Annotated in this window: 44 protein-coding genes (2 of these 44 cut by a window edge); 37 read left to right on the top strand and 7 right to left on the bottom strand. The window is 45.8% G+C overall.

What is annotated here, in order from left to right:
• The 8 genes from ACSW3C_RS09110 to ACSW3C_RS09075 form a co-directional block, all read left to right on the top strand.
• Positions 1-582, top strand: the final stretch of a protein-coding gene (locus tag ACSW3C_RS09110; RefSeq protein WP_486562236.1) for a dynamin family protein. 1,686 nt of this gene lie to the left of the window's left edge; only the last 582 of its 2,268 coding nucleotides appear in the window; the start codon falls outside the window, past its left edge; it ends in the stop codon at positions 580-582.
• A gap of 26 nt (positions 583-608) precedes the next feature.
• Complete coding sequence (locus ACSW3C_RS09105; RefSeq protein WP_486562235.1) at positions 609-1,091, top strand: hypothetical protein; 483 nt, start codon at positions 609-611, stop codon at positions 1,089-1,091.
• A gap of 81 nt (positions 1,092-1,172) precedes the next feature.
• Positions 1,173-4,397 carry an ATP-binding protein gene (locus ACSW3C_RS09100; RefSeq protein ID WP_486562234.1) on the top strand — a complete coding sequence of 1,075 codons (3,225 nt, stop codon included), beginning with the start codon at positions 1,173-1,175 and terminating at the stop codon, positions 4,395-4,397.
• Positions 4,394-5,038: an HNH/ENDO VII family nuclease gene (locus tag ACSW3C_RS09095; protein WP_486562233.1), complete on the top strand. Its 645-nt coding sequence runs from the start codon at positions 4,394-4,396 to the stop codon at positions 5,036-5,038. The genes ACSW3C_RS09100 and ACSW3C_RS09095 overlap by 4 nt, the downstream gene beginning before the upstream one ends.
• Entirely contained in the window at positions 5,035-5,454 is a 420-nt protein-coding gene (locus tag ACSW3C_RS09090; RefSeq protein WP_486562232.1) for an SMI1/KNR4 family protein, read from the top strand. The genes ACSW3C_RS09095 and ACSW3C_RS09090 overlap by 4 nt, the downstream gene beginning before the upstream one ends.
• 517 nt (positions 5,455-5,971) lie before the next feature.
• On the top strand, positions 5,972-7,042 hold the full coding sequence (locus tag ACSW3C_RS09085; protein ID WP_486562231.1) for an endonuclease NucS domain-containing protein: 1,071 nt from the start codon (positions 5,972-5,974) through the stop codon (positions 7,040-7,042).
• 206 nt (positions 7,043-7,248) lie between these two features.
• Positions 7,249-7,620: a hypothetical protein gene (locus ACSW3C_RS09080; RefSeq protein ID WP_486562230.1), complete on the top strand. Its 372-nt coding sequence runs from the start codon at positions 7,249-7,251 to the stop codon at positions 7,618-7,620.
• A gap of 90 nt (positions 7,621-7,710) precedes the next feature.
• A complete protein-coding gene (locus ACSW3C_RS09075; protein WP_486562229.1) occupies positions 7,711-8,337 on the top strand; it encodes a hypothetical protein in 627 nt (208 codons plus the stop codon).
• A gap of 125 nt (positions 8,338-8,462) precedes the next feature.
• Here the strand turns inward: ACSW3C_RS09075 and ACSW3C_RS09070 are convergent, their stop codons facing one another.
• The gene (locus ACSW3C_RS09070) at positions 8,463-8,801 is read right to left on the bottom strand and encodes a hypothetical protein (RefSeq protein WP_486562228.1); all 339 of its coding nucleotides are present in this window, start codon (positions 8,799-8,801) and stop codon (positions 8,463-8,465) included.
• A 50-nt stretch (positions 8,802-8,851) separates the two neighbouring features.
• Entirely contained in the window at positions 8,852-9,967 is a 1,116-nt protein-coding gene (locus tag ACSW3C_RS09065) for a hypothetical protein (protein ID WP_486562227.1), read from the bottom strand.
• Between the two features lie 620 nt (positions 9,968-10,587).
• Here ACSW3C_RS09065 and ACSW3C_RS09060 point away from each other — a divergent pair.
• The 4 genes from ACSW3C_RS09060 (at position 10,588) to ACSW3C_RS09045 (ending at position 16,013) form a co-directional block, all read left to right on the top strand.
• Entirely contained in the window at positions 10,588-11,079 is a 492-nt protein-coding gene (locus tag ACSW3C_RS09060; protein WP_486562226.1) for a sigma-70 family RNA polymerase sigma factor, read from the top strand.
• 1,252 nt (positions 11,080-12,331) lie between these two features.
• On the top strand, positions 12,332-12,883 hold the full coding sequence (locus ACSW3C_RS09055; protein WP_486562225.1) for a competence protein ComK: 552 nt from the start codon (positions 12,332-12,334) through the stop codon (positions 12,881-12,883).
• A 201-nt stretch (positions 12,884-13,084) separates the two neighbouring features.
• Positions 13,085-14,629, top strand: coding sequence for a class I adenylate-forming enzyme family protein (locus ACSW3C_RS09050; protein ID WP_486562223.1), 1,545 nt, complete (start codon positions 13,085-13,087; stop codon positions 14,627-14,629).
• A gap of 142 nt (positions 14,630-14,771) precedes the next feature.
• On the top strand, positions 14,772-16,013 hold the full coding sequence (locus tag ACSW3C_RS09045; protein ID WP_486562222.1) for an S-layer homology domain-containing protein: 1,242 nt from the start codon (positions 14,772-14,774) through the stop codon (positions 16,011-16,013).
• Between the two features lie 161 nt (positions 16,014-16,174).
• Here the strand turns inward: ACSW3C_RS09045 and ACSW3C_RS09040 are convergent, their stop codons facing one another.
• The 3 genes from ACSW3C_RS09040 to ACSW3C_RS09030 all read right to left on the bottom strand — a co-directional run bounded on the left by ACSW3C_RS09040 (position 16,175) and on the right by ACSW3C_RS09030 (position 20,183).
• Positions 16,175-16,651 (bottom strand): hypothetical protein, encoded by a 477-nt coding sequence (locus ACSW3C_RS09040; protein ID WP_486562221.1) that lies wholly within the window; start codon positions 16,649-16,651, stop codon positions 16,175-16,177.
• Between the two features lie 97 nt (positions 16,652-16,748).
• Positions 16,749-18,503, bottom strand: a complete 1,755-nt coding sequence (ggt, locus tag ACSW3C_RS09035) for a gamma-glutamyltransferase (RefSeq protein ID WP_486562220.1) — start codon at positions 18,501-18,503, stop codon at positions 16,749-16,751.
• Between the two features lie 285 nt (positions 18,504-18,788).
• On the bottom strand, positions 18,789-20,183 hold the full coding sequence (locus ACSW3C_RS09030) for a purine-cytosine permease family protein (protein ID WP_486562540.1): 1,395 nt from the start codon (positions 20,181-20,183) through the stop codon (positions 18,789-18,791).
• Between the two features lie 375 nt (positions 20,184-20,558).
• Between ACSW3C_RS09030 and ACSW3C_RS09025 the strand changes: the two genes are divergently transcribed.
• The 14 genes from ACSW3C_RS09025 (at position 20,559) to ACSW3C_RS08960 (ending at position 44,827) form a co-directional block, all read left to right on the top strand.
• Positions 20,559-25,694: an RCC1 domain-containing protein gene (locus ACSW3C_RS09025; protein WP_486562219.1), complete on the top strand. Its 5,136-nt coding sequence runs from the start codon at positions 20,559-20,561 to the stop codon at positions 25,692-25,694.
• Positions 25,695-25,829: 135 nt separating this feature from the next.
• Positions 25,830-28,865, top strand: a complete 3,036-nt coding sequence (locus ACSW3C_RS09020; RefSeq protein ID WP_486562218.1) for an ATP-binding protein — start codon at positions 25,830-25,832, stop codon at positions 28,863-28,865.
• Positions 28,858-29,943 (top strand): response regulator, encoded by a 1,086-nt coding sequence (locus tag ACSW3C_RS09015; RefSeq protein WP_486562217.1) that lies wholly within the window; start codon positions 28,858-28,860, stop codon positions 29,941-29,943. The genes ACSW3C_RS09020 and ACSW3C_RS09015 overlap by 8 nt, the downstream gene beginning before the upstream one ends.
• A 367-nt stretch (positions 29,944-30,310) precedes the next feature.
• A complete protein-coding gene (locus tag ACSW3C_RS09010) occupies positions 30,311-31,621 on the top strand; it encodes a hypothetical protein (RefSeq protein ID WP_486562215.1) in 1,311 nt (436 codons plus the stop codon).
• A gap of 345 nt (positions 31,622-31,966) precedes the next feature.
• The gene (locus tag ACSW3C_RS09005) at positions 31,967-33,277 is read left to right on the top strand and encodes a CapA family protein (RefSeq protein ID WP_486562214.1); all 1,311 of its coding nucleotides are present in this window, start codon (positions 31,967-31,969) and stop codon (positions 33,275-33,277) included.
• 46 nt (positions 33,278-33,323) lie between these two features.
• Positions 33,324-34,886 (top strand): ABC transporter substrate-binding protein, encoded by a 1,563-nt coding sequence (locus ACSW3C_RS09000; RefSeq protein WP_486562212.1) that lies wholly within the window; start codon positions 33,324-33,326, stop codon positions 34,884-34,886.
• A 93-nt stretch (positions 34,887-34,979) separates the two neighbouring features.
• The gene (locus ACSW3C_RS08995) at positions 34,980-35,930 is read left to right on the top strand and encodes an ABC transporter permease (protein ID WP_486562210.1); all 951 of its coding nucleotides are present in this window, start codon (positions 34,980-34,982) and stop codon (positions 35,928-35,930) included.
• Between the two features lie 15 nt (positions 35,931-35,945).
• Positions 35,946-36,851, top strand: coding sequence for an ABC transporter permease (locus tag ACSW3C_RS08990; protein WP_486562209.1), 906 nt, complete (start codon positions 35,946-35,948; stop codon positions 36,849-36,851).
• 39 nt (positions 36,852-36,890) lie between these two features.
• Positions 36,891-37,910, top strand: coding sequence for an ABC transporter ATP-binding protein (locus tag ACSW3C_RS08985; RefSeq protein WP_486562207.1), 1,020 nt, complete (start codon positions 36,891-36,893; stop codon positions 37,908-37,910).
• Positions 37,897-38,922 carry an ABC transporter ATP-binding protein gene (locus tag ACSW3C_RS08980; RefSeq protein ID WP_486562206.1) on the top strand — a complete coding sequence of 342 codons (1,026 nt, stop codon included), beginning with the start codon at positions 37,897-37,899 and terminating at the stop codon, positions 38,920-38,922. The genes ACSW3C_RS08985 and ACSW3C_RS08980 overlap by 14 nt, the downstream gene beginning before the upstream one ends.
• A gap of 29 nt (positions 38,923-38,951) precedes the next feature.
• Positions 38,952-40,766 (top strand): S9 family peptidase, encoded by a 1,815-nt coding sequence (locus ACSW3C_RS08975; protein WP_486562205.1) that lies wholly within the window; start codon positions 38,952-38,954, stop codon positions 40,764-40,766.
• Positions 40,763-42,034: a M20/M25/M40 family metallo-hydrolase gene (locus tag ACSW3C_RS08970; protein WP_486562204.1), complete on the top strand. Its 1,272-nt coding sequence runs from the start codon at positions 40,763-40,765 to the stop codon at positions 42,032-42,034. Before ACSW3C_RS08975 ends, ACSW3C_RS08970 begins: the two co-directional genes overlap by 4 nt.
• A complete protein-coding gene (locus tag ACSW3C_RS08965; protein WP_486562203.1) occupies positions 42,021-43,403 on the top strand; it encodes a M20/M25/M40 family metallo-hydrolase in 1,383 nt (460 codons plus the stop codon). Before ACSW3C_RS08970 ends, ACSW3C_RS08965 begins: the two co-directional genes overlap by 14 nt.
• Positions 43,403-44,827, top strand: coding sequence for an aspartate ammonia-lyase (locus ACSW3C_RS08960; RefSeq protein ID WP_486562538.1), 1,425 nt, complete (start codon positions 43,403-43,405; stop codon positions 44,825-44,827). Before ACSW3C_RS08965 ends, ACSW3C_RS08960 begins: the two co-directional genes overlap by 1 nt.
• 95 nt (positions 44,828-44,922) lie before the next feature.
• On the opposite strand, the gene ACSW3C_RS08955 is transcribed toward ACSW3C_RS08960, so the two are convergent.
• Positions 44,923-45,576, bottom strand: a complete 654-nt coding sequence (locus ACSW3C_RS08955) for a GntR family transcriptional regulator (protein WP_486562202.1) — start codon at positions 45,574-45,576, stop codon at positions 44,923-44,925.
• 138 nt (positions 45,577-45,714) lie between these two features.
• Here ACSW3C_RS08955 and ACSW3C_RS08950 point away from each other — a divergent pair, with 138 nt between their 5' ends.
• The 7 genes from ACSW3C_RS08950 to ACSW3C_RS08920 all read left to right on the top strand — a co-directional run bounded on the left by ACSW3C_RS08950 (position 45,715) and on the right by ACSW3C_RS08920 (position 53,040).
• Positions 45,715-46,893, top strand: coding sequence for a CaiB/BaiF CoA transferase family protein (locus ACSW3C_RS08950; RefSeq protein WP_486562201.1), 1,179 nt, complete (start codon positions 45,715-45,717; stop codon positions 46,891-46,893).
• Between the two features lie 13 nt (positions 46,894-46,906).
• Positions 46,907-47,758, top strand: a complete 852-nt coding sequence (locus tag ACSW3C_RS08945) for an HpcH/HpaI aldolase/citrate lyase family protein (protein ID WP_486562200.1) — start codon at positions 46,907-46,909, stop codon at positions 47,756-47,758.
• A gap of 12 nt (positions 47,759-47,770) precedes the next feature.
• Positions 47,771-49,081 (top strand): 2-hydroxycarboxylate transporter family protein, encoded by a 1,311-nt coding sequence (locus ACSW3C_RS08940; protein ID WP_486562199.1) that lies wholly within the window; start codon positions 47,771-47,773, stop codon positions 49,079-49,081.
• 283 nt (positions 49,082-49,364) lie between these two features.
• Positions 49,365-50,714, top strand: coding sequence for an MFS transporter (locus ACSW3C_RS08935; RefSeq protein ID WP_486562198.1), 1,350 nt, complete (start codon positions 49,365-49,367; stop codon positions 50,712-50,714).
• A 15-nt stretch (positions 50,715-50,729) separates the two neighbouring features.
• Positions 50,730-51,506, top strand: coding sequence for a sugar phosphate isomerase/epimerase family protein (locus ACSW3C_RS08930; RefSeq protein WP_486562197.1), 777 nt, complete (start codon positions 50,730-50,732; stop codon positions 51,504-51,506).
• Positions 51,507-51,545: 39 nt separating this feature from the next.
• Positions 51,546-52,247 carry an MgtC/SapB family protein gene (locus ACSW3C_RS08925; RefSeq protein ID WP_486562196.1) on the top strand — a complete coding sequence of 234 codons (702 nt, stop codon included), beginning with the start codon at positions 51,546-51,548 and terminating at the stop codon, positions 52,245-52,247.
• Positions 52,248-52,263: 16 nt separating this feature from the next.
• Positions 52,264-53,040, top strand: coding sequence for an HAD-IIA family hydrolase (locus ACSW3C_RS08920; RefSeq protein WP_486562195.1), 777 nt, complete (start codon positions 52,264-52,266; stop codon positions 53,038-53,040).
• Here the strand turns inward: ACSW3C_RS08920 and ACSW3C_RS08915 are convergent.
• Positions 53,035-53,598 (bottom strand): glycerol-3-phosphate responsive antiterminator, encoded by a 564-nt coding sequence (locus tag ACSW3C_RS08915; protein WP_486562194.1) that lies wholly within the window; start codon positions 53,596-53,598, stop codon positions 53,035-53,037. The genes ACSW3C_RS08920 and ACSW3C_RS08915 overlap by 6 nt on opposite strands.
• A gap of 216 nt (positions 53,599-53,814) precedes the next feature.
• Between ACSW3C_RS08915 and ACSW3C_RS08910 the strand changes: the two genes are divergently transcribed.
• The 4 genes from ACSW3C_RS08910 to ACSW3C_RS08895 all read left to right on the top strand — a co-directional run.
• On the top strand, positions 53,815-55,413 hold the full coding sequence (locus ACSW3C_RS08910) for a glycerol-3-phosphate dehydrogenase/oxidase (protein WP_486562537.1): 1,599 nt from the start codon (positions 53,815-53,817) through the stop codon (positions 55,411-55,413).
• A gap of 213 nt (positions 55,414-55,626) precedes the next feature.
• Entirely contained in the window at positions 55,627-55,971 is a 345-nt protein-coding gene (locus ACSW3C_RS08905; protein ID WP_486562192.1) for a thioredoxin family protein, read from the top strand.
• A gap of 72 nt (positions 55,972-56,043) precedes the next feature.
• A complete protein-coding gene (locus tag ACSW3C_RS08900) occupies positions 56,044-57,435 on the top strand; it encodes a TldD/PmbA family protein (RefSeq protein WP_486562191.1) in 1,392 nt (463 codons plus the stop codon).
• Positions 57,435-57,671 carry the start of a TldD/PmbA family protein gene (locus ACSW3C_RS08895; RefSeq protein WP_486562189.1) on the top strand. It continues 1,119 nt past the right edge of the window, so the window shows 237 of its 1,356 coding nt (coding positions 1-237); its start codon is at positions 57,435-57,437; its stop codon lies off the right edge, out of view. The genes ACSW3C_RS08900 and ACSW3C_RS08895 overlap by 1 nt, the downstream gene beginning before the upstream one ends.

Raw genomic sequence — 57,671 nt, 5'->3', positions numbered from 1 at the left:
AAAATGACGAAGGACTATATGACGACGAGTGCTGAAAAGCTCATTGCGGAGTATAAATCGTATGTGACGGAGATTGTGGATCAAACGGGCATTGAATCGATGAAGTTCGATCAAGTGAAGCTATTAACAGCATCAATGCCTGATGCCAATGCAATCGTTGCCCAGCATACATTCTCGGAAGAGGTTGTCATTGGTACAAAGACTGTGCAAAACAGCAGCAAGAAATGGTACAAGCCATGGACATGGGGCCAATCAAAAACGTACGAGGTCGATGAATATGGCACTGTTGAATACGTGGATGGCGTAAAACTGAGGCATGAATTTATCGGTCCTGTCAAGCAGTCCTTGGAAGATAATATTCACAGAGCTATGGAACATCTGGAAGAGCAAAAAATGATTCTACGTAACGGTTTCATCAAGGAATTGGATCTTTTAAATAAGAAATTAAGTGAAAAAGTGGCTGAAATAAAAGAGCTGTCCGAAAACGAGAAATCATTGGCAGAACAAATCCAGCGAAACGAAGATAAGAAAAGATGGCTGGATGATCTGATTCATCGTTTAGATCATGTTTTGGAAATTTAATACTTTACTTTTAGGAGGTTTTTTAAATGCAATTCAGACCAGATACACTACTACAAGAAGCAATCGATAATCAGAATCTTCGCCATATTCGCAGTGCCATTTCCTCTTATATGGTGAGCGATCCGGCTGACGTGAGAAGGGAAATCCAGCCTGCAGTCCAGTACGTGGAACAAAGTGGAATCACGAATCTTTGGCAAGACCATGACGGACGTTTATTCAAAGAAATGACAGAATGGGATGAGGATTATTATGGTCTTCTTCAGGCCCAGCTGATGACGAATTTTTCGAAAGACCGTTTCAAGCATACACTTGAAGTCGGTAAAAAAGTACATGGCAAAGCTCGAGTCGCAATTCAAAGCCCCATGGCTGAAACAGCGGCGACCTTTGAAAGACCGGCAACGAATACGCAAGCGGCAAACGACTTGGGAAAGTATGCGCCGATTCTGATCGGCGGAATCGGCTTGCTAGCAGTGGCGACACTGATTGTCTATTTAATAAACAAAAAGTGAACCATCTTGAAAACCAAGAGATGGCGGAACATCTGATGAACTTAATGCAGATGACTAAAGAATAGGAAGGGGAGTTTTCCAATGCATGAACTGGATACACGAAAGCAGGAAGAGCTCCAACGAGCATTTGTACTGTCGAATGAATTTGTGGAAAAGAACTATTTGAGTGAGTTGGCTGAATGCAATGTTGCGACGTTGCCGAAGGAAATTCAGGCGTTCAATACGCAAAACAATGTACGTCTGTTTAAAGTGAATAAACTCGTCTACGATAAAAACGAAAGCAATCTCGATAAATTGGCTACGGTTTTCAATACAATCGGCAATATTGACAGCTCGCTCATCTTCTTGATCGATAGCGATGGAGATCATACGGATCTCTATGTCGGCATAAGGACGAGCACAGCTCATCAGCTTGCCAATCCGGCCAAGGAGGCGCTCGAAAAGAGCTTTGCCGGGAATTTTTCTGGCAGTGATATAAGAAGTTTGCGGAATTCGGAAATTGAAAACATCATTGAACGTGTCTTTACATCCGATTTGTCATCCACTGAGAAAGTGATCTCGTCGGTTTCAGGGATTCCTTCCTTGAAAGAGGAGGATAAATCAAAGTTCGTACAAGGTATTGAGAAACTGATTGATGCGATGAAAGGTGAAAAGTTTTCCGCTGTATTTGTCGCTGATTCTGTCAGCTTCCAGCAGATTTCTACCATACGCCAAGGTTATGAAAAATTATATTCGCAGCTGGTCCCCTTCCAAACATCCGAATTGAGCTTCGGCGCGAATGATAGTCAGACAGTTACAGAAGGCATCACGAAAGGGTTCACACATACTGTGAATGAAAGCTTGACGGATACGCAAAATTACACGCAAGGTCAATCTGACACCGTAACGACAGGCACGAACTCCTCGACTACGAAGAATCCGATTGCGTCGGGCGCGGGGCTTGTCGGAATGGCATTGATGGCTGTGAACCCGATTGTGGGAATTGGCGTCACGATGGCTGGCGGAGCTGTCGGTGGGCTGATGGGGAATAAAACAAAAGGCGAAAGCAACAGCACTGCGACTTCGAAGAACAGTTCCACTTCAACAGGCACGTCTTCCACAAAAGGAACTTCGGATTCCACGTCGACAACAGAAAACGAGTCCGAAGCGTGGACGACTGGACAGACAAGAAACCTACAGATGAAATTTGAAAACAAATCCGTAACGAATCTGCTGGAGAAAATCGACGAGCAGCTGATTCGGCTAAAAAGCTCCGAAGACTTCGGGATGTGGAATTGCGCAACATACTTCCTATCGGAAAACCCTCAAACATCACTCGTGGCGGCAAGTACGTATAAAGCAATCATGCGTGGGGAAAATTCTTCTGTCGAACATTCATTCATCAATACATGGGATCATCAGAATAAGCGCAATTTGCTCGAAGTCGGCAACTACTTGAAAAAGTTGCATCATCCGTTGATTGAATACAAAACAAATGAGTCTGGACTGCCATTCGTATCCCCGGGTTCATTAGTAAACGGAAAAGAATTGGCGATCCAATTCGGCTTGCCGCAAAAGTCGATCAGTGGAATTCCTGTCGTCGAATCTGCGGAATTCGGCCGGAATGTGATGACGTATGATCCGAACGATTCGAAGGACGAGCAGATTACGATCGGGCAAGTGTTTCATATGGGAAGGCCGGAAAATACACCTGTCCAATTGGATTTGAACAGTTTAGCAATGCATACATTCATCACCGGATCGACGGGGGCAGGTAAATCGAACGCTGTGTATAAAATTCTTGACGAAGCGAATCGCAAAGGTGTCAAGTTCCTCGTCATCGAGCCGGCAAAAGGGGAGTACAAGCAAATCTTCGGTGGGCGTAGGGATGTCCATGTCTTCGGCACGAACCCTAAATTTGCACCTTTATTTACAATTAACCCATTCAGATTTCCGGAAGAAGTCCACGTGCTCGAACATATCGACCGCTTAGTTGAGATTTTCAATGCGTGTTGGCCGATGTACGCCGCTATGCCCGCTGTGTTGAAAGATGCGATCGAGCGTACGTATGAATTTGTCGGTTGGGATTTGGATAGCTCGATGCATTTCGATTTGCAGCCGATTTACCCGACATTGAATGATTTGCTGAAAATCCTCCCTGAAGTTATTAATGAATCCGCTTATTCGGAAGAGCTGAAAAGCAATTATATCGGTGCACTCGTTACACGGGTAAAATCATTGACAAACGGGTTGGTCGGAAAATTATTCGCTGATGAGGAAACGCCGAACGATATTTTATTCGATGAAAACTGTTTGATCGACCTAAGTCGCATCGGCTCAACTGAAACGAAGTCGCTGCTCATGGGGATTTTATTCATGAGATTGCAGGAACATAGAATGTCTGAATCGCTCGGCATGAATCAGAAGCTGAAACATATTACCGTTTTGGAAGAGGCGCATCATCTTTTACGTCGAACATCGAGCCAACAGTCACAGGAAGGGGCAAATCTTCAAGGGAAATCTGTTGAAATGATTACGAATGCGATGGCGGAAATGAGGACGTACGGTGAAGGGTTCATCATAGCAGACCAATCGCCAAACCTATTGGATTTCTCTGCAATACGCAATACAAACACGAAGATTATATTACGGCTTCCGGACGGCTCTGATCGCGAAGAGGTCGGTGCTTCTGCAAGTTTAAGTGAAGACCAAATCAATGAAATTCCGAAATTGAAAACAGGAGTCGCTGTCATTTATCAAAACAATTGGCTACAGCCTGTATTATGCGAAATTGAAAGACATGATAAAGTGCAAGGATATATTCATGAGTACAATGAATCCATGCTGTTGAATGAACGGAAGAAAAATATGGGTTCCTTAATGCGCATCCTTTTACTAGGGCGGATTTCTGTAGAGGATCAAGTCGATGAATTGATTGTAGAAACTGAAGGGTTGAAAAGTTGGCTTTCCACTGTGCCGATGGATCGTCTTCTAAAACAGGAGTTGCTTGCGGAACTTGGCCGGTTCCAGACAACGAAAAAGATGAAGTACTGGGAGCAAGAAGAATTCCATGAGCTTTCAGCTGTAATTTGGAAGCTTATCGATGGAGAAAAGTTCATCGGGTATGCGAAGGAAGCCAAAAACTTCGAAATGTATAATGAAAGAATGGGTCAAGCGGTTAGAAGATTTGTCCAGATTGAACAACCGGAGCTTGAACGCGCACTGACGCAAAGTATTTTATATTACCATTCAGTTGAAAAGCCGGGATTCAAAGAGTTCTATTTTAATTGGGTGGAGGATAGTAGAAAGAAGGCGTTTTGGTTATGATAGAGATGCTGACGAAGGAAGTTTCCGAAGTTCCTCAACAGGATGTCTTAAAAGGAAGTTCAGACGTCCCTGCATTTGCGAAGGACTTGGAACCCGAGACGATCACAAGCTACGAGGATGCCAATCTGCCGATTATGAACGAAGTCGCTGTAAATGATGTTCAAGACGTTGAGGGAATGAACAGTGCGTTGACGGATGAACAGAAAGTCCGGATTAAGGAAGAGAGCGGCTATTCGGATGAAGTGATCGCCCATATTAGCAGTTGGGAAGAGTATGAGGTTTACAGAGATGCAGGCTTGAAAGAGACGACCATTAACGGCCGGCCTTGTCTCATCCGGGACATCGATATGGATTACGTCGATGAAAAGACAGGATTAACAAACCGCGAATTGATGGAAAAAGGACTTTCGCCAGTGGACGCGAAAACAGGTGAAAAAATCGAATTGCATCATATCGGACAAGAAGCAGACTCGCCTTTTGCAGAGCTGACTGCAGATAGTGAACACGGGAAAGAATATAAGACGCTGCACACTAAAGAAACGGAAAGCTGGAGAAATGATGCGTCATTGAAAAACCAGTACAATAATGTCGAGCGGCCAAACCACTGGAAAAGTCGTGCGGCTGAGGAGGTAGGAGCATGAGCAGAATCGATCAGTTTGTACAAAGTCATTCGGCAGATATTTTGACGAGTCCCGTCAAGCCGAGCATCAAAACGATCCAAGAGGCAGAGGAATTGCTCTCTTTCGCATTTGGCGAGCAACTGAAATCCTATTTGACAACATACGGGTTTTTGATCTTTCAATTCATCGAATTGCATGGCATTAATGAAAGACAGAAAATGTCTTCCGATTTGATTGTAAGCACTAAAAAAGCCCGAGAAAATTTCGATGGTCTGGAAGGATTCGTTGTCATAGAAAATCTAGGTGGAAGCAACTATATTTTATGTGATGAACAGGATCAGGTGCATGAATTCCTTCCTATGAATGAAAAGAAAATGACGTCCCTTCAATTATCGTTTGACGAGTATGTCATTAACCGGTTTAAGGACATTGTGTAAGCAACTCGCATGACAATACTATCCGGGGAATTATTGTGATGGTTCTTGCTTTTAAATTCACATATCTGTTTGAGGAAGAGAATCTATCAAACCAGCCATTAGAAAGCGTTCTGTTCTAATGGCTTTTTCATATTGAAACATCTTCAATGTAAGCCACAATCAACTAATGAAAATTTTTATAATGCATTATTATTCATCTCCTAGTATGATCGCAGTATTAATAAAAAGGCGTCTAAAATTGAGGGTAAAAAAACAAGAAGAGCATGTTTCCTCGAACAACATACCTTTGTGGAAAGATAGTTTTAGGAATAGCAAGGATCTTGGTCAGATGTGAGGGCTGGGATTCTTGCTTATATTATTTGGAAAACAAAATCCTGCACATCCCGATGCTTGGTGAAAGAGATTTAGATTGACTTAAGGAAAGAAGGATTCTGACTCGTTACAATTGAAGTAGTAAGAGTGGCGTAGAGATTTTACTGTTTATTTGCCAAATACATAGTAACAGGGGGCGGAGTAAATGCCGATTGAAGTTGGAATCTGGAAGGTGGCAGGTTCTCAGGTAGATAGGATTCTTTTCTCGCCAATTGAATCTGAATTGAAACTGGAAGAGATACTGGAGAAGGACTTTTCAATTATTGATGAGGGAGTCCTAATTATTGGTAGACAAATTGCTACCCGTCAAGGAAAATATATCGATATTCTTGGTATGAACGCAGAAGGTGAGTTAATCATCTATGAGTTAAAGAAACATCAAACTCCCCGGGAAGTGACTGCGCAGGCACTGGATTATGCTAGCTGGGTTCAAGCACTGTCTTATGATGAGATTGTTAATTTATATGGGAAGAATAGTGGTTCCTTGGAGGAGGCATTCGAGACAAAATTTAATACTGGGCTTCCAGAGGAACTCAACAATTCACATCAAATGATCATTGTGTGCGCGGAACTTGATTCGGCAACCGAGCGAATTATCCAGTACTTGTCGACGAACTATAATGTTCCGATTAATGCGGTGTATTTTAGGTACTTCAAGGATGGAGACCAGGAGTATTTAACGAGAACATGGCTCATCGATCCAGAAGTGGCTGAGGAGAAAGCAGCCGTGACGCAAAAGGATAAAAAGAAGGAAAGCTGGAACCAAAATGATTTTGTCGTCAACTTTGAAGATGGACCATCCCGAAGCTGGAACGATGCCAGGAAATATGGTTATATTTCTGCTGGGAACGGCAAATGGTTCAGTCAGACACTTCGAAATCTATTTGTAGGTGCCCGTGTATTTTGTATGGTTCCAGGAAAAGGATACGTCGGTGTGGGGACCGTAACAAGAATATCCGTACCATTGAAAGAGGCAATAATCACGTATCATGAGAAAGAAATGCGTTTACTTGATTGTGATCTGGAGCAAAACAATTTTAAGCATGACCTTGATGACATGGACAAGTGTGAATATATTGTTGCGGTGGATTGGATTAAAGAATTACCAATTGAACAAGCCTATTGGACAAAGGGCTTGCGTGCTAATCAAAACTCAGCCTATAAATTAAGTAATCAGTTTACAATTGAAAAATTGGAAGCTTTTTTTGGATTGTAATTCATACAGATAATAAGAGATACAAGTAAAACCTTACATAAGTATGAGAGGACAATATGGAAATGGTTCATGATTAGGAAGTTCTAGCCTACTTGGGACTATCGGAGTTATGCATGATCTACAGGAATGCTTGGCGATTTGAATTGAAATGTGGTCTAAGGAAATCATCAAGAAGCACCCAAATTATTATAAATGGAGTGATGATGGTGGAAGAAAAAATTATCTTGGTTAATGAATTCGTAGGTCCTTCTTATACAAATGGTTTATTTGGCTTTCGATATAATCAAGAAGTGGTGCCCTTCAATATAGGAAATCACCACGGATCAATCTATCACTTGAATATGAGTACAATTGAATCTTTGGCAATTGAATTCCCGACTTATATTACTCCTTTTGATCCAAAAAAGGATAAAGTAAGTGAATGGGGTCCGCAAACAGAAATTGGGTTATGTAAGTTAATGATGGAGGGGAAGCTTAGGCTTCAAAGAGAAGAAAGAAATGGTGAGAAAGTGACCTTACTTTTCCTTTGGGAGGGTCCGACGTGGATTCCACGTGACAGGCCAACCAAGAGAACATGACCGCAAATTTGTCTTACACTGCTCTTTGTGATAATCCTACTTAATGAATTACTATCGTTTGCTTTCTAAGATCCGATTTGGGGGGAACTTATGGAACACAATATTGTTAATCTACTTCAATTTTTCGATGGGTATGTACGAAACTATCGTCGTTTAAATCTTACGGGTGAGCATAATCGCTCCATGTTTACACGGAAAGAAATCGATTATTTTGGAACGCTTGGCGAACTGCTTGGGTACGATGTTTTTATTGAGGATTCAAAATTTGATCATGTGAAAGGGCGGTCCCGTCCAATGGATTTGTCGTGGTGGAAGTGGGACAAGAGGATAGATGCCGATCACTATATTTATCTCGCTTTGCACTTGGAACGGGAGAATGTCTGGTCAAAAGACGTTGAAACTATTGAAAAGCTTTTTTCTGAAACAGATGATGGCTATATTCCGCGCCAAATCATCGGGATTCAAAATGTGGAGACTTTAGACCGTATTGCATTTTTGAATGATATGGTTTTACATAAAAATGCTAAACAACAGTCTGAGGCTCTCATGATATACCGCTTTGAATGTAAAAAAACAAATATGATACATGTTAAAGCTTTTTACTTCACAACGCTGGGTATGGTGGAAAAGCGGAATGCTATATGTAAGATGGATGAGTATGGCTATTTGTATATGTGTTTCGAAGAAGAATTTTCCTCTGTGGTTATACTATTATAATTCATTCTTCTGGTTTTAGCTCATACTCGCTCAAAACTAGAATCTGTAAACAATAATAAAACAGCAACCATTCATATGATTCCTGAATGATTGCTGTTTTATTATTTCGTATCTTATTTCAAAAATTATTGCAGCATATTACTTTGCGACAACCCAATCCCGTTCTGATAGATCATCAAATCAAAAGCCGACATACTCGGCAATGACAGGAGAAGGGCTTGAGCAGTACGGAAATCATTAAATGAGAAGGATTCCAACTCCTTTACGTAATGATATTCACCGTCTACTAGTAGAAAGAAACAGACTCGGATAATGTGGGAAGCATGTGTCTTTAATTTTTTCTCATCCATGTTATCTCCTACTAGAACAATGGCGATCTCTTGCTGCTCGGGATGGATGAATTCTGCCAAACATATCCTCCCTTCAAGCAAACCATCTGGTATCTTGATTTTAATTTTTTTCAATTCTACTACTCCTGACTGCTGTCCGCTTTCTTCCAAATAACGTTTCCTTCTTATCCATTCCTTGAAACAATTTCCTGTAAAAAGAGAAAGACTTCCTCTAAGTCTTGTTGTTCTTCCGGCAGGCCGGTAAAGTATCGGTTTTTGTCATCGATAAATCGATACATATCGCCTTCCCAACTAGTCGATCGCACATCCTCGACTGTCCAACCGGATTCTAGAATAGAGAAGTCCGTCCCTTTATTGTGATAACGTGCTTTTCTCGCTAACCGCTTAGCAAGCGAATAACCTATGTCCTGCAACTCTCTATTACTTGAACGAATGAATTGCTTGAAGTCAATATTGAACTTCAACCCGAGCTGATACGGTGTGCGTGCTTGGCTGCTGTTCGTCTCTTCTACTTTCACCCAGCCAATATGGATCCGTATCGGCTCGCCGTAGATCGTTGGCAGGTCGAAGCGGAATGCCTTGGGATTGGCCGTATATTTGCCGTTCCATCCCAGCTCCTCCATGAACCTTAAGATGGAAGTATAGGTAGGGATGACGCTATCTGTCAACAGTAGAGGAAGCCGCTCCGGAGTTGGTTTCACCGGTCCTGGACGCTCCGTGACGGATGTCCATGTACCGTGTTTCCAATGGCTTCCAATGACGCCTGGATCCTTCTCAAGAGGCCCCTCCCTCCAAATCTTCGCCTCTCCACCCGAGAACATAATAATTGCCCGGGTCGTAACCGTATCGGAAGGCCGGTTATTCCAAATCTCCTCTTCATCCTGATCGGACAACAAGCAGTGAATGGCTTCCTTGTTCTTTATTTTCAGCATTGTCAATTCGTAGAGCGCCAGGCCATCCACATATTTTTTTCCTAATGTCATGGCCCATTGGCCGAACGCATCCGAAAGCCCGCTTGTGGCGTGCGGTAGGTATGGCGGGTAGGGAAAGCTTTTGTTTACTTTTAGTAAATATCGCCTTGCACTTAAGACCAGTTCAGTCTCCGACCATTTCCGTAGTGTATTGGCATAAGCATTGAGTAGGGACCAACCGTATTTTAAATTGTCCTCATGGGATTCGGTCGTTTTCTTCGAGATGAGCCAAACGTTGCCGGTTTCATCTGTACCAATCAAATCTAATGAATCACCGGTGTACTTTCCATTTTGAACTGGGAGTTCCATTGAATGTCCCCATATAAAAATCCGTCTCTTCTTGTCATGAATGAGAAGCGGATGAGTAAATGTGAAAGTGAGAAAATCATTCAAAAGATGTCGTTCTGATGTAGTGTCCGTGAGAATCAAAAAATCCCCCTCCTAGTTCTATTTTCTCTTTACCTTTCAATAGTACATTATAACTAAAAATATTTCCACAAATAATCCAGTTAAGAAAGCGGATACATTTTAGTGTATGAGAAAACACTTGTTAAATAAAGATTTGTTTCATTTTTAAATATAGAAATATGTATAAAGAATTCATAGTACTAAGTATCCATTCGTAGGATTGTGAAGGAAGGTTTTGAAAGTATGGGTTAACATTATTAAAGTAATCTGTTAGTTGGTAATTGCTACTTATCACTTAGAAGCAAATAGGGAGGAGAGATTGAGTAAGAAAGTAACCAGGATGTAAAAATCCATATACTTTTATCCTTTACCCGTATTGGAAAGATTCGAAACCTCTAATCAAACTCATAATATCGTCCGTCAAATGGTAAAAAATCCGATTGGTGTTACAGGTCCCGTCCCACTATTCTAAAGGCACCTAGGAATACGAGGCATCGTGCACGATCGGAAAGGCCAAGAGATTGAAAGAGTTTGAAGACGTGTTAAGGCAATACGAGCCGATGATATCGGCGAACATTCGAAAGCTGCATATCTATAGAGATTTTGAGCAGTATCGGCAGATTGGACGGGTGGCCCTCTGGCAAGCGTGGCTGCGTTTTGATGAAGAAAAGGGCAATTTCACGCCGTTTGCTTATCGATCAATTCGGGGTGCGATGCTGGATGAGTTGAAAAGGGAGAGCCGGTTTGAGGAGCATGTGATTCCTACTGAAAATGAGATGCTTACGGAGTGGGTGGAAGCAAAGGAAGAATGGTTGGAACCGGTGAATGAGACTTTGCTGCTGGCGATTGAGGCGTTGAGCCTGCAAGAAAGAGAGTTGCTCAAGTGGTTGTTTACGGAAAGACGGACACAGGCGGAGTGTGCGTGTTTGGCAGGTGTCTCGGTTCCGGCTATTAAGAAACGGAGGGAACGGATCCTGTTGAAGATGAGGAGGCTGCTGGTAACCCAAGGGTAGTGAAATGCGGGGTGTTTGTATGCTGTAATACACTAGCTGTGAGTGGTGAATAAATATAGAAATAAGAACGGGATCGAGTGGCTGTATAAGCCGCTCGGTCTCTTTTTTGGGGAGAGAAAGATGTTGTAGCTTGTTTAATGAATAAGTTAAGTGAGGGGAGAATATATAAAGAGGAGAAAATAAACTGCGCAGATACTAAAAATAAAAATCTTTCAGAATGATTTGACTCTTATTATTGACTGCTATATACTTGGAATCGAGTAATCAAGTAAGGAAGGATTCGTACATAGATGGAATAATTAGGTGTATTTTAAACAAAAGAACTGAGTTCGAAATAGTGCCATTCATCCAATTTTAGCTCTTTGAACAGGAATATTGGCATATATCAACATTATAATTATGAACGACATGTATCAGGCAATTGATTAGGAAAATAACTTTTTGGGTGTAATTAAGCCACTTCTTTAATCCACTTCTTTAATTGCGAATAGTATTCATGTAGTCTTATTCCTATTTTGATTATGAAACATAGTGAGCTCATACCTCTTTTTTCTATAATTGGCTCACGCCACAATTCAAGAGTTTCGTTTATTTCTGCAGAAGTCAGTCATTGCATTATTCGCTACATAGAACCATTACATATCCAGTCGGCCATTTTTTCAGGGAAGTCCTGTCCATTCGTGAAAGATGCTGATTTACCAACGAACGTACTCTTCTCCTTTAGATCTATATCAGCAAACTCCTTTCCATTTTCAACTTTTCGGATGGTCCAACGTCCCTCGTCATCCATATCCCATTTTGTCTATTATTGTCTACAAGTTCGAAACTATTGCATTAATCTAGCTGTCTTTCAACTATTTAAATAGCTGAATATCCGGAGTAAAGAAACATCCAGGAAAAATTAAATACAATGGAAATTTTGTGCGGATCGCTCAAATTGGTCGCTTACAAACGCAACTTACCAATCTAGCACATGAGGCGAAAAAAGAGGAATCAAATGAAGTAATTAGTGGTATGTAAGGTGATTTTACAAAGCTTAAACCATGCATAAGAGATCAAAGCACGCCTGGAAGCTTGTATGTGCGTAAAGGGGGTGAGGGATATGTGAAAGCAATATGTGAATAGGAAATCCCCAGGTGCATGAGTCGTGGTAGACAACACCTGAGGATTCGGGTTGGAGTATACCAACTTATAGTCAGTATACTCCTCCTAGCGGAAAAAAGTAAGTTAAAACTATTGAGGAGGAATAAAAATGCAGATTAACATGGCGGAATTGATGAATCCTGAAGTAATGATGTTCTTACCACAGTGGAATGACGACGGAGGTATTTATACAGTAGTTTTGAGAACAGATGGAAGAGAGGATATGGACATGTCCCCGACAGAGACAATGGATGCCGCTTTGCGTTACTATGGATCAAGTCTTAAAGGGGCGAAAGACGGAACGAGAACCATACTTGGTGAAATTAGCATGCAACCTGTTGTGGTAAGCGAAAAGATGGGGATTTATTGGTTTCCAAGTATGTCGCCGGAAAACTTTGAATGTATCTGGTTTGCGCTGCACCATGTTGATAGCTATACAGCAATCGACAAGAAAAGTACTTTGGTGAAAATGATGAACGGTAGCATGATTACCGTTGAAATCAGTTATTATTCATTCGACCGAAAAGTGAAGCGGGCCAGTCATTTGCGGTGCAGGCTGGAAGGACGGCCTGCATATAAGGTGAAGGAAACGCAAGTGAGCTATCACATGATAAAGAAACTGAATGAGAGAAACTTTGAAATCGATGAATTCTACGAGTAAGAAACACAGTAAATATTCGAAGAAATAGTTAAACGCTGGATTTTATTTAGATAGGAAAATGTTGCGAGGATATGTTCCGTTTGAAATGGCTAAGCAAAACACCAACCGATCTCTCGAAATATCATACTATTTCGATAAAAGAAGGAGTTTACACTCAACCCGTCGAAACAATTGTCATTACACGAAAAATGGGGGAGAATGATGCAACACATGTTATTTGGGGATCCGATTAGGCAAAATGCGATTCGGTATGGGGAGAAAGAGGCTTTGTCCTATCAGGGGAAGCGGTTTTCGTATAACCAATTCAACAGACGAATCAATCGGTTGTCGAACGCATTGCTGGAAACAGGCGTGACTAAAGGGGACAAGATTGCGTTCATGCTTGTGAATTGCAATGAGTTGTTTGAGGTGATGTTCGCATGCGCGAAAGTAGGGGCTGTGTTTGTACCAATCAATTCACGTTTTGTTGGGCCAGAGATCGAGTATGTGCTCAATAATTCGGAGGCAGTCGCGCTGATTTACGGAAGTGAGTTTGATGCTGAAGTTGGAACGGTTATCGACCAGGCCAAGGACGTTAAGCTCTTCGTGTCAGTTGGTGGAATGGGAGAGGTGGCGTCGCTCGAGTATGAGACTTGGATTGAGAACTCCGGAGAGGAAGAACCGAGTCTCTCCTATTCAGTTGAGGAGCTAGACACCGTTTGCATTATGTATACAGGCGGGACGACGGGATATCCGAAAGGGGCGGTGCGTTCTCATCGCAGTATGTACTTGGTTGCTCTGCTCTTCAGCATTGAGTTTGGAATCGGGCGAGGGGGTAAAGGATTAGTGGCGGGTCCGCTATATGGCGCGGCTGCTTTATCAACATCTGTTCCAAATCTGCTTGTAGGAAACCCTGTGCATATTCTGCCGAAATTCCATCCAGTCGAAGTATTGAAAGCCATCGATACCGAAAAAACAACGAGCGGGTTTCTCGCTCCACCGATGTTTGACGCGATCTTTTCATTGCCCGAAGAAGTGCTTGGCCAATTTGATGTTAGTTCCATGAAGACCCTGATCTCAGTTGGTGCCCCGCTTCACTCGAGCACGAAGGAGAAAATCATGGCATACTTCAAGGGTGCTGATCTGAATGAATTTTACGGAGCAACTGAGCATGGTGGTTCGACGAATTTATTCCCAGAATATCAGGCGGATAAAGATCGATCCGTCGGGGTGCCGATGCTTGGCATGGAAGTGAAGCTTGTCGACGATGAGGGGAATGAAGTGCCAGCGGGACAGCCGGGTGAGTTCTTAGTAAAAGGCCTCACGCTATGTGATGAATACTATAAAAATCCGGAAGCAACTGCCGAAGCGTTTCATGGCGAGTGGCTTGGCCTTGGGGATATGGGAGTTCAAGACGAGGACGGATTTTATTCCATCGTGGACCGCAAGCAGGACATGATCCTGTCGGGCGCATTGAACGTTTATCCGGCTGAAATCGAAGGTGTGCTGCATCGCCATCCGAAAATATTGGATGTCGCTGTCATCGGCGTGCCCGATTTGAAATGGGGCGAAGCGGTCAAAGCAATTGTCGTCCTAAAACCTGGTGAAACAGCGGATGCGCAGGAGATCATCGATTTCTGTGAAGGAAAACTTGCCGGGTATAAAAAGCCTCGTTCTGTCGATTTCGTAGAAGAGCTGCCGCGGAGTCTGCAAGGGAAGCTGCTGAAATATAAACTGCGTGAAATGATGGCAGCGGAAGTGAAATAGTCAATTAAACAATGGGCATTGCGTAAAGTTTCGCAATGCCTTTTTTACACATATAATAAACCGGATATCATATCATCTTGTGTTGCTGGTCATTTTGGTTTTATGCACATGGATTGTAATCAATCAAGAAAGGAATGGAGATATGAAAAAGGTGTTTATCACATTCTTCTTTTCGATCATGATGGTTTTATCATCAGGCACGGTATCAACAAAGCCGGCTTTAGCGGAATTTAAAGATATTCCTAAAAGCCATCCAAATTACTCAGTGATTCAGGAGATGAAGAAAGCCGGCTATATTAGCGGTTATCCGGATGGCACTTTCCGGCCTAATGACACGATTAGCCGCAAACACGTTGCGCAGCTCTTGGATAAGGCCTTACAGTTACCAGACCCGACCGGATCAAAGATTGTCTACAAGGACGTTCCGAAAAACCACCCGTACTATAAACCGATTATGAAATTGACAGAGGCGGGCATCATGAGCGGAACGGTCGGCAAGTTTAACCCCGATGAGCCCATTACCCGTATTCAACTTGCGAAGGTGCTTGATCTGGCTTTTTCCTTCCAAGCATCTTCCTATCAGGCGTTTGACGATGTACCCCAAAGCCATTGGGGCTACAAACATGCAAATGCCCTATATGAAAACCGAGTGGTGGATGGAGTGAAAGGTAAATTTGAACCGAATGAGCCGGTAACCCGGGAATATTATGTGACTTCCTTGCAGCGAGCGATCGTTGCTAAGAAAACTCTTGAACAGAGGGGAAGTACAGGGGAAGTTGAGGATCTAACCCGCCAACTTTCAAGTTCCATTGAATGGATACTGGTTGAGGGGGTCAGCCAGAAAAAAACATTTGAAGAGCTCCGTCCTGAGCTGCTGAAGCACGCAACCAAGGAGTTTACAGACCGTACATTAAAAGAATACTATCCGTATGCCTGCAATGAATGTGATACGACTTTATTTCCATTTCCGACAAACCTGCCATCTGATCGTTTTGAAGTCACGCAGCCTTCCGCAAATCTGCTGTCTGTCAAAACGATTGAATTAGGAAATGCCTTGAGTGGAGGCGGGTTCATCACCTATCAGCTGAAAAAAGAAGACGGGACTTGGAAAATGGATTCGTACACGTATAAGATGGCTGGTAAGCAGAACTTTCAACTTTCTGCCGAGGAGGCCAAAACGATCCTAGAACAGAATTACCGAGCCGCTTACGAAAATGTTACGGTGACATTCAAATCTACTGCCAAGGAGACAGGTAAGGACATTGTGACAGGTGAGACTTTTACCTACGACCTTTATCTATTTGAAGTGAAAGCGGATGAAGTGGTGGAGCTGGTTTGTTTTCACTCCTATAATGGCACGTATGATTACTACTGGGAAGAGTGACTTGCACAAAAACGATTGCAGCTTTAATAAGCTTGCTGGGAACCAAATAACATAGAGTGATTCAGCTGGTTGGCTGGTATGCAGACGGTAAAATACCGGGGGCATGCCAGTCGACCTTTATTAGTTGCGCTAGTATTTGACCGGATTCATCACACATGTAATCAATCCAATTCCTCAGCAGCCTTCTTCATAGTTTCATATAAGACGGGATTCCTGAAGTCATGTGCATCTATTCCTAATTGCTCCACAGCAAAATATAGGTGTTCTAGCCAGTCGCCATCATGAGCTTCGGCCGCTTTTTCACACTCTTTTTCAATGTGCGGAACACTAATGGTTTTACCTAACTCATCAAATAGTTGAATTGCTTCTAGAGCTCCTGGCCAATTTCTGTTTTGCAATAAACCGGCAATTTTCGGCAAGGCTTCTTTATTCCGAGGATAGCCCATTTCCTTGAGAAGGTGGACCGCATTTTCCCAGCACTCTTTTCCGTAAGTAGGAAGTAACATCCCTGCTTTTTCTGGAGGCAAGTTAACGAGTATTTCCATTGCTTCGTTCTGTATTTCTTGCGGAAGATGCCAATTCAAGTTGTATACATAGTACATAATTTGTTCATCGTCGAGATGTATGTAATTTGTCATTGTATTCTCCTTAACTGGATGAAGTGTTTAGCAGATGGAATTCTGTTTACTAAAATAGAACCCTACCACAAATACATGGTAGGGCTCAAACTGTTAATTAAAAATCGATTCCAATAGCAGTACCATTCCGGCTTGAATCGGCAACTCCTTTGTAGATGCCCTCTTTCTGATCAATCCAGATACTTTGGACATTTCCAATCACAGTCGGATTTTCTCCGAATTTATGGCCTAGCTTGCGCAATGCATCCATTGCCTCTTCAGGAATACCTTCCTCATATCGGTAGGAAGATGTGTTGTTCGTATAAATTCTAGGCTCCTCGACAGCTGCTTTCAGTTCCATGTCGTAGGCAATGGAGTTAATGATCGTTTGAAGAACTGATGTGATGATTGTCGGTCCACCCGGAGAGCCGACTGTGAGAACAGGCTTACCGTTTTCAAAGACAATCGTTGGTGTCATGCTGCTGAGCGGCCGCTTGTTCGGTTCCACTTGGTTCGCTCCTCCAGGCATGGCGTCAAAATCAGTCAATTCATTGTTAAGCATAATACCATATCCAGGTACCATGAGGCCTGTGCCGAATAATTGCTCAATGGTAGTTGTATAGGAAACGACATTCCCCCACTGATCGGCAACAGAGAAGTGTGTCGTTTCGCCTGGCTGTCCGTCCTTCGGCTGTTCTACAATGACGGTTTCCTGTTTCGTATTTTGATACGCCCAAGGATCACCTGCCGTCGGTTTTTCGATCATTTTATCCAGGCTAATTAAATTGAGACGTTCTTGAATATAATCGGGATGCAATAAACCTTCTAATGGTACATCAATGAATTCTGGATCTCCCGCATAAGCAGCGCGATCCGCGTAAGCTAAATGCATCGATTCTGCGAGCAGGTGATATTTTTCCCATGATTTCACGTCGTATTGAGACAAATCGACTCCGTCGAGAATGCCGAGCATCTGAAGCAAGAAGACTCCGCCTGAACTTGGTGGAGGCATGCTGGCAATTTGGTAGCCTTTATATTCTCCCCAAATCGGCTTGTCCATTGTGACATCATACGCTGCCATATCTTCAACTGTTAATGACCCGCCGTATTGCTGAACGACGTCCGCTATCGCTTTGGCTATTTCTCCTTTATAGAAAGCATCCGTGCCTTCCGTTTTGATGAGTGTAAATGCTTTGGCCAAGTCCTTTTGAACGAGCAGATCGCCTTCGCGCAACGGATTTCCGTTTGGAACGAATACATTGCCGGCTGCCGTCCGATAAAGCATCGCTTTGTTATCCTCAATCGCTTGTGCTAGGACAGAGTCGATGGGAAAGCCATCTTCGGCCAATTGGATGGATGGGTCAATCAATTTTTCCATCGACATCGTTCCCCAGCGTGCCAGCGCTTCTTCAAGCCCTTTCAGTGTACCCGGAACGCCAACGGCCTTGCCGCCAGTCGCTCTTTCTGCGAATGGAATAGGGTTTCCTTTATCGTCCAAGAACATATCCGGTGTTGCTCCGGCTGGCGCCCGTTCCCGGCTATTCAGTATTTGTGTTTCTCCTGACTCGGCGTCATAGTACATGAGAAAACCGCCACCACCGATACCTGACATCATCGGCTCTGTGACATTCAATGCAAATTGGATCGCAACCGCCGCATCAACTGCATTTCCTCCATTTTTCAGCACGTCAGCGCCAATTTGGGTTGCAAGTGGATGTGCTGTTGTCACCATGCCGTCTGTTCCAATCGCCACTTGACGTAGATTGTCATAACTCATGTCCCATTCTTTAGCGAAAGCGCCCCCAGGCACCATGCTACATGTCAGTAAAATAATTAAAGCTACAGCAAACCAATTTTTTACACTCTTCCTCATTGTCCCACCCCTTCAATAGTAGTTTTCAACGCTAATTCCCTTTCCTGTTAGCTCCTTTCGATTTGATATGAATATTACAGAAAAAATATCTGCAATAATATGATTATATTTAATTGATAGATAAATCGCTAACTATCTACTTCGAGAATAGAAACTTTAGGGTTTCTTAAGAAAAGGAATGACGATAACTAGGGGAGAATCGAAGACAAATTAAAAAGAGTACAGGAATAGTGTTACAATCCTGTACTCTCTTCTTTATCGTTTCATATTATCTTTTTCATTACCTCATCCGATTTTATCCTCATCTACAATATCCTCCGGTTCTTTTACCAAATAATATTTTCCTTTCGTCAGGAAGGCGATGACCACCGTAAGGATGGAGGCAAGCAATGCAGCAAAGAAGGCGGCCGTTGTTTCTAAGAACAGCCCCATGTAGCCAAGAGCGGCAATGGTGCCCAGAACGCTGGCGACAATGAGTGAAATCGTGCCGACGGGATTCCACTTATATAAGTACTCTTGTCGGGCTACGTAATACGTCGGTCCAATCTTCAGCCATTTCTTGACGACCAAAGCATCGGTCACTAGGATAGCAGCCCATGCAAGCAGGAATACTCCTTGGAATGTCATGAGTGTGTCGACATGTTCCACAATATTAGACAGCATAAGAAGGATCGCCGTCACGCCGGCGAACACGACCCAAAATCGGCGGCCGGGTGTAAAGTGAAAGATGTTCTCGAAGAAGTTGGAAAGCGAGAGCGAGCTGCTGTAAATATTCGTTACATTAATTCGCAGCTGGGTGAGCATCGTGAAAAGGGCACCGCCGATGCCAAGCAGCAGAACGATATAGACGCCGGGATCCGATTCGAGAAAACGGACGCCGAACCAGATGCCGAGCCCGCCCATGACGCCAAAACAGAAAATCTGCGGAATAAAACCGATTGCCACAGAACCGATTTTTATGTCAGAAGGCTTCAAAAAACGTGCATAGTCGGAGGCGAGAAGAGCAGTTAACCCCATAATGCCATGATGCATCCCGATGCAAAGCAGTAACGCTTCGCCGCCGATTTGTACACCTTCCGGCATATAAGTGAAAACAGAGCCTTGATAAATGGAAGGTTGATAGAGGGAAACGATAATCGCTGTCAGCAGAAAGAGAATGAATAGGGGGAGAGACCATTTCTGCAATTTATCCAATTGGTCGATTCCAAACCAATTGAGGGGGATGACGATGGTACCGAATAGTACAATGAGTGTCCATTTCGGCAGGGAAGGGAAAAAGTAGTGAACTGCGGAAACTAAAATGAGCCCTTCAAATGCGCAATACATGATGAAGTTCGAAGCGTAGATTAATGATGTCAGAGATGAACCGATGTAGCCGAAGCCACCGCTCCGCGAGAGAAGATTAACATTCATGCCAGACTTGGCAGATAGGTAGGCAACAACGGTTCCAAGCAAACCGGCGACAAGTATCGCATAAGCAGAGGAAATCATCGCATTGATTGCTCCGAATTTAAGCGCCATCACACTTCCCATTTGAAAATAAAAAATAGCTGTCGCAATTCCGAATGTAATATTCGTGATGCTTAACCAGCCTTTGGTTCGGTCCTTCCGAGGAACCCGGTCCAAAGAATAATCATCGGCAGGGGCAATCGTAGTCTCGTCAATATTTTTTTGTGTCAGTTGGATACGCCATCAACTCCTTTTATTGTATTTTTGAAACGACTTTATAAGCATAACAATAAAATCATGCATTTTCAAACTTATATTAAGGAAGTATGTGGAATGGATTTATATTTTTATTGAATAACTTATATGATGTGTTGTTAAAAAATAAAATTTCGATGTGCTTTTTGAGATGTAGTTGAATAAGAAATGACTCTCTTTTGTTCAGAAAATGTTCAGAGGCGACTAGTAAAATGGTGATAGGTCTATAGGCGGCTTTATATCAGCCTAACCCCATATATAAACAGTAGGCGGTGGAAGTGTAAGAACTATACATAAGAACATTTGACGAATGGTGTATGAACTAAGAAAAGAGAGAGGGTTATCACAAGTATGCGAATGAACAAATGGGTAAAGATTTTTCTAGTTTTCGTTTTAATTGTCCAGCCGGTCTACTTGGGTGGTTTTGGGAAACAGGCAAACGCCAGTGTACCGACTTTTGCAGCAGGCGATGGATCAGCAGCACATCCATACCAGATTGCTACACCGGAACAGTTGAACGAAGTCAGGAATTATTTGGACAAACATTTTGTCCTGGTAAACGATATAGATGTAAGTTCATATGAAAATTGGGAGCCGATCGGTGGTACGACCAATCCGTCTTCTTCCCCCGTTGCTTATTTTACGGGAAGTTTTGATGGGGATGGACATACCATTCGTAATTTACGTATTAAGCGAATTGACTCCGCACATGTCGGTTTATTTGCGAGTCTGAAAAACGCCACCATCCAAAATGTGAATTTGGAGAACGTGGATATAGAAGGCCACCGGTATGTCGGTGGACTGGCCGGAGACCAATTTCAAGGGGAAGTTTCCAATGTTTCGGTTTCAGGAAAAGTAGTCGGACCGAATAATGATCCAGCCATGGAAGAGAAATTTGGCGGTTTGATCGGTTTAAATACGTCAGGGGTTATTTCTAATAGTTCAGCGCATGTGGATGTAGTTGGCTATACGAATGTAGGTGGGCTGGTTGGGCAAAGTTTAGGGACAGTTGAACGGAGCTTTGCTACCGGTACTGTAACCGGGACAAGCTCCATTGGCGGCCTTGTCGGTTCCTCTCGTACAGGAGCAAACTCGCATATCATTAATAGTTATGCGACTGGAACTGTCACTGGCCAAGCTTTTCTTGGCGGTCTAATCGGATACGCGTACGGTGCAGAGATTAAAAACAGTTATGCAGTCGGTAAATTATTCTCGACAAGTAATAATGGAATTGGAAGTCTGGCTGGAATTGGTGAACCAACAATTATAAATAGTTTTTATGACAGTACCGTTAATCCAGAATCCAACGGAAAAGGAACTGCTAAAACAACTGAAGAAATGCAAAATAAAGAAACGTTTACAGGTTGGGACTTTGTTTCGATTTGGGATTGGGATTCCATGGTTAATAACGGGTATCCATTCCTTCGTCCAGTCGTCTTGCCAGAAAAACCACCGGTTGTAAAGCCTGGTGCTCCTACTGTTACTGCGGAGGATGAAACAAATCGCATCACCGGATTGGATAGTACAATGGAATACTCTGTGGACAATGGAGAAACTTGGATTGATGTTGTATTAGAACATGAGCCAGTTTTTACAGGGAATGTAACGGTTCTCATCCGTATTCGTGAAACTGGGACGGCTCCAGCGGGTGAGGTCGCAACAATTTATTTCACCGAAGATCCAATAGTGGATGAGGGAGTGCAGCTAACACGCACAAAATCTGTATTTGCCGGAGATAATATTTCCTTCTTGCTGGATGAGGAGAATCGTTTATGGTCTCTTGGCAGCAATGGCTCAGGAAGACTTGGTATCGGAAAGAACGATATGGAATTGGGGAAAGTCAATATTCCTGTCCAAGTAAATGCTGTAACCGACATTGTTAGTGTCAGCGCCTATAAGTTTCATGTGGCTGCAATTGATTCGACGGGTGACCTGTATATCTGGGGATCTAACGATAAGAGACAGCTTGGACTAGGCAGCGCAGCTTTACAGGTGAACACACCTGAAAAAGTGGAGACAGATGCAACGGGTGCTGTTTTCGGCAACGTCGTGTCGGTTGCTACGGGTCTTTGGCATACCCTTGCTGTAAAAGCAGACGGTACGGTTTGGGCATGGGGCAATAATGACAATGGCCAGCTCGGGACAGGAGATAATTCTTCTTCTGAAAAACCAGTTCAAATCGTCGGGTTGCAAAAAATCGTGGCAGTCGCTGCTTCAGATAGCAGCTCCATGGCATTAGACAAAGACGGCCGTGTTTGGACATGGGGAAATAATTGGAGCGGCCAATTGGGGCATGGAGATAAGCTCTCTCTCAATAAACCCAAGCGCATAGAAAGCATAAGCGATGTGAAAGAAATTGAAATGGAAGATTATCATGCGGTTGTATTGAAAAATGACGGTACAATCTGGTCATGGGGAAACAATGCTTACGGCAAACTCGGCAATGGCACAAAAGTGGACTCTTGGACACCTGTTCAAGCGAAAAACATAAGCGGTATTGTATCCATGGTCGCTGGTACTAGTCACACAATGGCGCTTGACGGCGAAGGGAATGTTTGGTCGTGGGGCATGAACGGCTTCGGATTGCTGGGCCATCCGGAAGTGGAGGGAGATGTGTTGGAGCCAGCCAAGATTAACGGCCTGGAACCTATCATTTCGATTTCCACAGGCCCTTATCATACTCTCTTAGAAAAAGAGGATCATACCTTTTGGGGAATGGGAATGAATATGAGCGGGGCGATTGGGCTTGAAAAAGATAAACAGGTAATGCCAGTTGAGATTTATTTCGCTTCGACCATCCCAGATCAAAAGGCGATTGAACTAGTGAAAGAACAGCTGGCGATCGGCTATATACAAGGCGATTCTGCAAAATCGGTGACAGGCAATTTGTCCTTCCCGGCATCAGGCGATTACGGGACAGTCATCACATGGGAGACAAGCCGGCCAGCTGTCGTTGAGGCGAATGGGACGGTTCATCGACCTGCTGAAACGGAACATAATGAGCAGGTCACAATCACCGCAACCATTACAAAAAATGAAGCGATTGTTACAAAGGAATTCAATGTAACTGTGAAAAAGTCGAACTTCTGGGTGAGAGATTTTGACACGTTCACCAACGTCAGAGATTTGGAATTTGACGCGGCAGGCAATGTGTATATCATTCACAATGGTGAGCTGTTGAAAAAACAAGCTGGTTCAGATGAATGGGTGTCGATGTCGGATGAGTTGAGCAATGGTTTATTGGATGTGGCCATTACTACAGATGGAACTGTCTATGCTGTGCAGAGCCATTATGAAGGTTATCAAAATGTAAACCGCTTGTTAAAGTGGTCAAGCGAAGGATGGGAATTGATAGAGGATGGATTAGGCCATACAGCTGGGATTACGGCATCCGGCAACGAATTGTTTGCTTTCGGCCATACAAATGTAGAAGGGCAATTCGTTCGCGGAGTGAAAATGGTGAATGAAAATGGCGTCTTTGATCGTACTGGAGACCGCACGTTTGCCGATCTTTCTTCTATTGCAACGGATGAAAACGGAGCGGTTTATTTATACGAACGTGCAAGCGGGTCAGAGCGGCCGCAAACTCTCTATAAGTTAGTTGAGGATGCCTGGAGCCCGTTTGACATGCAAAATGTCGAAACAAAAATTATCTCATTTATTGATGTGGACTCAGAAGGCAACTTATACGCGGTAGGCTATGATCAAAGCTTACAATCTATCGTTGTATGGAACGGCGTACTGCGAGATCAAACAGTTGACGTTTTGGATACGGAAGATAGCATGAGCTTCTATAATCCATCTTCCATTAAAAAATATGGTGACTGGATATATGTCGTTACGCCTAAGGGGATTTACAAGAAAAAGGTCGGTTCTAACGGGGGTACAACACCGCCTGATCAAGGTGGATCAAATCTACCAACAAATGGTGGCGGGGATAATCCTTCTACACCTCCGGGCAATGGAGGAACGGATCCGAATCCGCCAAGTAATGGTGGTTCAAACCCAAATCCGCCGGGCACTGAAGGTGGGGGGACGAAACCAACTCCTCCAAGTGGAGAAGATATCGAAAAGCCTTCTAAACCTGAATTTCCATCTAAACCGACAACAGAAGAAATTGTCGTTGATGTAGACGGGGAAGACGGTTCCAACCTGACGAAAACGCCGATAACCCGGACGACTGAAACGGACGGAACTGTGAAAGATAAGGTATCCATGTCTGAGGCTATTGCGAAAGACACAGTTAGCAAAGCGAAAGAAAAAGGCATGGATACGGCGCGGATCATCATTCCGGACAAGGATGATAAGGTCTCCGAAATCACTGTGAAAATTCCGAAGTCCGCATTGAAACAATTGAAAGAAGGCAAGTTGAATGTGGAAATTGTGACGGCTAGTGGCATGATCTCTATTCCGGCCGCTTCTATCACAAGTTTCGACGAAGACTTATACTTCCGTATCATCCCAATCAAGTCGGCATCCGAACAGAAGAAGGTCGAAGAACGGGCGAAAGCGGAGAAGCTGATTCAGGATGCGATTCAAAACAATACCGTCCAAGTGCTCGGCCGTCCGATGGAAATTGAAACAAATATGCAGAATCATACGGTATCGATAGTTCTTCCAATTGAAGAAAACTTGCCTAAGGATGAGGCAAAGCGGAAAGAGATCGTAGATCATCTCGGCATTTTCGTTGAGCATAGTGACGGGACAAAGGAATTGATTCCAGGGGAACTCGTGAAAACGACAGATGGCTCTGCCGGCATTGAGTTCTCTGTTACGAAGTTTAGTACGTTTACGATGGTTTATTTAAAAGGCTGGAATGATGATCAGCAGGAAACTGCAGAGCCGATAGTCCATCAACCATATATTTATGGGGATGCCGGCAAGTTTCGTCCGAATGCATTTGTCACACGTGCACAAATGGCGGCCATGCTTGCAAGGAATTTGGACAAGCAAAGTACAGCTGACGTGACACCTTACCGTGATGTGAAGCAAAGCCATTGGGCGTACAACAACATCATGCAGATGAAGAAAGAAGGCATTATGAAAGGCGTTTCTTCTTCCGAATTTAATCCGCAGGGCGACGTGACACGCAGCCAAATGGCGCTCATCGCCTATCGCTGGATTCAGCAGGAATGCAAAAATGATGCATCTGTATCAGGCTATTGTGAATCCCTTAAAGTGAGTACGAAAGCAGGCTACAAGGATGTCTCTACGCAACATCAGGCATATGAAGCCATTGCTGTTTTAAAAGCAAATAACATCATGACAGGGTTCGAGGATGGCACATTCCGTCCAAATGAAAAATTGAAGCGTGCTCAAGCTGTGAAGGTCTTAAATCGGCTATTCAACCGCGGCCCTCTGACGGGAGTGAATCAAACGCTTTTCCAAGACGTGCCTTCCACCCATTGGGCATATGAAGAAATAGCGGAAGCTGCGATGAAGCATACTGCCATTCGAAATGATGAAGGGAAAGAAAGATTGCAATAATGGCATAGGGAAGGGGTGGCTCTACTTAAGAGTCACCTCCTTCTTTTCTATATTGATGAATAGGAAAGTGTAGAGTAAAATGTTTGCTATTACTAGAAAAATAGATCGTTCATTCTGTCATAAGGGAATAATAAAATGAAAAAATCAGTCACCATATGGAGTCTGCTGCTATTTATCGGAAGTTTTGTTCTGTTTAATCTTTATACGGGGGAATACGATGCCTATTCGCCGCTTGCCAAGAAGGGAATTCTTGATTTGCGGGACTACCGCCTTGAAGAAGGTGCGATTGAGCTGAACGGGGAATGGGAGTTTGTTCCGTACCAGTTGCTTGATCCAACCTCATTTGATGACAAGCTGGCTCAGGGCGCTCCAGTACCTTCCCTTTGGACAAAATATAACGTAGCTGGCGAACGTATGCCGAAGTATTCAAAAGGCACCTACCGCTTGCGTATTTTACTTAAGGATACTGATCAGATACTTGGAATTAAAACAACAAACATTCGCATGTCCAATGCCATATTTGCCAACGGGAAACAAATAGGGCATAGCGGAAAACCGGGTGACGAAAACACCTATTCACCCTACAATACGCCGTATACTGCTTATTTTCATGCGGGTCAAAGCGAAATTGAATTGGTGGTGCAAGTGGCAAACTACGATTATGCCACGGGTGGAGGAATCATCGGATCCATTTATTTTGGCGACCAGGAAAGCATAGAGAAGTTGAATGAGAGCTTTTTAGTATACGATTGGGTGACAATTACAGCGTTTTTTGTCATGTTTGTCTTCTTTTTAGGCAGCTGGTTGCAATTTAAAACCCCAATCGAGTTACTCCATTTTTCATTGTTCTGTCTGTCGGTCGCGCTGTACTCGGCTTCTCATAACAACAAAGTTATTATGTCGGTGTTCAAAGATTTGCCTTATGAGGTATTCCAATTTATACAAGCCTCATCCAGCCTTTTATTTGGTACCTTTCTTCTTCTATATTTCTACTTCTCTTTTAAACAACATGCGCATGTCACGGTCGTGAAATGTCTTTGCATCTTAGGTGGCGTGCTGCTGGGGTCTGCTCTATTGCCTGTCAGGATCTACTCAGAACTGCAAATAACCTATTCGTTATATCTCTTTCTTGTCATTTGCTATACGTTTTATTTGCAATATAAAACGATACGCAATAACTCCGTTGGTGCTGTTTATCTGACGATCAGCTCCGTCGCAATCTTTGTCTATTTTATTGTGGCAACATTAAATGTCATAAGTAATTACCAATTGATTATTTTGCCGCCTGTCCTGCCATTCATCATTCTGACGATGCTCTCCTTGTTCATTGCCAATCGATTTTCGCATTCCTTTTCAAAGAAAGAGGAGCTGTCCAATGCGCTCATGAAAGTGGATAAGCTCAAGGATGAATTTTTGGCCAGCACTTCCCATGAATTTTTGACGCCGTTGCACGGAATCATTGCCATTTCCCGATCCATGCTCGATAACAAAGACGGGGACATGACGAGTCGTAATAAGGAAGACTTAGAGTTGATCAATACCATCGCGGAGCGGCTATCGAACTTGGTGAAAGACATTCTGGACTACTCGAAATTGCAGCAAGGAGAGTTGCGTTTGTCGCGGGGTTCTGTCGATTTGCATTCCATTACCCATGTTGCAGTCAAAGTGTTTGAGCATCTTGCGGATAAAGATATCCAGTTGGTCAATGCCGTACCGAAAGGGCAGTATGTCTTGGCGGATGAAGGAAGACTGCGGCAGATTCTATACAATCTGCTAGATAACGCAGTGAAATATACCGACCAGGGAAGAATCGAAGTAAGTTGTCTTGTACACGACGAAATTGTGGTCATTCAAGTGAGTGATACAGGCATTGGCATACAGAAAGAACATTTTGCTACATTGTTCGAGCCCTTCCAGCAGTTTGAAAACTCGATCGGAGGAACGGGGCTCGGTTTAAGTGTGACGAAACAGCTGGTGGAAATCCAGGGAGGTCAAATTGAAGTGGCCTCAGTTGTCGGAGAAGGAACAACTTTCTCCTTTACATTGCCTGCGGCAGTTCGAAGCAGCTCACCTGCAGCCTTCGAGCCTGCGAAACATAGCACTGGCAAGCAATCTATCCATTTTTCTCTGCCTTATCGAAATAAGAAAGGTGAAAAGAGAATATTGATAGCGGACGACAACCATGTGAATTTGAAAGTCCTGATTGATGTGCTCGAATCCGAATATTATTCGGTCATTGCAGTGGATAACGGCGAAGCGGTGCTTACGGAAATTCAAAGTGACCCAGAGATCGACTTGATCATCTTAGATATTATGATGCCAGGCCTATCGGGATATGAAGTAAGCCAGCAAATCAGGAAAATCTATCAGCTGACAGAATTGCCGATCTTGATGCTGACAGCTGCCATTAACCCGGACGACATGATTGCCGCTTTCCAATCCGGAGCAAATGACTTCTTGCATAAGCCCTTCGCTTCTTCTGAATTAAAGACGAGACTTCGAAACCTTCTTCTTATGAAGGAATCGTCCGAAGCGATTACGAAAATGGAAGTTGCTTTTTTGCAGGCGCAAATTAAACCGCATTTTATCTACAACGTTTTAAATGCGATATTATCTTTAAGCTATACAGATATCGGAAAAGCCCGTTCCTTGATCAACGACTTTGCCACGTTTTTACGAGGAAGCTTTGCTTTTGAAAACACGAGTCAGCTCGTCCCTTTGGAGAGAGAGTTGTCGTTAATCAAATCCTATGCCAACATTCAGCAAATCCGCTTTCCTGAAAAAATGGTACTGGATGTGGATGTAGAAGAAGGTCTGCAATGTTTGATCCCACCGCTGCTATTGCAGCCGCTTGTTGAAAATGCCATACTGCATGGCTTACGGAATACGAATGTGCAAGGTGTTGTTACAGTCACGGCGAAACGAACGGCGGACCATGTGCTATTCCGAGTGACAGATAACGGAGCAGGTTTTCAGAAAGAAGAATTAGAGCGAGTGTGGGAGATGGACGAAAAGCATCGCCGCGGAGTGGGGCTATGGAATATTGCCAAGCGGCTAAAGCATTTTGAACAGGCTTCCATTTCGATTCAAAGTGAAGGACAAGGCACAACCGTTGATATTGAATTTCCGTTTATAAAAGAGAATCAGAAAGGAAGAGCAGACTTTGCTTAAAGCCATGCTAATAGATGATGAGGTGCTGGCGTTATCCTTGCTGGAAGCGATGCTTAAAGAAGTGGGGGGAGTGGAAGTACTCGGAACATTCACAGAGCCCATGGAAGGATTGCAGCAAGTGAAGCTTCTCGAACCAGATGTATTGTTTCTTGATATTGAAATGGCTCAACTAACCGGATTAAAGCTGGCGGAGAGCGTCAACATCCACGCGACCGACATCGTCTTTGTGACGGCATATGATCACTATGCCTTGGAAGCCTTTTCCGTACAGGCGTTGGATTACATTTTAAAACCGATTGATAAAATGCGTTTACAGCGGGCGGTGGAGCGGTTATGGAACAGGAAAGCTGGCGAGTTGCTACAGCGAAGAAAGCAATCCAGGGTACAAGTGCACTTATTAGGCAGCTTTCAATTGAATGGAATCGAACAACAACCAATAAAGTGGCGAACAAAAAAAGTAAAGGAACTATGTGCTTTTTTGATACACCATGGGCAACCTGTCCATCGCGATGCGGTCATCGAAGCTCTATGGCCCGATATTCCCATAGAAAAGGCTTCGACGCTGCTTCATACGACGATCTACCAATTGCGCAAAGCCTTCAAGGATGCTGACATCGAGCATTCCATCCGATTTACCGACGAACGATATAAATTGGCTGTCGAGATGGACCTTGACGTAGATTTGTTAAATCAACATCTTCAAGCAGGGGAGATCGGACCACTTCTTGAACTTGCTCAACAGGATTATTTAGTAAAGGAAGATTATCCATGGGCCACGGCAAGGCGGGAGACTCTCCAAAAGCAGATCATCCAAGTTCTTGAGAAATTTATTCAATCTGCTTCAGAGCCGGTTAAGAGGGAACCTATCTTTAAGAAGACGCTGGAAAGGTTGATCACGTTTGATCCTTGGGATGAACGGTACTTGCTTGAGCTTTTTAAGTGTCTCGTTGAAGAAGGGAAACAGAACGAGGCGGTTGAAGTAATTGAGACGTTTCGGCGAGAGTTGGCTACGGAACTTGGGATGGTGCCAAGTGAAGAGTTTGAGGGAGTAGTGGGGCGCTTGTTGACAGAGGGATGACTTGTTAACCTCTTAACTGCCATTAATGAAAAAGAAGCCTGCTGTATTTCTTGTAGTAGCGGTATTGAAGTGCGGGTGTCTACGTTTATGCTCATGGGCGGCCTTTTTCTGTTCCGTGCGGACTACGGATTTATCGGCTGATTTTTTATCCAAAGCTAGCAAGTCTTGATGGCATGTCTGATGCTCGTCTTCACACTATGTATACCTCCCATTCTTACAATATGCTGTAAAAGTACAACAGTACCGAAACTACTTCAATTGGAAGAAACAGATTTGAAAGAATAGTCCGTTAGTGTTAAACTGAATTACTTGCCGCCTCTCATAGGAAGATAGTTTAGAGGCGGTGCATGAGCAGGGGGTAAATGAAGTGAAAATAAGACTAGGTGTAGTGGGGGCACGTGATTCGATTGGAATAGTCAGGAAGGTGGTGAAAGAGTTCCATGAGATCATCATGCTTCCTTTCCCATATGATTCGATGGAAGAAGTGTTAGACATCATTCCGAAAAATCGATTGCAAGTGGATCAGTGGTTTTTTGCGGGACAAGCGCCTTACCATCTCGCGGTGGACCATCAGGTGATCCGGGCAGAAGAAGGGAGTTTTGCTCCGCTCAATAGCAGCAGTATCTATAAGACACTGTTGCAAGCACAATTGCAGGAGAATCGAATTTTTCACAGGATTAGCTTGGATACATTCCAAGGAACGGAGAGTGAATTGAGAGCTGAACTTCCTTCGATGGAGCTCCATACCTTTCCTTATTCCGGTTATATTCCGGTTGAAGAAATTGTTAAGTTTCATTTAGATTTGATTGAGCAGGGCAAAGTGGAAGTGGTTATTACGTGCATCAAGCGGGTGGATAATATTTTGAAGGAGATGGGGATTCCTTGTTATCGTGTTGCGCCTGATGAGAATTCAATTCGGCTCATTATCCAGTATTTGAAGCAGCGCGGGGTGTCCCAATGGTATCGGAAAGCGCAGATTGCGATTACGGGAATTGAAGTTTTGCCATCCACTGTCGATGAACAGTTTTCGTATAAAGTAAAATACCGGGAGCTGGAGTTGAAGCGCTTGTTGCTCGAATATGCCGAAAGTGTGAATGGTTCTTTTGTAGAGATCGGGGACAGCCGGTATTTCATTTATGCAACGCGCGGCGAGGTAGAGCTGCAGTTGAAGGAGAACTCATTGTTCGCATTGATTAATCAAGTGAGTCTTCGCAGTAAATTTGCCATTAAAATTGGTGTCGGCTACGGAATCACTTCCTTGGAGTCGGAACAGAATACCCGCCTGGCCATTCAATATGCGAGGAGCAAGCAAGCCGGAAGCATTATTACGGTGGATGAAAACAAGAAAGTTTCAGAAATCGAACAGCAAGACTATGAAATTTCGTATGATGGCCGTTCTCTCTTTGACGAATGGGGTAATCAGCTGAAGGAAGCGAATATTAGCTCCGCCACGCTCAATCGCATTCATTCACTCGCTTTGCACTACAGGAAAACCGATATTACATCAAATGAATTAGCGAGTTGGATGAACAGTACCGACCGCAATGCGAGAAGAATCCTGATGGAGTTGGAGAGTGCGGGCCTAGTGGAAGTGATGGGCGAAGAACAATCTGGACAGCGGGGACGGCCCCGTAAAGTGTACCGACTTAGCTTTTTGGAATCACAAGAAAACGAATGAAATACCAACAGGTAGATTAAAAATCTATCTAGTTGGTATTTTTTTAATATAATTAATAGATTTTATTGACAAACAATTGCAAACAAATTAATATTAACGGAACGATAAAGGAAAATTCCTTTAATCGTTCTGAGCAGGAACAAAATAACTTCGGTATGCCTTCAAAAAGCCAGGCAGTATGCTGGCGAGACCTATACATATTGGATGAAGTAAAGGGCATCCAGCACTGCGTTGCTATGTGAATAGTGGAGGCGTGGCATACATCACATTGGCTTCCTTTGCCACAAATGTGGAGTCGACCTACGACAGTTGGGAGAGAACATGACAAGGAATGGGGGAGAGGATTTGCGTGAAATTGTATTTACAGCGACAGGGGACTCTTTTATTACAAGGAGGCTGCCCGGAGAGGACGACCGTTTCGACAAGCTGTCATCGCTCTTGAAAGAGGCGGATGTCCGTTTTACGAACTTGGAAGTGACCATTCACGATGGGGAAGGCATTCCGGGTGCAGTGAGCGGCGGGACATGGGCAAAAGCCAAGCCTTCCGTTTTGCAGGATATCAAAAGCTACGGATTTAATCTCGTCGCTTGGACAAACAACCATACGTTGGATTATTCCGTGCCGGGGTTATTGGCAACGGAGCGTTACTTGGAGGAATACGGCTTTGTTCATGGCGGTGCCGGAGCCAATTTAGCAAGCGCTGCAGAGCCGAGGTATTTGGAGACGACAGCAGGGCGTGTCGCCATGATCGCAGCCACTTCAACATTCCATGAGTCATGGGCAGCTGGAGATCAACGGCCCGATATGACGGGGAGACCCGGAGTCAATCCGCTCGGATTTGACACAGTGCATCTCGTTTCAAAGGAACAGCTGGAGCAATTGAAACAAATTGCCGCTTCTACTGCCATCAATGCCACACAGAATCTCAGCATCAAAGAAGGGTTCAAAAAAGAACAGACGGATGGCGTTTTTTCGTTTGGCGGCCATCTGTTCCAGGAAGCCGACCATCCTGGAAAAATGACGACTCCTGCTGCAAAAGATATGGACCGGGTCATCCGCAGCATCCATGAGGCGAAAAGGCAGGCGGATTACGTGTTTGTCAGTCTCCATGCCCACGAGATGGAAGGGGAGGACAAAGAAAAGCCCGCACGTTTCATCGAGACATTTGCAAGAAGATGCATAGATGAGGGAGCCCATATGGTTGTCGGCCATGGTCCCCATATACTTCGCGGGATCGAAATCTACAAAAACAGGCCAATTTTTTATAGCCTTGGTAATTTTATATTTCAAAATGAGACGGTCGCTCACTTGCCGGCAGATTTCTATCAAGCGTACGGGTTGACGGACCAACATAATGTGGCGGATGCACTGGATACAAGAAGCCGGAGCAATACGATCGGATTCGGTATCAACCCGTCTATCTGGGAAACTGTTTTGCCCATTTGGAAAATGAAAGATGGGGAACTGACGGAGCTGGTGCTTCACCCGGTTGAACTGGGATTCGGAAAAAAACGGTACGAACGGGGATGGCCGGAACTGAGTGCCAATCAAGCAATTCTGGAACGATTATGCGAGCTGTCCAAGGCATACGGGACGGAAATTGAAATCGACGGTGGGGCAGCGAAAGTCTTGCTTCATTCGCAATTGCCGGTATAGGTTGTAAACGCTTTATTTGAATAAAACAAAACGGGAGGAATGGATCATGAGAAAGTTTGGCTGGTTTCTAATGACGTTGTTGCTGTTAGTACTGCTTGTGGGGTGTAGTAGTGAAGATAAGAAAAGCGCGGAGGAAGACGGCACAAAGAGCGGCGGCATGCTGAAAGTTGCGATCAGTGCGCAGCCTCCGACATTGGATGTGCATTTGACGACGTCTTCGGATGCGATTAACGTGACCTCCAATATTTATGAAACGCTTGTCACGCAAAATGGAAAGCAACAGGCAGTGCCGATGTTGGCTGAATCCGTGGAGACTAGCGACGATGGCTTACTGTACACATTCAAATTGCGCCAAGGCGTCAAGTTCCACAACGGCAATGAAATGAAGGCAAAAGACGTTGTTGCCTCCATGAACAGATGGCTTGAAAAATCTTCGCGCGCCAAACTTCTTTTGGAAGGGGCAACGTTTGAAGAGAAAGACGAATACACAGTGGAAATGAAACTGCAGGAAACTGCATCGGATGTGCTAGATATTATGGCGGGGAGAGGCCAGTTCCCGGCGATTATGCCAGCTGAAATTATCGAATCGGCCAGTGATGATGGCGTTTCCGAATACATTGGAACGGGACCTTTTAAATACGTCGAATGGAAGCAGGATCAATATATCAAGCTTGAGAAATTTGAAGATTATGCAGAGGCGGATGGTGAGCCAGACGGACTAGCTGGCCGGAAGACGGTGTACGTGGATGGTGTAGAATTCCATATCGTGACCGATTCTTCTACACGGATGGCTGGTGTGCAGACAGGCGAGTATGATATCGCCCTTAACATGCCATTCGATAACTACGATCAATTAATGAGCATGAGCCAATTGAAGACATATGCTTCATTCGATAACGGAACGATCAATGTAGCTTATAACAAAAAGTCCGGTATTATGACGAATCCGGAAATCCGCAGAGCGATTAACACGGGAATTGATGCGCATGCAGTCATGCTAGCGGCAGTTGGCAATGAGCAGCTGTTCAAGTTGGATCCTGGCTATATCAGTCCTGACAATATCGACTGGGCAACGGATGCCGGAAAAGAGCAGTACAACCTGGCTGACGTGGAAAAAGCGAAACAAATGCTGAAGGACGCAGGTTACAACAATGAAGAAGTTATCCTCTACTCGACAGGTGATTATGATCACCAATACAATGCTTCCGTCGTATTGAAGGAACAGTTATCGAAGATGGGAATCAACGCGAAGTTAGAGATTTACGACTGGCCCACGTTGCAGGAAAAGCGTTCGAATCCTGAAAATTGGGATGTCATGATTCTTGGGACGGGTTATGTAACGACGCCTTCTCAATTGCTAGTCATTAACCCGACATTCCCTGGATGGACGGAAGATGACAAGGTGACTGCTATGCTTACGGAAATCCGCAAGGCGGAAACGAAAGAGGCGGCAAAGGAAAAATGGGCGGAGCTCCAGCAATACATGTGGGATGATTACATGCCGCATACGTTGTTCGGACACTACGCATCCATTATCACAACAACAGACCAATTGGAGGACTTGATCATTTTCAATAATGCGCTCCTCTGGGAAGTAAAGAAGAAGTAATGACAGAAAACGGCTCTTCTTACTCAATGAAGGTAAGGGCCGTTTTTCTAAGTATCAATCTGATTGTAAGCCGAATGAAGGGAGGAACTTCTGATGAAGACGTATTTTTTGAAACGGATCTTGTCGCTGATTCCTGTATTGTTTGTCGTCTCCATTGTCATCTTCTTGATCATCCATATCACACCGGGTGACCCGGCTGCCATGTTGCTTGGAGAAGAAGCGACGGATGCAGATATCCAACAGCTCCGCGTGCAAATGGGCTTGGATGAGCCACTTGTCGTCCAGTATTTCCATTGGATCACAGAGGCGGTTCAAGGCAATTTGGGAACTTCGTATTTCATGAAAGAACCAGTGATGGTTTCCATTCTCAGCCACTTGGCGCCGACTATTTCAGTGGCCATCATGGCCGGCATCATTTCGTTGCTTATTTCCATTCCGATCGGTATTTTGGCAGCAACGAAAAGGGGCACAAATACAGACCGTACGGTAATGGGGTTCTCGTTAATCGGCATGAGCGTTCCTAGCTTTTTGCTCGGGCTGTTTCTGATTCTTTTATTCGGGGTTAAGCTGCAATGGCTGCCTGTCGCGGGATTTCGGCCGATTACGGCTGGATTCTTTGAACACATTAAATATCTCATTTTGCCGTCCATCGCCCTCGGTTCGATGCATGCGGCTTTGATTGCACGGATGACTCGCTCCAGCTTGCTGGAAGTATTGAACATGAACTACATAAAGACAGCCCGCTCAAAAGGGGTCGGTGAATTCTTGCTGATTATGCGGCACACGCTGCGCAATGCATTCCTTCCGATTCTGACGGTAATTGGGCAGACATTCGGCTCATTGATTGCCGGGGCTGTCGTCACCGAAACGATTTTCAACATTCCGGGGATCGGACAGCTGATCATCAATTCGGTGGAACGGCGCGATTACGCGGTCATTCAAGGGGTCGTCCTGTTTGTCACATGCACGTATGTATTGATCAACCTGGCTGTTGACTTATTGTATGGGGTTGTCGATCCGCGCGTCAGATTGAGCAAAAAATAAAGGGGAGGGATCGGTATGCAGGTGATTCAGGAGGAAAACAGTACATTCCAAGATGATTTTAAACAGGCGAAAAAGCGCTTGAAGAAACAGCAGAAGCTGCTCGTGTTCCGGCGCATCATGCGCAATCGGGGAATTGTGATCGGTGGCAGCACGATGATTTTCTTATCCCTCTTTGCCCTGTTCGGACCGCTTATCGTTTCGTTCGATCCATATGAAATGATCGTGACCGACCGGCTGAAGGCTCCGGGAGGCGATTATCTTCTAGGGACAGATAATTTTGGGAGGGATTTGCTGACCCGCATGGCCTATGGAGCCCGGGTTTCCTTGAGTGTCGGGCTTTCCGTCGCCTTATTGTCCTGTTTGCTTGGCATGATTATTGGTTTGCTCGCAAGCTATTTCAGGTCGCTCGACAATATATTGATGCGGATTTGTGATGGGTTGATGGCCATACCTGGGGTGTTGCTTGCCATCGCTTTGGTTGCTGCACTTGGACCGAAAAAAGAAAACGTCATCATCGCGTTGACAATCGTGTTTATTCCGAACGTTGCCCGGGTTGTCCGCTCCGCCGCAATCGTAGTTCGAGAAGAGACTTATATAGAAGCAATCCGTGCGCAAGGGGCAAAAACTTGGCGGATTATCGTCCTTCACATCGCACCGAATACAGTAGCGCCGCTTGTCGTACAGGCTTCCTTCATCTTTGCGGATGCCATCATTACGGAGGCGGCATTGAGTTTCCTTGGTGCTGGAATTCCCGCGCCGGATCCGAGCTGGGGAAATATTCTTCACGACGGAAAGGTCGTTATTTTCACTGCCTGGTGGATGACCGTTTTCCCTGGGATTCTGATCGTTCTTTCCGTACTGGGCCTAAACCTGCTGGGGGATGGCATACGGGATTATATCGATCCGCATACGACGAAATAAGGATAGAAGCCGGTGGAATGAGAAGGAGGAGGGCCTGAAATGAATCCTGAAAAATTATTGGAAGTCAAACGTCTCCGGACGCATTTCAAGACGGAGACCGGAAGCGTGACCGCCGTCGATGATGTTTCCTTTCATGTGAATAAAGGCGAGATTCTCGGGATAGTCGGAGAGTCGGGATGCGGTAAGAGTGTGACATCCCAAAGTATTCTCCGGTTGTTCGATGAAAAGTACTTGGTGAAGTACGAAGGGGAAATCATTTTTAAAAACGAAATAGATTTATTGAAGCTGTCAAAAGCTCAAATGCGCCAGGCAAGGGGTAATGAAATCTCAATGATCTTCCAAGATCCGCTCAGTTCATTAAACCCTGTCCTGACGATCGGTTTTCAAATTGCGGAAGCGATCATGCTGCATGAGAATACATCGAAGGAAGAGGCGATGGCACAAGCGGTCGAAATGCTGCGGCTGACTGGCATTCCTTCTCCAGAAAAGCGGGTGCATGATTATCCGCACCAACTGTCCGGTGGAATGAGGCAGCGCGTGATGATTGCGATGTCCCTCGCCTGCAAACCGAGACTAATAATTGCGGATGAGCCGACGACCGCACTGGACGTGACGATTCAGTCGCAAATTCTCGATCTCATTGAAGATATTAACAAACGGTTTGAGATGGGCGTCATTTTCATCACACATGACCTTGGTGTCGTGGCGGAGTTATGCGATCGGGTCGTTGTCATGTATCTCGGCCAAATCGTGGAAGAGGCGGATATTTATAATCTGTTTGAGAATCCGATGCACCCGTATACGAAAGGGCTGATCCAGTCGATTCCGCATATGGATGGAGACCGCGATGAGGAATTGCATGTCATTGCCGGGACCGTTCCATCTCTTGAAAATGTGCCGGCAGGATGCCGTTTTGCGCCAAGATGCCAATTTGCCGATGAGCAATGCCATAGCCAGGCACCGGAGCTGCGTGGAATCGGCGATGGCCAAAAAGTGCGTTGCTGGCATGCGGAACAAATCGCTGAACGGAAGGAGGAGGAACTGTATGCGACAACCTGAAGTGGCTTCGGATAGGTTATTGCAGGAAGACAAAAGGCAAGACAACGTTCTGCTCGATGTCCAAGGGCTTACCAAGCATTTTCCTGTGAAAGGCTCATTGGATGCGTTCAATCGCAACCGGCCGTCCGTGAAAGCCGTGTCGAATGTGAGCTTCCAATTGTATGAAGGGGAAACTTTTGGGCTTGTCGGCGAATCTGGTTGCGGCAAAAGCACGACTGGCCGAACGTTGATGAGACTCATAGAACCGACCGAAGGAAAAGCGATTTACCGCGGAAAGAACATTTTTGAGCAATCAAGCAAAGAACTCCGCAAAACGAGGGAAGAAATTCAGATGGTCTTTCAAGACCCGTACTCTTCCTTAAATCCGAGAAAGCGGATTGGGAGCATACTGCAGGAACCGCTAATCATACACTCAATTGGAAAAAGGAATGAACATACAGACCGGGTAATGGATATTATGCAAAAAGTCGGTCTGCTGCCGGAGCAGTACTACCGGTTTCCCCATGAGTTTTCAGGCGGACAGCGGCAGCGGATCGGACTTGCGCGGGCGTTGATCGCAAATCCAAAGCTTGTCATTTGCGATGAACCGGTATCTGCTCTGGATGTTTCCATCCAATCGCAAATTATTAATTTGCTTCGGCGCATGCAGGGTGAATTCAATTTGACGTACTTGTTTGTGGCCCATGATATCAGTGTCGTGCGTCATATCTCTGACAGGATCGGCGTCATGTATTTGGGCAATATGGTGGAAGTTGCACCGACGGACAGTTTGATTCAAAATCCTCTTCACCCATATACGAAAGCGCTTCTTTCCGCGGTTCCGATACCGAACCCGAGGATGAAAAGAGAACGCATTGCACTGAAGGGCGAAATCCCGTCTCCATTGAATCCGCCGACAGGCTGCGTGTTCCATACCCGCTGTCCGTTTGCGACGGATCGATGCAACCAAGAGGTGCCGGAGAGCAAGGAAATGGCTCCGGGCCATTCGGTCGCTTGCCATTTATACGATTGAAAAGAGGGACAAAGATAGGGGGTAATGAGTTGAAAGAGGAAGAAAAGATATTGCTCGATTTTTTAAAAGTTGATTCCGCGTATGATGCCAGTGTGATCCCAGGGACTGAAGATTTCACGTTCATAACAAAGAAAAGCGGCCTTCCGCAAGTGTGGAAGCTGGATGAGAACGGTGAACCGTTTCAATTTATTGAAGTCCATGACCGGGTAATGAGTGTGTTTCATTCGCCTGATGGGGAAAAGACGGTGCTCGGAATTGATTCGAAAGGGAATGAAAAGCAGCAGCTCTATCTGACTGGCCGGAAGGGTGACAATCTTGAAGTGCTTGTCGAGTCGCTTGAGCATTTCCATTACTGCGGCGGCTGGTCCAAAGATGGCCGCTATGTATCTTATTCTAGCAACAGGCGGCATCCCGGCTATTTCGATGTTTTTGTGTTGGACGTCGAGGCGATGGAAACACGGCAAGTATTCACGACGGATGCAAACTGTGTTCCACTCGGCTGGTTGAACGAGGAAGAATTGTTCATTTCGGTGAAGGAAACGAACATCGACAGTTCCCTCTACATTGTGAATATCCATAATGGCAAGTCAGTTCGTGTCGGGAACGGCGATACAGCCGCGCGCTATGAGTCGCCGATTGTCGGAAAAGGAGATCGGTATGGGTATCTTCTTTCAGATTATCAGGAGGACACCGTGCATATTTGCAAGTTTCCTTTAGACAATCCGGAACAATTGGAGAAGCTGATTCATTGGGAGAAATGGGATATTGATGAGATCGCCTTATCGCCGGACGGCAAATCGTTGTCGTTTTGCCTGAATGAAGGCGGTATATCCAAATTGGGCATTTATCAAACGGAAACAGGTAACTGTGTGCTGGCGGAAGATTTGCCCGAAGGTGTCATCAGTTCCATGTCGTGGCGATCTGATGAATCCATCCTTTTCACCTTGAAGACCCCTATAAGCCCAGGGGATATTTGGGTGTATCATTTGGCTGATAAAAAAGCGAAAAGGCTAACATTTATCGGGAAGTCGGATACGGTCGGGCATCTTTGGAAGAATCCGAAACTGCATACGTACGCCTCCTTTGATGGACTGGAAGTTCCTTATTTCATTTATTCATCTGGCGAGGAAACAGATAAGCCGGCCGTCATTTATGTCCATGGGGGTCCGGAAGGGCAGACAAAAGCGGAGTATAACCCGGTCCTCCAATACTTGCTTCACAAAGGTTTCGTCGTAGTCGCTCCAAATATTAGAGGCAGCAATGGCTATGGAAGGAAGTATCTCAAGCTGGATGATGCGGACAAACGGCTGGATGCAGTTGCCGATTTGGCGAGTCTCGCAAAGGTATTGGTTTCCGCGCATGGCGTGCATCCGGATAAAATCGGCATTATGGGACGCAGCTACGGAGGATTCATGGTACTCGCAGCATTGACTCATTATCCTGATGTGTGGGCTGCAGGTGTGGACATCGTCGGCATGTCGAATTTGAAAACGTTCTTAATGAACACAGGCGAGTGGCGCAGATATTTGCGGGAGAGCGAATATGGGTCGCTTGAAAAGTACAGCGAGTACTTCGATGAAATTGCGCCGATGAATTTAACGCATCGCATCGAAGCGCCGTTGCTCGTGTTCCACGGACGGAATGACACGCGCGTTCCAGTCAGCGAGGCGGAGCAGCTCGTCCGGGATTTGCAAGCGCGGGACAGGGAAGTGCAACTGATCATCTTTGAAGATGAAGGACACCAGACGGAACGGATTGAAAACCATATTACGATGCATACCGAGACAGTGGCATTTTTCAGCCGCTATCTTGAAAAAGCGAACCCAAAGGAGTGTTTACAATGAAGAAAGCACATTTGGATATCAAAGGGTCAATCACACGGTTACTGGAAGTAGAGGCGGTACAAAAAGGGCTGTCGTTCATTAAGGCTGACAACGACAGAACGACGGAAGAGCAAATCGAACTGACAGAAATTGAGGCACCGACGTTTCAAGAGCAGGTGCGAGGAAACGTTTATAAAGCAAAATTAGAGGAAGCGGGCATCGAGGACATCACAATCGATGAGGTGGGCAATGTGTTCGGCACCCGCAAAGGAAAAGGGGACGGCCCAGCGCTTGTTCTCTGTGCCCATTTGGACACCGTGTTTCCAAGCGGCACCGATGTGAAAGCGAAATGGCGGGACGGAAAAGTGTACGCGCCTGGTATTGCGGATGACGGCAGAGGACTGGCTGTCGTGCTCGCCATTGCCAAGGCATTGCAGCATACCGAGATCGAGACGGAAGGCGACTTGATTATCGGCGCGACCGTCGGTGAAGAAGGGCTGGGCGATTTGCGCGGAGTGAAGCATTTATTCAGTTCTCGTGATGATATTGATGGTTTCATTTCCATCGAACCTGGAGAGCCGGAGCGAACGACATATCTCGGAACTGGCAGTAAGCGTTATGAGGTAACTTACGAAGGGCCTGGTGGACATAGTTTCGGCGCTTTTGGCACTTCGAATCCAATTCATGCGTTAGGAAAAGCGATAGCCAAAATATCCACCTTATCGGTCCCTGCAGAGCCGAAAACGACATACAATGTCGGCATCATCCATGGAGGAACGTCCATTAATACGATTTCAGAAACGGCGACGATGTTTGTCGATATGCGTTCTAACTCACAAGAGGAATTGCAGAAGTTGGAGACTAACGTCCTCTCTCTTATCCAGCAGGCAGCGGACGAGGAAAATGCGTTCCGCGGCAAGACGAATGAAATCACAGTGACGAGTAAATTAGTCGGCGACCGGCCGGCTGGAAGTCAATCTGCGGATGCGACCATTGTGCAAGTCGCACAGGAAACGACCGCTGCGCTCGGGTTTACGCCAGTCTTGGATGCAGCATCGAGTACAGATTCCAACGTTCCGATTTACTTGGGAATCCCGGCTGTCACCCTTGGAGGTGGAGGGAAAGCAGGCGGCTTCCACACGTTGCAGGAATATTATGATCCGACCGATGCCTATATCGGCGTGCAAAAAGTCTTCCTTACCGTACTCGCGTTGCTTGGCTGCGCGGGCATCACGGAACCTTTACTTGAAAAAAGGGAGAAGGCGGTGATGTCGCATGGAACTCACTGAAAAAGGGACGTTGGAGCAGGTGTACCGATATATCGATGAGCATAAGGAAACCTACATGAAGTGGCTTTTTGAGCTATGCGAAATTCCGAGTGTCGCTGCCCAGTCGAGAGGCATCGATGAGGCGGTCGAAGCTGTGAAAAATAAGCTTCTCGAACTGGATGCTGATGTCCAGGTGATCAAAACACCGGGAAATCCAGTAGTCTTCGGTAGTCTTCCGACATCCCGGACGACGGAGACGTTATCGTTTTATAACCATTATGACGTGCAGCCGGAAGACCCGCTCGATAAATGGGATAGTCCTCCTTTTGTTCCGACCATCCGTGATGGAAAAATCTTTTGCAGAGGCGTTGCCGACAATAAAGGAACATTAATGGCAAGGCTCTGTGCTGTCCATGCATACAAGAAAGTGCTGGGTGAATTGCCTGTGAACCTGAAATTTATCGTGGAAGGGGAAGAGGAGATCGGCAGTCCAAATTTGGAGGCATTTGCGGATGAGCATATCGATTTGATTCGAGCCGATGCGAATATTTGGGAAAATGGATTCAAAGATATTGATGGAGATCTACAAGTGAGCCTGGGGTGCAAAGGGATGCTCTATGTGGAATTGCATGCGCATGGAGCGAATACGGACTTGCACTCTGGAAGGGCGGCTATCGTGGAAAATCCTGCATGGCGGCTCGTGTGGGCATTGGCTACCTTGAAAAACGAGAAAGACGAAATCTTGATTGACGGGTTTTATGATAAAATCCGGCCGATGACTGAAGCGGAACGGAAGCTGACAGAACAGATGGAGTATAACGAAGAGGAGGACCTAAAGCAATTGGGGATTTTTCGTTATATTAACGGATTAACTGGATTCGATCTGCAGGAGAAGTTGATTTTCCAGCCGACCTGTACGATTTGCGGGATGGAATCGGGCTATACGGGGGAAGGATCGAAAACGGTTCTTCCTTGTGTGGCAAAGGTAAAATTGGATTTTCGTCTCGTATCGGATCAAGATCCGGATGAAATTCTGGAACTTCTACGCATTCATTTAGATAAACATGGATTCGAAGACATCGAGATTGTTCCTTTGAAAGGGACCCGGGCGGCGACGACTGCTTTGGAAGATCCGCTCGTCAGGAAAATCGAGCAGAATGCAATGCAGTTTTACGGCAAACCGCCTAAAATATTGCGTTCCCAGGCGGGGACAGGCCCGATGTATTCATTCTGTCAAAAGTTCGGGATTCCGTCCGCCGGTTTTGGTGTAGGGCATGCAGATTCAAGAAACCACGCTCCAAATGAGAGCATTTTTGTAGAGGATTATTTGGAAGGCATTAAGTTCATGGCGATGTTCTTGTACAATTATGCCGAGGAGGAAACGAGTTGATTGAAGAGAAGGAAAGGCAGACGGCCATAATCGAGGAACGCGTGGAGCGCGATTTCCTCGGTGAGCGGTTCTTGCCTGCAGCTGCATATTACGGAATACAATCCTTGCGTGCGCTTGAGAACTTCCCTATCACCAATGAACGTATCCACCCGCAGTTAATTTGCGCGCTTGGCGTGGTGAAAAAGGCGGCTGCCGAAGCGAATCATGAAGTGAACGGGCTGCCTGCTGATAAATACAGGGTCATCGTGGAAGCGGCACAGGAAGTGATGGACGGCAAACTCAACGATCAATTCATTGTCGACCCGATTCAAGGGGGAGCTGGCACCTCCATTAATATGAATGCTAATGAAGTGATCGCCAATCGTGCGTTGGAACTGCTCGGTCATCAAAAAGGCGACTATGGCACCATCAGCCCAAACAATCATGTCAATATGTCGCAGTCCACAAATGACGCATTCCCGACTGCCGTGAAAATAGCGGTTCATAATTTGTTGGATGACTTGATCGCTTCAGTGGAAGACCTTGTTGAAGAGCTGCAGACGAAAGAGGAACAATTCGATACCATTATAAAAATGGGAAGAACGCATCTGCAGGATGCAGTGCCGATCCGGCTGGGACAGGAGTTCGGGGCATACAAACGAGTGGTGGAGAGAGACGTGAGGAGAATCAAAGCGACTCGCACACAACTCGAAGAGATTAACATGGGAGCGACCGCTGTCGGAACAGGTCTAAATGCATCCGTACGCTACATACAACGAGTGACAGAACTGCTTAGCCAAAGCAGCGGACTCCCGCTCCGCACAGCGGAACATCTCGTTGATGCAACACAGAACACGGACTGCTACACCGAAATATCGGCTGCCTTGAAAATCTGCATGCTCAACCTGTCCAAAATGGCGAATGACTTGCGATTGATGGCATCGGGCCCGCGCACTGGGCTCAATGAACTCAACCTGCCCGCCAGGCAACCTGGTTCTTCCATTATGCCCGGAAAAGTAAATCCGGTCATGGCAGAAGTTCTCAATCAAATCGCTTTTCAAGTAATCGGAAACGACCATACGATCAGTCTAGCTTCCGAAGCCGGCCAATTTGAACTGAACGTCATGGAACCAGTGCTGGTCTATAACCTGCTCCAATCCATCACCATCATGCGAAACGGCATCGACGTCTTCCGGCGCTACTGCCTTGCCGGCATCACTGCCAACGAGGATCAATTAAAAGCAAACGTGGAAAACAGCATCGGCATTCTGACCGCACTCATTCCAGCCATTGGCTATGAAACATCTTCCCAAATCGCGCGAGAAGCTTTTGCTACGGGCGTGCCGGTGCGGGAACTTTGTTTGAAATATGATGTAGGAAGCGTGGAGGATGTGGATCGTTTACTCCGTCCGTATCCGATGACGGTTTTGCAGGGGGAGCTTTGAAGTAGTGAGAGTGCATGTAGTACCCTGGAGTTTTAGGTGAAATATGTATTAGGAAAGCCTTGCAACTGTAGAAGCTGCAAGGCTTTTTCCCATGCTCAATAATTCTCTAGAAAATCGGTCATACTGCGCCGGATATGAGATTCTGTCGCTGCTCTTGCTTTGTCCGCATTGCCTTCGAGAATGGCGCTTACGATGACCTGATGTTCCTTGATCGATTTGATCATTTGTTCTTCCACCATTTCCGCCAAGTGAGGAGGAAGACCATTCCACATTTGGTCGAGGAAGGACTGGATTCGTTCGCTTTCGGAAGCTTTCCAAATGATGCGGTGGAAATGTTCGTTGGCGACGATATAATCATTGACCTGGCGGTTGGCGACCGCGTTTTCAATGTCTTGCTGAATCTCCAACAATTCCTGTTTATCGAAGTCCTTTAAGCTTGCCCGTGCAGCGGCTTCTCCTTCTAACATCGCACGAATATCATAGTGATCTTGAATATCGTCTCTCGTAAAGCCTTTTACGGTGACGCGGCGATTTTGATTGGTCAGGAGCAAGCCTTCACGCTCCAGTGCATAAAAGGCTTCCCGCACAGGCATACGAGAGACATTAAGTTTTTTGGCGATTTCCTCTTGGATCAATTCCTCGCCTTCCTTCAAATCTCCGTTGAAAATCGCTTTCCGTAAAGTTGCGATGACTTGGTCCCGAGTGGATTGTTTTGCAATTGGCTCCATACCGTTTCGACACTCCTTCATTCTATTACTCCTATTATATCGATAAAAAGAAGCAATTGTACAACGTTGTAAAAATTGATTGACAACTTAAAAGAGTCGCTATAAACTAAATGTATTCTGTATCCAAAATCCAAAATAGAAAAGAAAGGGGTAGTTGGAATGTTGCCTCTTGAAGGAATTACGGTAGTTTCTCTTGAGCAAGCGGTCGCCGCTCCATTCTCAACAAGACAGTTGGCAGATCTCGGAGCGAGGGTTATTAAGATTGAACGACCAGGTGATGGAGACTTCGCCCGGCACTATGATACGACTGTGAATGGGATGGCGAGTCATTTTGTTTGGATTAATCGGTCGAAAGAATCGTTGACATTGAATTTGAAAAGTGAAGAAGGAAAAGAGATTTTGCATACGCTGCTTGCGGAAGCAGACGTGTTTATTCAAAATCTGGCGCCTGGTGCTGTCGATCGACTGGGATTCAGTCCGCAGCAATTGAAGGAAAAGTATGATCAGCTCATTATCTGTGGTATTTCAGGCTATGGCTCGTATGGGCCTTATGTAGATAAAAAAGCATACGATCTGCTCATTCAATGTGAAGCTGGACTCGTTTCCATTACAGGAACTGATGAAACTCCATCCAAGGCGGGGATTTCTGTAGCCGATATTGCGGCTGGAATGTACGCTTATACCGGCATTTTGACGGCGTTGATCCAGCGCAGTAAAACTGGCAAAGGGTCCGTGTTTGAAGTGTCCATGCTGGAGGCGCTTGGCGAGTGGATGGGGTATCCGCTCTATTATTCACATTATGGCGGGAAAGAGCCAGCCAGGACGGGCGCACGGCACGCAACCATCTTTCCATACGGTCCATTCCCTGCTAATGACGGCAAGTATGTGTTCTTCTCAATTCAAAATGAACGGGAATGGGCCCGTCTTTGTGAGACGGTCATGAAGCGTACGGAATTGATTGAGGATGAAAAATATAGTACGAATTCGGCTCGTGTTGAGAATCGGGAAGCTTTGAAGGACATCATTGAAAGCGCTTTTACTGCATACACGGCTGCGGAGTTGGTTGAGTTGCTGGAAGAAGCGAAGATTGCGAATGCACGGTTGAACTCCGTGGAAGAGTTCGTTCAGCATCCACAATTGCAGGCTCGGAATCGCTGGCGAAATGTGGACACGCCGAATGGTCCGATCAAGTCTCTGTTGCCTCCCGCGACATTCCAAGAGTTTGAGCCTGTCATGGAGGCGATTCCAGATGTCGGTCAAAATACTGATGCGATTTTGCAGGAATTCGGTTTTGATAAGGAGTTCATTCAGAAATGCAAAGCAACTCATGCGATATAAGGAGGAATCCGCTATGATCATGCGCTCGTTGTTGTTTGTACCAGGAAATAATGAAAAAGTCATTTCGAAAGCGGAGCAATTACCTGCCGATGTTATCATCTATGACTTGGAAGATGCCGTCGCACCTGAACAAAAAGCGGAGGCGCGGGAGAGAGTTTGCAAAGCGTTGGCTGCTTCTCGCAAATCGGTTGTTGTTCGAATCAATTCGATGGAGACGCCGTATTTTTTTGAAGATGTCCGTGCAATTGCTGATTTGAGGACGAATGCCTTAAAGGGTATCATGCTGCCAAAGTCTAATAGGGGAACTGATGTAGCGGTGCTGGATCGGATGCTGGATTTATTCGATGTGTTCAAGACGGTGGAGATTATTCCACTGCTTGAGACGGCTTCAGGCATCTATCATTCATTAGAAATTGCAGGATCTTCTAAAAGGGTGAAACGGTTGGCATTCGGTTCTGTTGATTTTGCCTTGGATATTGGAGCGACGCTAACAAAGGAAGGGACGGAACTATTATTAGCTCGCTCCCAACTCGTTGTAGCCTCCCGTGTTGGTGGGCTGGAGCAGCCGATTGATACCGTTTATGTTGATTTTAAAGATGCGGAAGGTTTGGTGCGGGAAGCCGCTATGGTGAAGGGTCTCGGATTTGGGGGCAAGCTCGCTATCCATCCTTCACAGTTAGAAGGCATAAACAGGACATTCCAACCGTCAGAAGCGGAGATCCAAGAAGCAGAAGAAATTATGGCGCATGTAAGGGAATACGGCGCATCCGTTTTTCAACTGAATGGAAAAATGGTTGACGAACCAATCATCCAACGTGCGAAACGCGTGCTAGAACTTGCTGAAAATCAAAACTTGGGAGAATAAGGGGGAGTAAGGATGGCATCGATTAATCAAAAAGAGGCTTTTGGTGTGGGGACGGGTTCATTGGCTTCACCCAAAGTGACAATCTTTAATTTGCCTGTCGGGTGGTTTTTAGCATTTGCCGCAATCGCTATAACGTGTATGTATATGGAGTTATTGCCGCCAGGATTGATTGGCGCGTTGTTGATCATGATTGTGCTTGGAGAGTTGTTGGGCTGGTTAGGTGATCATACGCCGATTGTCAAAAGCTTCTTAGGGGGCGGTGCCATTATCGCCATCTTTGGTTCGTCGTACTTGGCTTATGCTGGTCTCATGCCCGAAAGCACCATCACTACGATTACGGATTTCATGAAGGCTGGAGATTTCCTGAATTTCTACATCGCCGCCTTAATTACAGGCAGTATTTTAGGAATGAATTCAAAAGTGTTAGTTCAAGCCGGCTTAAAGTATGCATTTCCTTTACTGGCTGGTGTGGTAGGGGCAATTGTCTTGGCTGGCTTGGTTGGCTGGCTCGTCGGCTTCACGCTGCAAGATTCCGTTCTTGTAATGACTCTACCTATCATGGGTGGCGGACTTGGAGCAGGGGCAGTTCCAATGGCGCAGGTCTACTCTGAACTGCTAGGCAAAGACACAAGTTATTATATGTCATTATTGATACCTGCCCTCGCACTTGGGAATGTGTTCGCAATCATTTTCGCTGCTGGTTTGAATGTGCTAGGTAAGAAGTTTCCAAAGTTGACAGGGAACGGGCAACTAATCCAAGGCTTCACTTATGAGCAGAAGGAGCTGCAATTGGACTTTGGCAAGATGGGAATTGGTTTGCTTGCAGCAGCTTCTTTCTATATGGTGGGAACGTTGCTCGGAGAGTTTATTCCAATTCACCCGTATGCGATCATGATCATTTTAGTCGCAATTGTCAAAGCATTGAACGTCTTGCCTGCTTCCGTGGAGGAAGGCGCAAGTCAATGGTATCAATTCGTTGCAAAGAATTTCACATTAGCCTTGTTAATTGGGGTTGGTGTAGTCTATACAGATTTAGGAGCTATTATCGCGGCATTGAGCATTCAGTATGTCGTCATCGTAGTCGCAGTTGTGCTTGGGGCGATTCTCGGATCTGCCATTGTAGGTAAACTAGTCGGCTTCTACCCGATTGAAGCTGCTATCACAGCCGGTCTATGCATGGCCAATATGGGTGGAACCGGAGACGTCGCAGTCTTGTCTGCAGCCAAGCGGATGGAACTCATGCCATTTGCCCAGATTTCATCGAGGCTTGGTGGTGCATTGATTATATTACTGGCAGGGTTATTAGTTAATTTGTTTGTTTAGGAATAGAATCTCACAAAAATTAAATAGATTATTGACACGAATTATCAAAATTGTTATCCTAGTTTCAATCCCGTTTCTAGCGGGAATTGAATAAAACATTTCCGGGTAGAGACGATGAGAACCCGGCGAAGCCAGTCATGCAGCCTGTTTACGGGCCCTGCATCTTTTAGGCTTTGCCGGGTTTTTTGTGTTCATCAAAGGGGGGAGCTTGGAGGCGCAGGCAGGCAGCAGGGGAAGTACCATAGATGAGTTTGAAGAAGATTAATGGAAAAGGGGAGTATGTATGGCATTCGATTATTTGGATTCGCCTGCAGACGCGAAGAAACTGGAGAAGTTTCAGCGCAAGGTGAAGATTGTATCGGCGGGGGGCACATTTCTGGATGGCTTTGATTTAACGATCATTGCAGTTGCGATGCCGCTTATTTTGAAACAGTGGAGTATTTCACCAGGGGAGCAGAGCTTCCTGACGGCTTCGGCTATTATTGGTTCGTTCATCGGAGCGGCGTGGCTCGGCCGATTGACGGATTCATTTGGCCGGAAGGCGATGATTACGATCGATTTGATTGCATTTGTATTATTTGCAGTTTTGACAGCGGTTGCACCGAATGTGCTTTGGCTCATTGTTTTCCGATTTTTACTCGGGATTGGGATTGGGGCGGACTATCCGATTTCCGCGACACTTGTTTCTGAGTTCAGTTCGACCAAAAACAGGGGTAAGCAGGGAACGTTCCTTGCTGCGATGTGGTTTGTCGGCGCGGTTGTCGCTTATTTGAGCGGTATTCTATTTGCCCCTCTTGGTGACCATGCATGGCGTTACATGTTCTTATTGGGCGCGATTCTTGCTTTGATTATATTCCTGTTCCGGATCGGTTTGCCGGAATCTCCACGTTGGCTTGTTTCCAAAGGTCGTGAGAAGGAAGCGCAAGATGTTATTTTCAATATCACGGGCAGCAAAGTAGAGCTAAAACCGGAACCCAAAACGAAGAAGGTTCCACTTAGTTTATTGTTCTCTAAAAAGTTAATTAAACGAACAATTTTCGTTTCAGGCTTCTGGTTCTGCTATTCCACTTCGTACTATGGTATTTCGATGTATACACCGACTATTTTGTCAGCCTTTACACAAGGAGATCTACATAAGACCTATGTTGCTTCTTCGATCGTCAGTATCCTCGGACTTTGTGGAGCCATCATTGGGATGAACCTTGTTGAACGATGGGGACGCCGTCCGTTGCTGATCACGTCATTCGCAGGTTTGACGGCGGGTCTTGCGGTTCTGACATTCAATCCGCACCCGACTCTAGTATTCTTGGTTGTTCTGTTTAGTATCGCTGTTCTCTTCGCTAACATGGGCGGCGGTATTTTGAACTTCGTTTATCCGACGGAACTGTTCCCGACGAGCCTTCGGGCAGGGGCATCCGGATTTGCAACTTCTGTTAGCCGGATCGGATCGATCATGGGCGTTTTGGTCTTCCCGAATGTCGTGGCTATATGGGGCAATTCCGCTGCGCTTGGCGTTTTTGCCGGCGTTGCACTGATTGGCCTTCTGATCACTTACACGCTTGCACCGGAAACGAAGGGCATTAAGCTGGAAGAAATTAATGCAGAGTTTGAAACAGCGAAAGACTTGAACTAAGAGGAGGAATTTCAGATGGAAAAATGGCTAAGTCTTTGGTCGGCCGGCCAGGAAAAGACAGCGGAAGATATGGCGGCATTAAAGAACGCCGGATTTGACGGCATCGAAATTTGGGCAGAGCATCTGACGGCTGAGAAGGATATGGAGTTGGCGAAGGAAGCAGGACTGAAAATCGGTTTGCACCTTCCTTTTCATGACTTGAATCTGGCCTCACCTTTTCAAGAAGTAGAAGATTTGATTTTCCGCGTGAATCAGGAATGGCTCGAAAAGCTTCAGGCGTATGGCGGAGGACATGCTGTCATTCACGGCGGCATGGCTTGGGCTTCGGAAGGCCGGGAAGAGGCAAAGCTTCGGGTCATCGATCGGCTCAGCCGCACTCGTCAAATGGCGGAAGAGCTTGGCTGTACGATTTTATTTGAGAATCAAATACCGGACGGGTTGAACTATACACATATTTTCCCTTCGTCCGTCGACGAATGGCTCGAGATCTTGGATGCTACCGGGACAGCAGCATGCCTGGACACTGGCCATCTGGCCGTGCTCGGCGCTCCGCTTGAAGAAACGGTAGCTCGCTTAGCAAAGCGTCTCGTTTCTGTCCACTTCTCCGACAATGATGCAAAGGGAGATTTGCATCAATTGCCTGGTGAAGGTGTCACAGGACTGGATACGGCAAAACTCGTGCGCATTCTGAACGAAAACGAGTTTGACGGACCGATTGTGTTTGAAATCAATCCTTACACATATAATTTGGAAGATATCATTCGGCATCCATCTGCGCAATTTTCGAATTGATGACAGAGTGCCAGGATGAGCGGATCAGGGGGTGAGCGGATGGAATGGTTGCAGTTGGCTGATGTTGAAATGCTTACAAAGCTCAGTATTTCGGCGGTTCTTGGTCTGGTGATTGGGTTGGAGCGGGAGTTGAAGCGAAAGCCGCTTGGGTTAAAAACGAGTCTCGTCATTTCGATTATCAGCTGTTTGCTGACCATCGTTTCTGTGGAAGCGGCCTATACGTTCCCGGGCAGTGAAGATGTCCGGATTCAGATGGATCCGCTCAGACTGGCAGCACAAATCGTGTCAGGCATCGGTTTTCTTGGCGCTGGGGTTATCCTGCGACGGGATAACGAACGGATATCCGGACTGACGACGGCGGCAATGATCTGGGGAGCGGCAGGAATCGGCATAGCGGTTGGAGCAGGGTTTTACATCGAAGCGGTTTTCGGCGTGCTCCTCCTGCTTATTGGTGTGGAACTGATTCCGCTTCTCGTCATCCGTTTTGGGCCGAAACACTTGAAAAAAAGAGATTTGACGATCCGGGTTACCGTCAATCAGCCGGAGGGCATTGAGACGGTTATGGATGAATTAAATAAGCAGAAGTTCTCCATTTCGCAGTCCCGTATTAAGGATTTGCAAGGGGAAGAGCAGCAATTGATCGAGGTGAAAACGAGGGTGAATGTGAGACATTCGGTCCCACAAATTTACACGATGATCAAGAAAATCAATTATGTTCAAAACGTAGAAATTATTAGCTGACAGCGAGGGGAGCAGGTTGACAAAAGGTTTTATATTCGATCTGGATGGAACGATCTACTTGGAAGATCATACAATTCCGGGTGTTCCGGAAGCCATCCAGGCGTTGAAAAATAGAGGGGACAAAGTCGTCTTTTTGACGAATAAATCCATTGCCCGGCGAACGGATTATGTTTCAAAACTAAATGGCATGGGAATTGAAGTCGAGTTGGATGAGGTGATTAATTCCAACTACATCACAGCCCATTATTTGAAAAACAATATGGCAGTTGGCGACGCTGCCTATGTCATCGGGGAGCAGCCTCTGTTCGATGAATTGCAGGAAGCCGGCATCCAGCTCGCATCCGAAGCGGCAGACGCATCCCATGTCGTACTCGGATGGGACCGCCAGTTCAATTATGAGAAATTGAACGATGCGTTCCAGGCGTGGCGGAACGGGGCAGAAATCATTGCGACGAATCCGGACCGGACGTGTCCAGTGGAAGGCGGGGAAATCCCTGACTGCGGCGCGATGATCGGTGCGTTAGAAGGAGCGACAGGGGAACCTGTAAAACAGATTACCGGCAAACCTTCCGCCTTAATGTCCTCTTATGTATTACAGCAAGTGTTGAAAATGGAAGCGGACCAATGCTATATGGTCGGTGACCGTTTGGAAACGGATATCAGGATGGCGAACGAAGCCGGCATCCACTCCGTTTTGGTGATGACGGGCATTACGACTTCCGCTATGCTGGAAGCCGCAACGGACCGTCCTTCGTATGTGCTGGAAAGCGTGCGGGACATCGCTTCTTTATAAGTCGAAATTCCACATGGCTGGATTGCCGGAAGAAACGGCAAGTGCGCCTGCTTCCAGTGCGGCGTGAACCTCAGAAATATCAGTGATAAGGCCGCCGGCGATAATCGGGAAATCCAGTTTGCTGCAGAGCTCGTCGATGATTTTGGGCATGATGCCGGGCATGATTTCAACGGCATCCGGTTTGCATGACTTCACCATTTCAATGCCTTTATTAATGGCACCCCAATCCAGCAGGAAAATTCGCTGGATCGTCTGCAATCCGACTTCGTGCGCCATTTTGACAATATGGCTTTTCGTTGTGATGATGCCGGTAGGGTTCCAATACTCTTTCACATAGCTGAGCGCATTTTTGGAATTGGAAAGCCCGTCAATAAAGTCGAGATGGAGAAAGACATGCTTATCAGCTGCACGCAATTGTTTTATGTATTCAGCGATCGTCATCAGGTTTCCTGTCAAGAGGAACACGATATTGGAGTTGGACGTTAACGCCGCTTGCAGATCTTCTTCACTTTTGACAGATGCGATCATTTGGGACTCGACCATATCGACTAGACGCAAGTTGTTTCATCCTTTCTTGTAGATAGCCTATTCCTATTATACTATCACAAGGAAAGTACGAAAATATAGAATAGAATATTAGGTCAAAGAGTAAAGAGAAGGCCATTGCAATCCCCGCATTTTTTGCAGGGCTCTTGTGATGGCCATTTTCTATGAAGGAGCGTGTTAGGTTTGAAAACTTTTTCATATCAGGATCGGAAAGCTAGCTTAGCTGCAATGGATAATCGACACTATGACGTGGTCATTGTCGGCGGCGGCATCACAGGTGTCGGCATTGCCCTTGACTGTGTGTCCAGAGGGCTGAAGACGGCTTTGATTGAGATGCAGGATTTTGCGGCGGGAACGTCAAGCCGGTCGACGAAACTGGTTCACGGGGGCTTGCGTTATTTGAAGCAGTTTGAAGTCGGCATGGTGGCTGAAGTCGGCAAGGAGCGGGAAGTGGTCTATCGCAACGCGCCGCATGTAACGCATCCGGAATGGATGTTGCTGCCGATTTATAAGAAAGGGACATTCGGCAAATATTCCACTTCGGTCGGGCTAAAAGTCTATGATTTCCTCGCGGGCGTTAAAAAGAAGGAACGCCGGAAAATGCTTGATCGGAAGCAGACATTGAGCCGGGAGCCATTGTTGAATGAGAAAGGACTGCTCGGCAGCGGATACTACGTGGAATATCGGACAGATGATGCCCGGCTGACAATTGAAGTGGCGAAGAAAGCGGCTGAGCTTGGGGCAGACCTTATTAATTATGCCAAAGCCGAAGCGTTTATTTACAATGGCCAGGGTCAGGTGAGCGGCTTGTATTTTGTAGATACGTTAACCGGGTCCCGCTACCGGATCCAAGGCACCCGAATCGTCAACGCAACGGGTCCGTGGGTGGAAAGCGTGATTGGAATGGATCGAAAAATAGAAGGGAAGAGCCTGTTTCATTCCAAAGGGGTCCATATCGTCATCGATAGCCGGAAGTTCCCGCTGCGGCAAGCAGTCTATTTCGATACGCCGGACGGACGGATGGTCTTCGCCATTCCACGGAACGGCAAAGCCTATATCGGTACAACGGACACAGAATACACGAGCGATCTGCAGCATCCGCATGCTACAGAAGAGGATATTGACTACTTGCTCGAGTCCATCCACTTCATGTTCCCGGATGTCCAGGTCGGAAGAGGAGACGTGGAATCGACATGGGCTGGCGTCAGGCCGCTGATCCGCCAGGAAGGAAAAGGGCCGTCCGAGATTTCACGGAAAGATGAGATCTGGACGTCTGAAACCGGGCTCATTACGATTGCGGGCGGCAAGCTGACAGGCTATCGGAAAATGGCCGAAACCGTGACGGATCTGTTATGTGAACAATTGGAGTCGGAAGGGATTTCGTGCAAGAAATCTGTGACGAAGGAACTTCGGTTGTCCGGCGGCGATTTCCATGATCCGTTGGAGTATGATCCTTTCATTGCAGCCGAATCGAGAAAGCTTGCAACGCTCGGAATGTCGATTGAAGATGCGACGAGCATAGCTGCGATGTATGGGACGAACACGAAGGTGATCGCGAGTTTAGCGGATCAAGTGAATCCGGAGTCTCCATTGCCTTTATCCATTCAGCTCGTCTTGCAATATGCGATGGAATACGAGATGGCATTGACTCCTGTCGACTTCTTCATGCGCCGGACGGGTGCCGTATTCTTTGATATCGAGTGGGTGCGCAAATGGAAGCAGGACGTCATCGATTATATGGCGGAACGCATGGAATGGACATCGGGTGAAACGATGCAGTATGCGCGGGCGTTGGATGAACGATTGAATGAAGCGGTGAATGAATAAATACAAAATAAAAAGCAACCGGATTTCCAGAACATTGGGGATCTGGTTGTTTTTTATTTGTGATACCTAGTGGAAACTGACCCAATCAACACAAAAAAAGCCCGTATTGTCAAAGGATATTGAAAACAAATTGGCGAGTCGGTAAAGTCAAACCATTGTTAGTGATTCCGAACAGGGAATTGAAATTCCCCGAGTCGGCAAGGAGGATAGGAAATGACCGCGGTTGTAGCGATTACGGAAGAAACGTTTGCTCGGGAAGTGATCGATAGCGAAGTGCCGGTATTGGTCGACTTTTATGCAGACGGCTGTGGTCCATGCGAAGTCATCGCTCCGATGCTGGAGGAGTTTTGCAGCGAGTACAAAGGACAAATGAAATTTACCAAGTTTCTTGTAGACATTGACGAAGTGCTGACGAAATCCAACGAGATGGTGAACCGATATGATGTGATTGGATTTCCGACACTATTGCTTTTCCAGCATGGCGAAGTTGTCTCGTCCCATTTGGGAAGTTTGAGCAGAAGTGAATTACAAGAGTTTCTTGGAACTGTTTTGAAATAAAGAAGTGCTCGACCGGCTGAATCATGTGTTCAGGCCGGGCGTTGGCAAATAGAGAAAAGTAGGGGTGGGGACATGATACAGAAGTCTGTAGCGGAAAATGTGATTCAAGCGGCGCTTGAAACAGGCGGAGATTTTGCCGAGTTATTCATTGAAGATAAAAGGAATTCGACAATTAGTATGATTGGCGGAGTTGTTGAACGTGCGATAGCAGGACGGGATTATGGGGTTGGGATCCGGATTCTTAAAGGGGAGTACTCCGTGTACGCCTTTACGAGTGATGACAGCGAAGAGAATTTATTGCAAGTTGCGAGATCCGCAGCACAAGCGATCCGCAGCAATCCAATTGATGTGACGTTGAATTTCCAGAAGAAGATTATTGAGAATAAACACCATATCCGCATTCTGCCGAATTCTGTTTCGAAAAAGCAGAAGGTGGAATGGCTCAGACGTGCGCATATGTCTGCGATGTCCTTTGATCCGGTCATCGCTCAGACGACAGCCACTTTCATTGATACGCTCAAAGATATTTGCATCGTCAACTCTGAGGGGTTGTTCGTCGAGGACCGTCGCGCTTATAACCGAATGGGAATCAGTGTTATTGCGGAATCGGGGAACGACAGGGAATCATCGGATTTTGGCCCGGGCTCTTTTGGCGGATTGGAATTCATGGAGCAGCTCGATATTGAAGGAATTGCGAGAGAAGCGGCACGCAGCGCCAAAACGATCCTTTTTGCGGATCATGCACCATCCGGCAATTTCCCGGTCGTCATTGACAATGAATTCGGGGGAGTCATCTTCCACGAAGCTTGTGGCCATGGGTTGGAATCTCATGCGGTTGCCCGGAAAGCTTCTATTTTTGCCGATAAGCTTGGTGAGTATGTGGCATCGCCTCTCGTTACTGCTTACGATGACGGCACGATTCCGAACGCTTGGGGATCGCTCAATATCGATGATGAAGGCATGGCGACGCAGCGGAATTTATTAATAGAAAATGGGATTCTAAAAGGGTACCTCATTGATAAATTAGGAGCCCGGAAGATGAACATGGATCCGACAGGTTCTGGGCGCCGGGAATCTTACAAATATGCGCCGACTTCCCGGATGAACAATACGTTTATCGCTCCAGGCCAGTCGACACCGGAAGAAATTATCGCCAATACCGAGCTTGGCATTTTCGCCAAGTATATGGACGGCGGTTCGGTCAATCCGACGACGAGCGATTACAATTTCTCGGTGAGTGAGGGCTATATGATTCGCGATGGGAAAATTGCCGAGCCGATCAAGGGTGCTGCGATCATCGGAAAAGGCATTGATACGCTTAAGAAAATCGATATGGTCGGGAACAATCTTGGACTCGGCGTCGGCATGTGCGGCGCATCCAGCGGAACGGTTCCGGTCACGGTCGGCCAGCCGATGATCCGTGTATCTGAGCTGACAATTGGCGGCAGAGGGGGGAATGGCTAATGAACATTCAAGACTTTCAAACAGAATTGTTTGCGGCTGGCGAAAAAGTTGGATTTGAGGAAATGGAACTCTTCTATTCTTCCAGCAAAGCAGTATCCATCGCTGTTTACCATCAGGAAATTGATGACTACACAATCATGGAAGAGGGCGGCGTGTCCTTCCGCGGTTTGTTCAAGGGCAAAATGGGTTATGCCTATGCGGAACGAATCGCTGCGGATTCTATTCCTTTATTGCTG

The organism is Sporosarcina sp. AD_1, from assembly GCF_057373025.1.
This window is presented reverse-complemented; position numbering and strand designations above follow the sequence as displayed.

Coding starts and splice junctions, on each gene's coding strand:
- ACSW3C_RS09105 (WP_486562235.1), top strand. CDS start 609: ATGCAATTCAGACCAGATACACTACTACAAGAAGCAATCGATAATCAG.
- ACSW3C_RS08935 (WP_486562198.1), top strand. CDS start 49,365: ATGGCATTCGATTATTTGGATTCGCCTGCAGACGCGAAGAAACTGGAG.
- ACSW3C_RS08900 (WP_486562191.1), top strand. CDS start 56,044: ATGATACAGAAGTCTGTAGCGGAAAATGTGATTCAAGCGGCGCTTGAA.
- ACSW3C_RS08940 (WP_486562199.1), top strand. CDS start 47,771: ATGGCATCGATTAATCAAAAAGAGGCTTTTGGTGTGGGGACGGGTTCA.
- ACSW3C_RS09025 (WP_486562219.1), top strand. CDS start 20,559: ATGCGAATGAACAAATGGGTAAAGATTTTTCTAGTTTTCGTTTTAATT.
- ACSW3C_RS09075 (WP_486562229.1), top strand. CDS start 7,711: ATGGAACACAATATTGTTAATCTACTTCAATTTTTCGATGGGTATGTA.
- ACSW3C_RS08965 (WP_486562203.1), top strand. CDS start 42,021: ATGGAACTCACTGAAAAAGGGACGTTGGAGCAGGTGTACCGATATATC.
- ACSW3C_RS09065 (WP_486562227.1), bottom strand. CDS start 9,967: ATGGAACTCCCAGTTCAAAATGGAAAGTACACCGGTGATTCATTAGAT.
- ACSW3C_RS08980 (WP_486562206.1), top strand. CDS start 37,897: ATGCGACAACCTGAAGTGGCTTCGGATAGGTTATTGCAGGAAGACAAA.
- ACSW3C_RS08970 (WP_486562204.1), top strand. CDS start 40,763: ATGAAGAAAGCACATTTGGATATCAAAGGGTCAATCACACGGTTACTG.
- ACSW3C_RS08910 (WP_486562537.1), top strand. CDS start 53,815: ATGGATAATCGACACTATGACGTGGTCATTGTCGGCGGCGGCATCACA.
- ACSW3C_RS09040 (WP_486562221.1), bottom strand. CDS start 16,651: ATGACAAATTACATACATCTCGACGATGAACAAATTATGTACTATGTA.
- ACSW3C_RS09055 (WP_486562225.1), top strand. CDS start 12,332: ATGCAGATTAACATGGCGGAATTGATGAATCCTGAAGTAATGATGTTC.
- ACSW3C_RS08905 (WP_486562192.1), top strand. CDS start 55,627: ATGACCGCGGTTGTAGCGATTACGGAAGAAACGTTTGCTCGGGAAGTG.
- ACSW3C_RS09095 (WP_486562233.1), top strand. CDS start 4,394: ATGATAGAGATGCTGACGAAGGAAGTTTCCGAAGTTCCTCAACAGGAT.
- ACSW3C_RS08990 (WP_486562209.1), top strand. CDS start 35,946: ATGCAGGTGATTCAGGAGGAAAACAGTACATTCCAAGATGATTTTAAA.
- ACSW3C_RS09090 (WP_486562232.1), top strand. CDS start 5,035: ATGAGCAGAATCGATCAGTTTGTACAAAGTCATTCGGCAGATATTTTG.
- ggt (WP_486562220.1), bottom strand. CDS start 18,503: ATGAGGAAGAGTGTAAAAAATTGGTTTGCTGTAGCTTTAATTATTTTA.
- ACSW3C_RS08930 (WP_486562197.1), top strand. CDS start 50,730: ATGGAAAAATGGCTAAGTCTTTGGTCGGCCGGCCAGGAAAAGACAGCG.
- ACSW3C_RS09085 (WP_486562231.1), top strand. CDS start 5,972: ATGCCGATTGAAGTTGGAATCTGGAAGGTGGCAGGTTCTCAGGTAGAT.
- ACSW3C_RS08925 (WP_486562196.1), top strand. CDS start 51,546: ATGGAATGGTTGCAGTTGGCTGATGTTGAAATGCTTACAAAGCTCAGT.
- ACSW3C_RS08945 (WP_486562200.1), top strand. CDS start 46,907: ATGATCATGCGCTCGTTGTTGTTTGTACCAGGAAATAATGAAAAAGTC.
- ACSW3C_RS09045 (WP_486562222.1), top strand. CDS start 14,772: ATGAAAAAGGTGTTTATCACATTCTTCTTTTCGATCATGATGGTTTTA.
- ACSW3C_RS09020 (WP_486562218.1), top strand. CDS start 25,830: ATGAAAAAATCAGTCACCATATGGAGTCTGCTGCTATTTATCGGAAGT.
- ACSW3C_RS09050 (WP_486562223.1), top strand. CDS start 13,085: ATGCAACACATGTTATTTGGGGATCCGATTAGGCAAAATGCGATTCGG.
- ACSW3C_RS08950 (WP_486562201.1), top strand. CDS start 45,715: ATGTTGCCTCTTGAAGGAATTACGGTAGTTTCTCTTGAGCAAGCGGTC.
- ACSW3C_RS08985 (WP_486562207.1), top strand. CDS start 36,891: ATGAATCCTGAAAAATTATTGGAAGTCAAACGTCTCCGGACGCATTTC.
- ACSW3C_RS09100 (WP_486562234.1), top strand. CDS start 1,173: ATGCATGAACTGGATACACGAAAGCAGGAAGAGCTCCAACGAGCATTT.
- ACSW3C_RS08955 (WP_486562202.1), bottom strand. CDS start 45,576: ATGAAGGAGTGTCGAAACGGTATGGAGCCAATTGCAAAACAATCCACT.
- ACSW3C_RS08995 (WP_486562210.1), top strand. CDS start 34,980: ATGAAGACGTATTTTTTGAAACGGATCTTGTCGCTGATTCCTGTATTG.
- ACSW3C_RS09000 (WP_486562212.1), top strand. CDS start 33,324: ATGAGAAAGTTTGGCTGGTTTCTAATGACGTTGTTGCTGTTAGTACTG.